The sequence below is a fragment of the Streptomyces sp. NPDC043738 genome (assembly GCF_056436545.1).
The window spans coordinates 1-56,706 of sequence record NZ_JBWKCJ010000029.1 but is presented as its reverse complement, the minus strand read 5'-3'; the positions used below and the strand labels follow the sequence as shown (position 1 = coordinate 56,706).

Here is a 56,706-nt window from a genome sequence, read left to right as displayed (position 1 = left end):
CCACACCTTCGTGCAGCGTGACGACCCGTCAGGTGACTTCCTGCCCGGGCGCTACCTGCCGGTCATCGACGAGGTGGCGCCGGACCCCGGGCTGCTGCGGTCGGTCGATCATCTGGCCCTGTGCCTGCGCCCCGGTTCGCTGGACACCATGGTCGACTTCTACCGGCGGGCACTGGGGCTGCAGCACACCTACGACGAGTACATCGTCGTCGGCGGCCAGGCGATGGCTTCGAAGGTCGTCCAGGACGAGACCAGGGGCATCACCTTCACCATGGTGGAGCCCGACCCCGTCGGCGACCGCGGGCAGCTCCACGACTTCCTCGACGGCTTCGACGGACCGGGCGTACAGCATGTCGCGTACGGCACGGACGAGATCGTCCGTGCGGCACGCGAACTGCGCGGCTCCGGAGTGGAGTTGCTCTCCGCGCCGGCCGGCTACTACGCCACGCTGGCCGAGCGCGGGATCGAGGTGGACATCGACCCGGCGGTGCTGGAGGAGCTGGGCCTGCTGGCCGACCGCGACGAATGGGGCCAGCTGGTGCAGGTGTTCACCCGGTCCCCCTACGCCCGCCGGACGGTGTTCTTCGAGCTGATCCAGCGGCTTGAGGCCCGCACCTTCGGCAGCGGCAACATCAAGGCCCTCTACGAGGCCAAGGAGCGCGAGCGGGCGGCCGATCCGCAGGCCGCCGTCCCGGTCGGCGCCGCGACGCGGGCCGGCGCGTGAACGCGCGGACCGACCGGGCCGCGCCCGCGCACCCCTCCGACGGCCCGGAGCAGGAGCCGCTGTCCCCGCGGGACTACGCGACGGCGGCCCGGGCCAAGCTGGACCGGGCGGTGTGGGACTACATCGCCGGCGGCAGCGGCGACGAGGTGACGCTGCGCGACGAGCGCGCGGCGTACGACCGGTACCGGCTGCGCCCCCGGACCCTGGTCGATGTCTCCTCCTGCGAACTCGGCACCACGCTGCTCGGCCGTCCGGTGGCACTGCCCGTCGGCATCGCGCCCATGGCGTACCACCGCCTGGTCGACGCGGAGGGCGAGACCGCCACCGTCCGCGCGGCCGGTGCCGTGGGCGCCCTCACGGTCACCAGCACCTTCGCCAGCAGGACGCTGGAGGAGACCGCCCGGGCCGCGTCCGGCCCGCTGTGGCTGCAGCTCTACGTCCTGCGTGAGCGGAAGGTGACCGAGTCGCTGGTGCGACGGGCGGAGGCGGCGGGCTACCGGGCCCTGGTGATCACCGTCGACGCCCCGCGGATGGCACGCCGGGAGCGCGACCTGCGCAACGGCTTCCATCTTCCGTCCCACATCCGGCCGGTCAACCTCGACGACGACCACGCCGGCGGACTGCACACCGGCCGCGCCGGCGGCTCGGCGCTGGCCGCGCACGCCGACCGGCACCATGACGCCGCGTTCACCTGGCAGGACCTGGCCTGGCTGCGCTCGCTGACCGGCCTGCCCCTGGTCCTCAAGGGCGTACTCACCGCGCGGGACGCCCGGCAGGCGGCCGGCCTCGGAGTCGAGGGCCTGATCGTGTCCACGCACGGCGGCCGCCAACTCGACGGCGCCATCGCCGCGTTGGACGCCCTGCCCGAAGTGGTCGCGGCGGTGCCGGACGAGTGCGAGGTGCTCGTCGACGGCGGCATCCGCCGCGGCACGGACGTACTCAAGGCGCTGGCGCTCGGGGCCCGCGCGGTGCTGGTCGGCCGCCCGGTCCTGTGGGGCCTGGCGGTCGGCGGCGCCGCCGGCGCCGAACACGTCCTGACCACGCTCCGGGACGAACTGGCCGAGGCGATGGCGCTGAGCGGCCACCCCGGCCTCGAAACGATCGGCCCGGACCTCCTCCACCGCTCCCCCGACCCCGCATACCCCACCACCGACGACAGGGACATGGCATGACGAACGCACCGCACCCGCTGACCGCCGCCGAACAGGCCCTGCTGCCCACCGACGAAGAGGTGGAGTTCTATCAGGAGCACGGCTGGTATCTGTCGAAGAAGCTGCTCACCGACGAGGAGGTCGACCTGCTGAACGCCGCCGCCGACCGCTTCTACGCCGGCCACCGGGACCGCACCCTGCCCACCCGGCCGCCGCGGCTGGCGTACTGGGAGCCCGAGCAGGGCGATGTGCACCGGCACAACGACTACATCTTCTACGAGGACGACGCCATCCGCAGCGTCCTGGCCAAGCCCGTCATCGCGGCGGTCGCGGCCCGGATCGCGCGGAGCAGCCAGATACGGCTGTGGAACAGCACCCTCATCCACAAGCCGCCGCGGGCGGACGACGCCCGCAACATCGTGCCCTGGCACTTCGACCGGCACTACTGGCAGACCTGCTCCTCCGACGAGATGCTCACCGCGTTCATCCCCTTCCACGACTGTGACGAGGAGATGGGGACGATCACGATGATCGACGGCAGCCACCGCTGGAAGGAGATCGGCGGCGACGACTCCACCAGCCGGCACTTCGCCGAGCGCGACCGCTCGGAACTGGAACAGATGCTCACCGAGAACGCCGCACACAACCAGGCAGAAGTACGCAAGGTTCCGGTCGACATCCCCAAGGGGCACATCAGCTTCCATCACTGCCGCACCTACCACGGCAGCGGCTACAACGTCAGCGACCGCCCCCGCCGCGCCATCTCGCTGCATCTGCAGGACCGGACGAACCACTGGCGGCACTTCGGGCTGTCCTCCGGCGAGCGCGTGGTCTACAACAACGATGTGCTGGTCCGCGCGGACGCGCACGGCAACCCCGACTACACCGACCCTGAGTTCTGCCCCGTCCTCTGGGAGGACCCCCGGTGACCGACGCCTCCCCCACCACCGTGCTGTCGGCCGAACGGCTGCACGGCTCGCTCGGCGACCCGCTGATGGAGGTGATGAACTTCCTCAACGAGGTCACCTCCCGCTACCCGGAAGCGATCTCCTTCGGCCCCGGCCGCCCGTACGAAGGGCTCTTCGACGTCGACCGGATCGGCGACTACCTCGACGCCTACAAGCGGTACCTCGCCCAGGAGGCGGGCCGCACCCCGGACGAGGTCCGCACGCTGCTCTTCCAGTACGGGCGCACCAACGGCCAGATCCACGACCTGGTGGCCCGCGCCCTGCACAACGACGAGGGCATCGAGGCTGATCCGCGGTCCCTCGTGGTGACCGTGGGCTGCCAGGAGGGGATGTTCCTGGTCCTGCGGGCGCTGTTCGCCGACCCCGCGGACGTGCTGCTGGTCTCCTCCCCCTGCTATGTCGGCATCACGGGAGCGGCCCGGCTGCTGGACATCGAGACCGTGCACGTCCCCGAGGGCGAGCGGGGCGCCGACCCGGACGTGCTGCGCGAGACGGTCGCCGCACTGCGCGCGGCCGGCAAGCGGCCCCGCGCGTTCTACGTGGTGCCGGACTTCTCCAACCCCACCGGCACCTGTCTGCCCACGGCCGCCCGCCGTCGGCTCCTGCAGGTGGCCGACGACGAGGATCTGCTGCTCCTGGAGGACAACCCGTACGGCTTCTTCACCCGCACCGGCACCGGCCTGCCCACGCTCAAGGCGCTGGACACCAGACGGCGGGTGATCTATCTGGGCTCCTTCGCCAAGACCTGCTTCCCCGGTGCCCGGGTCGGCTATGTGGTCGCCGACCAGCACGTCCGGGCAGCGGACGGCGGACACACCCTCCTGGCGGACGAACTGTCCAAGATCAAGGGCATGGTGACGGTGAACACCCCGGCGCTCAGCCAGGCGGTCATCGGGGGCATGCTGCTCACCCACGACTTCCGGCTGCGGGAGGCCAACAAGCCGGCCGCCGACTTCTACCAGGAGAACCTGGCGGTCCTGCTCGACAGCCTCGACACGCTGCTGCCACGTGAGCGGCGGGAGGCGGCCGGCATCGGCTGGAACGTGCCCGAGGGCGGGTTCTTCCTCACCCTGACCCTCCCCGTCGCGGCGGACAACGCTCTCCTGGAGGCGTCCGCCCGCGAACACGGAGTGATCTGGACGCCGATGAACTACTTCTACCCGGCCGGAGACGGCGGTCGCCGGCAGATACGTCTCTCCCTGAGCTATCTGACGCCGGAGCAGGTCGCCGAGGGTGCCCGTCGGCTGGTGGGGCTGCTCGAACGGAGCTGCCTGTGAACGCCGTTCTGTATGTCGTGACGGTGCTGATCTGGGGCTCGACCTGGCTGGCGATCAAGGGCCAGCTGGGCGATGTGCACCCCACGGCGTCGATCGCGTACCGGTTCGCGCTGGCCGCCGTGATCCTGCTGGCGTGGGCCCGTGTGCGCGGACTGCCGCTGCGCTATCCCCTGCGGGTGCACGGTCAGTTCGTCCTGATGGGCGGGCTGATGTTCTCCACCAACTTCGTCTGCTTCTACTTCGCCGAGCAGCATCTGGCCACCGGCCTGGTCTCGATCGTCTTCGCGATGTCGCTGCTGGTGAACATGGTCTTCGCCCGCCTGTTCTTCCGGCGGACGATCACCACGAAGATGCTGGTCGGCGGGGGTGTCGGGCTGCTGGGGATCGTCACCGTGTTCTGGCCGGAGTTCCAGAACTTCGGGCACTCCTCCGGCTCGGGACAGGGCATCGTGCTCTCGGCCGTCGGGACCCTGGTCTTCTGCCTGGGCAATGTGGTGTCCGGCAGGACCCAGGCCGCGGGTGTTCCGGTGGTCCAGGGCACCGGTTACGCCATGGCCTATGGAGCGCTGCTGATGGCGCCGTTCGCCGCGGTCTTCGGCCACGGGGCGCTGTTCCAGCCCACGTTGAAGTACACCGGGTCGCTTCTCTACCTCACCGTCTTCGGCTCGGTCGTCGGCTTCGGCGCGTATCTCACCCTGCTCGGCAGGATCGGGGGTGAGCGCGCCGCCTACGCGATGGTGCTCTTCCCGGTCGTGGCGCTGCTGCTCTCCACGGTGTTCGAGGCCTTCCAGTGGACGGCGCGGGACCTGGCGGGCGTCGTACTGATCCTGATCGGCAACGCCGTGATGCTGGCCGACCCCGCGCTGCTGCGGCGGCTGGCCCGCCGGCCGGTCGCCGCTGAGCCGGAGCCGGCAGCGCAGGCGTCGGCCGACCGGTAGCCCCCTGCCGGACCCGTGCGGACCCGCACCTGCCGGGCCCGCACGGGTCCGCCGCCCACCCCCTGATGGCCGAGGAGCCTTTCCTTGCATACCGCTGCAGTCGTCGGCACCGGTCTCATCGGTACCTCGATCGCCCTGGCACTGACGGGCCGGGGAGTGACCACCCATCTGATCGACCACGATCCCGACAGCGTGCGCCTCGCCGCCGCACGCGGAGCGGGCACACCCGAGCCGCCGTCGGCGCCGGTGGACATCGCCGTCATCGCCGTGCCGCCGTCGCTGATCGCCCGGACCGTCGCGGACCAGCAGAAGGCCGACCTGGCCCGGGTGTACACGGACGTGGCGAGCGTGAAGTCCCTGGTGCACGCCGAATGTCTGGCCCTCGGCTGCGACACCACCACCCTGGTGGGCGGGCATCCGCTGGCCGGCCGGGAGCGCTCGGGCCCGCTCGCGGCCCGCGCCGATCTCTTCCAGGACCGCCACTGGGTGCTCACCCCCACCCCGGAGACCGGCGAGCACGCGCTCAACCGCGCCTTGGAACTCGTCTCGCTCTGCCGTGCGGTGCCGGTGCTGCTGGATCCGCCCGACCACGACCGTGCCGTGGCGCTCGTCTCCCACCTGCCCCACCTGATGGCGAGCCTCACCGCCGCCCGTCTCCTGGACGGCGAGGACTACGCGGTGCGGCTGGCCGGCCGCGGCGTACGCGACGTCACCCGGGTCGCGGCCGGCGACGCCGCCCTGTGGGCGGACATCCTCGCCGCCAACGCCGCCGCGCTCGCCCCGCTGCTCGCCGAGCTCAGCACGGACCTGGAGACCGCGGCCGACGCACTGGCCCGTCTGGCCGGCGACGACCCGGAACCGCAGCGCGACGCGCTGACCGACCTGACCGACGTACTGCGGCGCGGCGTCGGGGGCCGGGCCCGTATCGCGCCCTCGTACGGCGGCGGCGCGGCGCATCCCCGCACCGTGCTGTCGGTCGCCGTCGGCGGCCAGCATCAGGAACTCGGCCGGCTGCTCGACGACGTGGGCGAGGCCCGGCTCGACCTGGAGGACATGGTCCTTCCGGAGGCACCGGCGTCGCCGGACGGCTCGGTCGGGCTCGTGGTGGCCCCGGACGTCGCCCATCCACTCACCGAAGTACTCAGAAGACGGGGCTGGGCGGTCCGTTAGTGTCCCCCCACATGCACCTGTCGGTGTCCACCAGTTGGAAGGAGAACGAGAGAATGCCGCACATACTCGTCGACTACGACGAAGCACTGCAGGAGTCCTTCGATCGCCGTGGCTTCGCCCGCGAACTGCACAAGCTGGCCGCCGAGACGGTCGACGGCATCACCATCGAGAGCTGCAAGACGCGTTTCCGCCGCGTCGACGAGGCCGTCATCGCCCACGACGAGCCCGGACACGCCCTGATCCATGTGGAGTTCGCGATCCTGCCCGGGCGCAGCACCCAGACCAAGTCGGCGCTGAGCCAGGCGGTCCTGGACCTGGTGCGGCGCCACACCGCATCGGCGGGTGCCGTGGCGGTGCACGCCTCCGTGGACGTACGCGACCTCGGCGCGGCGTACGCCAAGCACGTGGCGCCGGCCGGGGACCGCTGACGGTCCTCGTCTCCGTCGAGTGCGCCCTCAGCCGCCGTCGCGGTTCAGCAGCCCGAGCACCGCGCAGACCAGCACCGCCAGCAGCGCGCCCGCCCCGAGGAGCGCCGGTATCCCGAGCGTGGCGGAGGACAGTGCGGCAAGGGCGTACGGAGTGAACATGCCGGTGTAGGCCAGCGTCCAGAACAGGGAGGTCAGGCGGGCCAGGTGTGCCCGCGGGGCGAGGGCGGCGACCTCGGTGAGGCCGAAGCTCAGGGTCAGCCCGTAGCCGGCGCCGAGGATCGCGGCGGCGGCCAGGGCGAGCCACGGCTGCTCGGTGGCCGCGGCGGGTGCGGCGCAGGCGAGCCCGCCCGCGATGACCAGGAGGCCGGCGACCCCGTTGGCCAGCCGGTGCCGGGTGGCGAGGTGCCGGGCCAGTGGCTGGACGACCAGCCCCGCACCGGGGACGACGGCGGTGGCGACGCCGGCGTAGACGGTCTGCCACCCCGTCATACCGCCGTCGACCAGGCTTGGCAGGGTCACGAAACCGATCGTCGGGGCCGCGAACACCCAGGGTGCGACCGGCAGTACGGCCCGCCAGAACCGCGCCCGCGGGAAGGCCTCCGGTGCGGCGGGGGCGGGGCCGGTTCCCCCGGTCGGCCGGGGCCGCGCCGGCCGGGACTCCGGCGCGCCCCATGCGGCCGCGCCCGCCCCGACGGCGAGGGCGAGGTGCGGCAGATACGCGGTGAGCATCGGGTACGGCGCCCACTGGGCGATCAGTGAGGCGATCAGCCCTCCCGAGGCGAAGCCCGCGGAGACGAACATCCCGGACCGCTTGGCGGCCGTGCCCGGCGAGGCGGTCGGGTCGTACGGAGGTGAGGACAGTTCCTTGACCCATGCGCTGCCGGCGGCCAGCAGCGCGCCCGCGCCGAGGCCGGTCAGGAAGCGGCCCGGCAGCAGGCACCAGGTGGCGGCCGAGCCGGCCATGAGCAGGAAGGTCGACATCAGGTTGACCCCCAGGGCGAGGAGCGCGACGGGGCGGCGGCCGCACCGGTCGGCCAGTGGGCCGCCGGTCAGCAGCCCGGGGATCAGACCGATGACGTACACCGCGAACAGGCCGGTCACCGCGGACTGCGACAGGCCCACCTCGGTGCGGTAGGCGCCCAGCAGGGCGGAGAACTGGTTGGCGCTCCAACCGGAGGCCAGCATCATGCAGGCGACGCGTCGTCCGTAGCGGCGCGGCGGTGGCGTGCGGGCGGGATCGTCGATGCGGTCGGCGGCGGACGGTTCGGGGCGCGCCGGAGGATTGACTGTGCTGCTCATGGCGCTCAGTCTCACCACCGCCGGTCCGTCGGCGCGGCCCGCGTTCACGAATCGTGAATGCCCGTGCGGGCGCCGCCCACCTGTGCGTTTAGGGTGGCTGACATGGACCTTCGCTTGCTGTCGTCCTTCCTGGCGGTGGTCGAGGAAGGACATTTCAAACGGGCGGCCGCGCGGCTGTTCCTCTCCCCTCCCGCGGTCACCCAGCATGTGCGGCAACTGGAGAGTGAGCTCGGCACCCGGCTGCTGCACCGCAACCCGGTCTCCCCCACCCGGGCCGGAGCACGGCTGGCCGGCCACGCGCGTACCCTGCTGGCCGCCGCGAACGCCGCGCTGGACGACGTCGCCGAGGTCATACGCGAGCCCCTGGACGAGGTCACCCGCCCGCTGCGGATCGGCATCATGGGCCATGGTTCGGCGGAGCTGACACCGGCCGCGATCAACGCCTACCGTCGGGCCCGCCCCGGCGTCCCCGTCGAGCTGCGGCAGCTGAACTTCACCGAACACGTCACCGCGCTCACCGAGCACCGGGTGGACGTCGCGTTCGTGCGGCCGGCACCGGACGACGAGCGGGTCGTCGCGGACGTGCTCACCACGGAGCAGCGCATCGTCGCGGTGCCGGCGGCGTCGGCGATCGCGGACGCCCGTGAGGAGGGGGTGCGCGTGGCGGACATCGTCGACCTGCCGTTCGTCCGGGTACCGGGTCACACACCGGCCCCGTTCACCGACTACCTGTACTTCGATCATGAGGCGCAGCGCCGCAGCCCGGACTGTGCGCTGACGCCCCACGAGGTGCTGACCGGCGTGATCACCGGTCGCGCGGCCGGCTCGGGGCTTAAGTCCTTCGCCCGCTACTACGCGTGGCCGGGGGCGGCGTTCGTTCCGGTGCTGGACGCCCCCTGGGAGAGCAGCTACCTCGCCGTACGGGCGGACGACGCCGATCCGGAGGTGAAGATCTTCCGGGCCCTGACCATGGCCCTGGCGCCGGAGTTGAGGCCCCGCATCGAGCGGTGAGCGCGGTGCCGTCAGGCGTTCCGGGTGGGCCGCAGAGCCCGCCCGGGTGCGGTGCCGAGGTATCCGTACGCGGAGAACGCGCTGGCGAGGAAGGCCTCCTCCGGGCGGGCGAGTTCGGTGGCGACGTCCTGTTTGCAGGCGGTCTGCGGCTCGGTGGTGCTCTGGCCGAAGCGGCAGGCGATAGCCATGAGCTTGATGGTGATGAAGTCGGCGATCTGGGCGCCGTACTGGATGGGCCGGCCGTTGATGGTGATGTCGCCGACGGTGAAGTCCTTGCCGGCGGGGACCTCGTAGACGGCGCGTACGCGGTGGTCCGCCTCGCCGCGCTCATAGGTCCAGTAGCTCTGCGGGTCGGAGCCGTCGGGGGTGGCCCAGCCCTCGGTGGACAGGCCGTCGAAGTAGAGGCCTACGGGGTCGGCGAGGCTGATGGACGCCTTCTGGCGGGCGAGCGCGTTGACCGACGCGCCGATGTGGGGGTCGCTGTTGCGCTCGGCCTGGCCGTAGGCGCTGCACTTGATGAGCTCCTGTTCGGCGGTCAGCTCCGTTCCGTCGACGACCCGGCGGATGGTGCCCGCGGCGGCCAGTTCGATCTCCGCGGCAAGGGTGTTGTTCTTCTGGATGAGGTGCATCGCACCGTTGGTCGTGGTGCTGTTCCACTTGTTGGCCCGGTCGTACTCGCCGTTGACGAAGAGGTCGCTCTCCTGCACGTCGGGGCTGATGTGCCGGCGGTAGAGGCGGAGCACGGTCTCCGGGCTGGTCTTCGCGAGGACGTCCCAGTACTCGGGGCTCTCGCAGGTGAAGGCGGCCTTGGTGATCTTGCCGTCGCGGCGGGTGACGCTCCACTCGCAGTACTCGTCCTGGGCCTTGCGGCTGGCCTCGGCCTTCTTCCAGCGCTGCGCGTCGGAGGTGGAGCTGATCTTGAGGATACGGGGGAAGGCCGTCCAGCTGACGGTGGCGGTCCGGGCGTCGGCGGCGGTGTCGGTCTTGGTGAGGTTGTAGAACTGCGACCGGGGGCTGTCGTGGAGCACCTCGCCGGGGTCGGGGCCCTGGATGGCGGCGTCGATGTTGTCCGAGACGAAGACGTCCCAGGCCTTGCGGCCGAATTCGCCGAGGTCGGTCAGTCCGCCGGGGGGTCCATAGCTGCTGATGGTGGTCATGGTGGTGGTGCTCCTCGTATCTGTGCGGTCGCGGTGGCGGCGCCTTCAGGGCTGATCGGTCACGGTGGCGTCCTCGCGCATCCGCAGCGGCGGCGCGGTGGCGGGGATGTCGGTGGTGGGCAGGGTCAGCTCGAATTCGTGGAGCTTCATGGCCTTGAACTGCCTGCGGCGTGACTCGGCCAGCAGGACGTAGTCGTCGAAGCCTTCTTGTGTGGTGATCCGTTGCCGGACCCTCGCCAGGTAGTCGGTGAGCCGCCGGGAGAAGTCCTCGCGCCAAGTGGCTTCCGGGCGGCTCCAGTTCGCCGCGAACTGGGCTTCGGGGCTGTAGGCGGTCAGCTGGCCGGCGGCCGCCAGGATCCGCTGGGCGATCCGGTCGCCGAGTCCTTCGGCGGCGGTGGCCTCGGCGGGCACGTACCGCATCAGCCGTGCGCGGTGGGCGCTGAAGACGGGGTTGGGGAAGTCGACCATCAGCGCGCAGGCGGCGAACTTCGGTGAGATCAGTCCCTGTTCGCACATGGCCCGTACGACGCTGTTGTCCTCCAGGGCTGCTTCGGGCACCACGAAGGCGAAGAAGGTGTCCCCGGGCCGGCTGAAGCCGCTGGCCTTCTCCTCCAGCCGGAAGCCGAAGGTGTCGAGGCTGTTGGCGTAGAGGGTGGCGGTGGTGGCCGGGACGGTGGCGTCCACCTCGATCCCGAGGTCGTCGAGCAGCGCGTCGTTGTTCAGCCAGAAGCCCATCGGCAGCGGCAGCGGATCGTCACCGCCGCGGCCGACGGCCGCGCTCTGGGTGGCGGTGCTGGTGAGGTTGACGGCCGTCGTGGTGAACAGCTGGCGCAGGAGGTGGTCGGGGTTCTCCACGGTGGCGCCGGCGGTGACCGCGCGCAGCCTGGCCCGCGTCCAGCGGTCGATCTGGGAGCGGACCGTCGATTCCAGGTTCTCCGCGCCGATCACCCGCTGGTACAGGGGGTTGGCCCGCAGGGGGTCGTCCGCGTCGAGTTGGATGGCGGCGGACTGGGACTGCCAGTTGATCCAGGGTTGCTTCAGTTCCTTCATCACGACGCTGCCGTTGACGTGACTGTCGAAGCAGCCGCTGCCGCGCGAGGCGGCGGCCAGCGCGTCCCAGGAGGTGCCGGTCCACACCCAGGCGGGGGTGATCCGCATGTAGTAGTTGAAGACCTGGTTCGCCTCGTCCCAGGCGGCGACCTGGAGGAACGTGGTCCTGGGGTCGCTGTTGGCGCCGGTGCTGATCAGCAGGTCGGCCTCGTTGCCCCGTACGGCGTAGGTGAGGGCGAAGCGGATGTCCCGCCGCAGGTGCGGTGCGTCGGCGGGCGGGATCGTTCCGGACTCGCTCACGAGGTAGACCTTGGGCTGATCCGGGACGCGGGGAAGTCCGTCCAGGAGTTCCTCCACGGCCATGGGGAAGGTGTTCCGCTGGAAGAACAGGGTGGCCATGGGGTCCCCCAGGGCGGAGAGTTCCGCCTTGCTCACTTCCCTGGCGTGCCGGTCCACTCCGCTCACCCTGCGGTAGAGCCGGCTGTCCCGCAGTGCGGGATGTCCGGGCCCGAGGTCGTCCGCTTCACTGCTTTCTTCTAATTGTCCGTCAGGGCCGCGCAGCCAAGCCGTCGCCCGGCGCCGTTCCGAAAACTCCTCGGGCATTCCCGTCCTCTCGCCACCCGCCCGGTTCAAGGAAATGAAAGCCGTCATTTCCGCTGGATCAGAAGTTTTGGTGTCCGGTGGCAGTATGAACGTCGTATGTAAAAGACCCGCTGAGCCTCGCCGCTGCGCGTCCGACGCCATGCGATCGCGTGAGGGGGAAAGGGGCCGAGTAGTCGAGCGGAGATTCGCCCTCGGGGGGAGCGGCTGATGGGCCGTTCGGGAATCCCGGCCCCCACGCGTAGGCTCCGGCCATGCCCCCGCTCCGCCCCTTCGCCATCGGCGCCGGTGTCCTGGCCCTGGCTCTCGGCACGGCGTGCTCCGCCACCCGCCCCCAGCAGGACACCGGCTCCGTGCGGCCGCCGGCCGCGAACGCCGTGTTCGACTACCAGCTCGGCGGCGCCTATTCACCGCCCCGCACGGTACGGGCCGTCGCCCGCGACCGCACCGCCAAGCCCGTTCCCGGTCTCTACAACATCTGCTACGTCAACGCCTTCCAGGCCCAGCCCGACGCCGTCGACGGCTGGCAGGCCCGCCACCCCGAACTCCTGCTGCGCGACGAGGGCGGAAAGCCCGTCATCGACCAGGACTGGGACGAGCCGCTGCTCGACATCTCCACCGCCGCCAAACGCGAGGCGCTGATGGACGTCGTCGGTCCCTGGATCGACGACTGCGCCAAGGCCGGATATGACGCCGTGGAACCCGACAACCTCGATTCCTACGAGCGCTCCCGGAACAAGCTCACCGCCCGCCATGCGGCCGCCTTCGCCGAACTCCTCGCGCGCCGCGCGCATCAGCGGAAACTGGCCATCGCCCAGAAGAACACCACCGATCTGCTGCCCCTGCGCGAGTGCATCGGCTTCGACTTCGCCGTCGTCGAAGAATGCACCCGCTACAAGGAATGCAGCGATTTCGCGGACGCCTACGACAACAGGATCTTCGTCGTCGAGTACCGGAAGAAGGACTTCGCCGCCGCCTGCCGCTCCTGGGGCGAGAGCCTGTCCATCACCCTGCGCGATCGCGATGTCCGGCCGTCCGGCACCGACGGCTACACCGACGAGCACTGCTGAGCCGTCGCACGGCCGGACTAGGCGGTCTCATGCCCGACGGCGGTGCCGTTGATCTTCTCGATCGCCTGCCGGGCCTGTTCCTGCGGGGAGCGGGCCGGCAGCGTCGACACGGTCGTCCCGGCGACGGCCGGCTGCGCCCGCTGCTCCTGCGGCACCGTCTTGGGCTGGGGCGCCGGCGGCCGGATCCGCAGCCGGTGACTGGCGGCCTCGTCCAGGGTCACCGGGCGCTTCACCCGGGCCGCGAGGCGGGCCGCATCCTGGCCCAGCGCGGCGACGTCCTCCCACGTCAGGCGCACCACCAAGGACACCTCGGCGTCGCCGTCCGGCAGCGCCTGGATCGATGGGAAACCAGGGTCGGTCATGAGCCCTCCTCGCATCGTGGACCGGTGCCCTACAGGGGCACGGCTATCAAGGGATACGGAAGTCCGCCCGCCTCCGTTCACCTCGATGTGTGCCCGGCCCATGCCAGGGGCGCATTCGCCCCGGTCTCCGTGCGCCCTGCCCGACTGTCACACCCGGCCGTCACCATGGCAGGAGCAGCCCACCACCGGCTTGGAGGCCGACTGATGGACGCCCAGCGCCTGGCCCGGCTCGACGACTCCGACTACGAACAACTGGTACTCGACCACGCCCATCCCCCGGCGCGCGACCCGGACGTCTGGGCGGTGCTGATCGACCCCGCCCTCATCGACCGCACCCGCGGCGCCCTCAACACGCTCTTCCAACGCAACTCGTCGGTGCTGCGCAAACGGCGGGAAGAGCGCGAGCAGTTCCGGCTGGCGTGCTTCGCCCGCGGGCAGGCCGGCAAGGAGGAGTGGTTCGCTTCGAAGCGGGAGTACGACGCATGGCGGCACCGCGCGGCGAACTTCAGCCGGACGGTGCAGAACGCCCTGTCGGAGATCAACAAGGCGAAGAAGGACCTCAACCGTTCCCTGAACCACCAGGTCGCCCAGAACCACCGGGACCGCCTGCGCGACCTCGCCCTCGCCGTGCACAAGCACCAGGCCGCGCACGCCAGGGCCGGCGGCATCGCCGAGCAGGCCGACTACGAACTGTGGCGCGCCCTGGACCAGATCACGGTGCCGATAGGGCCGGCGAGCGAGCCGACGTCGCTGCGGACGATGCTCGACATCTACTGGACCGATGTGACACCGGTGGCCCAGGCCGACGAGCAACGTGCGGGCGCGGAGCGGACGATGCGTACGGCGCCGGGCGGGCAGGCCGCACGGTTCAGCGGCGTGCCCCGGGCCCGGCACGTGGACAACGGCAAGCACCTCGCCTGACCCGAGCTGCCGCCCCGGCCCTCCGACGGTCGCTCGCCACCGCGGGAAGTCCCTGCGGCGACGCTCCTACGCCACCGCGTGGAAGAGCGCCGCCGCCTCGCCGCGGGACCCGACACCCAGCTTGGTCAGGATCTTCGCGACATGGAACTTCACCGTCGACTCGCTGATGTGCAGCTCCTGGGCGATCGCCCGGTTGCGATGGCCGAGCGCGAGCCGGGCCAGTACCTCCAGTTCCCGTTCGCCCAGCGCGATGAGCGGGTCGGGGGCCGGGTCCTGGGATACCCGTAGCGGGATCGTCGCCGACACCGTGGTCCCCCAGCCGGGTACGGCATCGACGTCCAGCCGCCCGCTCAGTACGTCGAGACGGTCGGTGACCCGGCCTGTCGCCAGCCCGTCGGAGGTGAGGGTGCCCGGCCCGTCGTCGCGTATGGTCGCGCGCAGTTCGGCATCGGTGAGCTGCCAGCCGACATGGACACGGGTCACGGTCTCCTGCTCGAGGACCTTCAGCAGCACGGCCCGTACGATCACACGCGCCGTGTGCGCCACGTCGGCGGCCACCGTCCGCTGGGAGTCGGGCGCGCCCAGCTCCAGCCGGACGGGGCTGTAGCGCACGAGCGGCCGGAGCGATTCGGCGAGCCGGGCGAAGGCCTGCCCGGCCGGCTCCTCGGCGATCTCCTGGTCGCGTTCCGCCTCCGCCCGCAGCTCCACCAGCGCCGAGACCGCCAGATCCGTGGCGGTGGCGCGGGCCGCCGCATCGTCGAGGGTGCGGCTGCGCAGCACACCCAGCAGCCCGGTGAGCGCGGCCGAGTACGCCTCGCCCAGCTCCGCGATCACCTGCGCCCGTGTCCCGGCGGCGGTCCGCGAGCGGGCCAGCGCCCCGGGCACGGCCTCGGCCGCGAGCCGGTCGAAGTGGCTGGTCACCACGTCCCACAGAGCCTGTACGAGCGCGGCGGCACGCTCCTCGACCGCCGGCAGCGCGCCCTCGTTCCCGCCGCGGTCGCCTTCTCCGTCGCCGTCCGCATCCCGTACGAGCAGCAGGACGGCGCCCCGGGGTGTCGCATGGCTCGTCACGGCGAGCACGGGGCGCTCGGCGCCGGCGAGGGGGAGGGTGCCCTGCCACGGGCGGCCCGGGGTGCCCGTGGCGAGCAGCGGAGCCAGGTCGGCGGTGGAGAGCCGGCCGATGATGTCCGCATCGCCGTACGTCTTGAACGGTGAGTGCGCGCAGTGCGTGGAGAGTTCGGCCGCCGCGCGGTGCGGGACCAGTTCGGCCAGGAGTGTGGAGAGGCGCGGCAGGATCTCGCCCAGCGGCTGGCGGATCACCTCGTAGGCGGCGGTCAGGGCGGGTACGGATCCGGATCCGGTCATCTCCATGTACTCCAGCGTAGCCAGCCGCGCCGGGGCGAATGCTGGCCTTTCGGCCAGGCCGGACTGTTCTGATGGCCGGCGGCCGGACCCCACCCCGCCGACGAAGCTGAAGCCATCAACCGATCCAGCACATGCGGCATATACGGCATATACGGCGCATGACACACATACGACGTGTGTGCCGTGGCCCAGTGCATCCAGCGCATGAGTGCGTTTCGCGCATCAGTGCATCCAGCGGGGAGTTTCCACATGCAGGCGATCATCTACAACGAGTTCGGCGGCTCGGACGTGCTCACGTTCGGGCAGACCGACAAGCCGGAGCCCGGACCGGGTGAAGTACGGGTCAAGGTGGTGGCGATCGGCGTCAATCCGCTCGACTACAAGCGGCGTTACGGGTGGATGGAGCAGTACTACCCGACGACGTTCCCCGCCGTGCCCGGCCTGGAGTTCGCCGGGGTCGTCGACGCGATCGGCGCCGACGACGGGGGCACCACGGACCGCGGGGCGGCGGACGGGCCGGCCGTCGGCGACGAGGTCTTCGGCTGGACCAGGACCGGTGCGTACGCGGAGTACGCCATCGCGGGAGACATCGCACCCAAGCCGGCCGAGCTCTCCTTCGCGGCCGCGGCGACGCTGCCCGTCGCCGGTGAGACCGCGCAGCGCGTACTGGATCTGCTGGGCCTGACGGCGGGCGAGACGCTGCTGCTGCACGGCGCGGCGGGGGCGGTCGGCCAGGTCGCCATCCAGCTCGCGGTGGCCTTGGGTGCCACGGTGATCGGTACCGCGTCGCCGGTCAACCACGACTTCCTGCGCGCGCTGGGCGCCGTCCCGGTGGCGTACGGAGAGGGCCTGGCCGACCGGGTCCGGGCGGCCGCTCCGCAGGGCGTGGACGCGGTCTTCGACGCGGCCGGCCATGACGCGCTGCCGGTCTCCATCGCACTGCGCGGCGGGACCACGGATCGCATCGTCACCATCGCCGATCCGCAGGCCGCCGAGCACGGTGTGCCGTTCTCGGCTGGCGGTACGCCGTCGGAGCAGGTCGTGGCGGGCCTGGCCGCGCAGGCCCGCCTCGCGGTCGCGGGGCGGCTGACCGTGCCGGTCGCCGAGACCTTCCCGCTCGCCGACGCCGCGAAGGCCCAGGAGCTGAGCGAGGCGGGCCACGTGCGCGGCAAGCTCATCATCGAGGTCTGAGGCGTACCGGGACGGTGACGGGCGTAGAAACCGCCCGCCGCCGTCCCGAACTCATCCCTCCATCTGGACACTTGAGCCCCTTTCGTTGCCCACCTCCTTCCGCAGCCCTTACGTTGAGCGCGCTCGATCCGTCTCAACCCGCCTTCCCTACGGCGGGCTTCGGAAGGAAACCCCCCATGATCAGACGCATATCCGTCGGCATCTCCGTGCGCACCGCGGTCTCCGCCGGACTGGCCGTCGCGGCGCTGGCCGCCACGACGGCCGTCGCGGCCACTGCCCAGGGAGCCACCTCGGACCCGCATGCCCAACGCACCCAGAAGGTCGAGTACTTCACCGGTGCGCAATCCCACCCCCGTGAGGCCGTCGTCCCGGCCTCCAAGCCACTCTCCGCGTCCGACAAGGCCGCCATCGCGGCGGGCGACGGCGATGTCACGACGATCGTGCAGAACGGCCCGGTCGACAAGAAGCTCGACGTGGCCTTCGTCGGTGACGGCTACACGGCCGACCAGCAGGAGGACTTCCACGCCGACGTCCGCGCCAAGTGGGCCAAGATGACCGCCGTGGAGCCCTACGCCTCGTACACCGGCCTGTTCAACGTCTGGGCGGTCGACGCGGTCTCCAACGAGTCCGGCGTCTCCGGCGACCCCACGAAGGACGTGGTCCGCGACACCGCGCTCGACTCCGCGTTCTACTGCGACGGCATCGAGCGCCTGCTCTGCGTCGACACCGGCAAGGTCGAGTCGTACGCCTCCAAGGCTCCGGCCGCCGACCTCGTCGTCGTCCTCTCCAACTCCACCAAGTACGGCGGCGCGGGCTACAACGACGTCTCCTCACAGGTCGGCTACGACGGCATCGCCACCGCCTCCTCCGACAACGACCAGTCCGACCAGATCGCCGTGCACGAGACCGGCCACTCGCTCGGCAAGCTCGCCGACGAGTACGACTACGGCCAGTCCGGCACCTATACCGGCCCCGAGCCCGCCGAGGTCAACCTCAGCAAGCTGTCCGCCGACGACATGGGCTCCCAGCAGCAGAAGTGGTACCGCTGGCTCGGCCAGGAGTCGCCGGACGGCGGCCCGGTCGGGGCGTACGAGGGCGGCGGCTACTACCAGTACGGCCTCAACCGGCCCACGGAGAACTCGATCATGCGGACGCTCGGCCGCGAGTTCAACCTCCCCGGCCGTGAGGCGATGATCGCGGGCTTCTACCGCTACGCGAGCGCGCTCAGCAGCCCGGTGGCCACCGACCGCGCACTGCACCGCGGGGACCGCATCCGGGTCGCCGTGCCCTCCTCGGCACAGGTCAAGTGGTACGTCGACGGCCACGAGCGCAAGGCCGCGCGCGGCAAGACCTCGGTCGTGCCGCGGACGCTCGGCGTCCCCGCGGACGGTAAGCGGCACACGGTCACCGCCCGCGCCACCGACCGCACGAAGGCGGTCCGTGACCCGGCACTGCGCAAACTGCTGGCCGGGTCGCTGAGCTGGCGAGTAGCCCCCTAAGTGGGTCGTCCCGGCATGTCGGTGGGTGACAGGCGCCATGCCGGGAGCGCTCCTTGAGTGAACGAGGGCCTTCTGGTTCCGGTGTGGACCGCGGAGTCTGCACCGATACCCAGGAGGCCCTCGTGATCCATACTCTGTGTCGGCAGCTAGGGGGAGGCCATGATCATGCAACACAGTGGTGGGACCACACGGGCTATCAGGCGAGCAGCGACCGCTGTCGTTGTGGCTGTCCTGATGGGCAGTTGTTCGTCGGGGGATCCCGCGCAAGCCAGGGAGTGGCAACGGGATTACTGCACCAAGCTGGGGGCCTGGCAGGACGCCGAGCGAGCCATGGCGACCAGCGCGGCAGACGCCGATGCCGGTGACGAACGCAATGGCCGGTCGCCCGAGTTCGACAACACCGAATCAGCAGGACATGCGGTGATCGACTCGTCGAAAAGGCTTGACCAGGAAGGCCTTGAACGGGACGGCAGTCATATCCGCGACGACACCGCCAACGCGGTCGGCGGTGACACCGGGGCCGAGGAGCGTGCAGTTTCCTACTGCGACGGCTCAGGCTTCGAGACCTTGGTCGACTCCGCCGGCTAGTGCCTGCGGGGCCCGGGCCCGACCAGGGGCGGCGCCGGAGGCGCGATCGCACGGGAAGGCAGTGATGAGCGCACGCAGGATGCACGCCGACGAGGTGGACATCGACGACTCCCTCGTACGGCGGCTGGTCGGCACGCAGTTTCCGCGGTGGGCGGACCTCCCCGTCACGCCGGTCGACTCCGCCGGCACGTCCAATGCGATGTACCGGCTCGGCGGGGACCTGGTCGTACGGCTCCCCCGCATCGCGGGAGCCGCCGACGACGTGGCGAAGGAGCACCGGTGGCTGCCCCGGCTCGCCCCGCCGCTTCCGGTCGCCGTCCCCGAACCGCTGGGCATGGGAACGCCCGCCGAGGGCTACCCCTTCCCCTGGTCCGTCTACCGCTGGCTCGAGGGCGAGACCCCGGTCGTCGGCCGGATCGCCGATCCCGGCCGGCTGGCGAAGGACCTGGCGGAGTTCGTCGCCGCGCTGCACCGCATCGCCCCGGCGGACGGGCCTCCTTCGTACCGCGGCGAACCCTTGGCGGTGCGGGACGCCGCGACCCGCGCCGCGATCGAAGAGCTGCGCGGAACCATCGACGCCGATGCCGCGGGCGCGGTCTGGGACGGGGCCCTGGAGGCGCCCGCGTGGTCCGGCCCGCCCGTCTGGATCCACGCCGATCTGCAGCCCGGAAATCTGCTGGTGGCCCGTGAACGGCTCAGCGCCGTCATCGACTTCGGGTGCCTGGGCGTGGGGGATCCCGCGGTCGACCTGATCGCGGCGTGGTACGTGCTGCCCGCCGGCGCGCGCGGCGCCTTCCGGGCCGCGCTGGACGCCGACGAGGCGACCTGGGCGCGAGGGCGCGGCTGGGCACTGTCCGTCGCCGTCATGGAATGTGGCTACTACCAGGAGACGAACCCGGTGATGGCCGCGATCGCGCACCACGTCATCGATGAGGTCCTCGCCGAACGCCACCCAGGACCACGCATGTGACCCACATCACAGCACGTGCTGTCATACGTCGCAGCCCCCGTATCCGTGTACGGAGCGACGGGCCCGCAAACAAGCAACGTCACTACGGGGAAAGGACATCACGTGCGTAACAAGCGAACCCTGACCACCGCACTCGCTGCCGCCGCACTCACGGTCGTCAGCCTGGGCGGCGCCGCCCAGGCCCACGCCACCACCGGCACCGAGGCCGCCGCGCCGACCACCGCCTCCGCACCGCACCAGATCAAGCCGATGGACGGTCCTCCCGGAACGGTGTGGACCGGCAAGAAGTTCTGGACCCTCAGCGGATGCCAGGCGGCCGGCACGGACCTGGTCAGCAGCGGCAAGTGGGCCGACCCCTTCTGCGACGGCTCGGGCCTCCAGTGGGATCTGTGGGCACGGCCGCTGTAAAGCCTCGCGGCTTCGGGAGCTGCACCACTAGTCGCAGATAGCCGCACCCGGTAAGCCGGCTCGTCCCCGCGCATGTCCGCGGCAGCGTGGGGACGAGCCGCCGCCATTAGCCTCGTGACATGCTCACCGCCACCCTCGCCTTCGCCGGCGTCGCCGCGCTCATCAACGTCACCCCGGGACTGGACACTCTGCTCGTGGTCCGGACCTCCGTCGCACACGGCCGGACGGGCGGATACGCCGCCGCCCTGGGCATCATCACCGGCTGCCTCGCATGGGGCCTGGCGACCGCCGTCGGGCTCACCGCGCTGCTCACCGCCTCCCGCCTGGCCTATGACACCCTGCGCATCGCCGGCGCCCTGTACTTGGCGTGGCTGGGCGTCACGGCACTGTGGCGGTCCAGGCGGCAAGGGACGCATGACGGGGAGACGGACACGACGGGCGACACCGCCGTTGCCTCCCCCGCCGCCTCCCACGGACGGCTCGCCGCCTTCCGCGCCGGGCTCGCCACCAACCTGCTCAACCCCAAGGCGGGTGTGTTCTATATGAGCCTGATCCCGCAGTTCATCCCCCATGGGGCACCCGTCTTCAGCACCACTCTGCTGCTGACGGCGATCGACGTCGTGGAGCTGGCGATCTGGTTCGCGGTGCTCTCCCGGGCCGCTTCCGCCCTCGGCGAGCGGGCCAGGCGCCGGTCCTTCCGCCGCCGCATGGAACAGGTCAGCGGCATCACCTTCCTGGGCTTCGCGGCGAACCTCGTGCTGGCCGACCGCGCCTGACGACGCAGGGGCGCACCCCACCCGCGCGCGTCGATCGGACGCCGTGCCGGTACGTCCCTGCGGGAGGTCAGCAGCCGCACCCCGAGGAAGGCCGCCGCCGTGGTCAGCAGACAGGCCAGCTCCAAGGCCGCGGCGTGGTCCAGAGCGACGCTCGCCGACCAGCCCGCCGAACGCCGGCCCCCCCTCGAACACCACCCGGTTGACGCTGAGCAGGGCCAGGTGGGCGCCGATCGCCGCCCCCAGCGGCGCCCGCCCCGGGGCCGTCCGCGCGGCCACCAGCGTGAGGCCGAAGGCCGTGAGCAGCACCAGGTAGGCGAGAGGGTCCTGCCCGGCGGGCGCGAGTCCGACGGGTGGCGCGCTCACCCCCACCACGTGCGCCACCCCGGTCTGCACCACGGTGGACGCGGCCGGCACCAGCAGGAAGATCGCCGTCGTCCCGAGAGCCGAGACCGCCCCGCCGAACCGCTCGCGCAACGAGGCCCAGGCGTGACCGCGCAGCGTCAGCTCCTCCGGCAACGCCTCCAGCAGCACGGCCACCAGGGCATTGCCCACCATGAACGAGGCGAGGGCGGCAGGCTCCAGCCCGGACCACCGGACCCATCCGGCCGCGGTGCCGCCCGCGAGCACCAGGGCCGCACACCACCCCGTGACCACGATGCCGCGGATGAGGCCCGCCACCACCGCGGACGGCGGCCCCAGCCCCAGCGGCCGGCGCCGCGCCGGTCGCCCGGCCCGTAATCCCAGGACGGCGGGCACGGCCAGCGCGCTCACGACGACGGCGGGCAGCAACCGGCCCGCATACCCGCCGATGTCGAGCGCCCGGGCACCCGCCTCCCCCACCGCGTTCCCGATCCCCAGCGCACCCGCCATCACCGCTCCCCCGAGCAGCGCCCTCCACCAAGGCCGCCAGGCCGACCCCCGCTCCCCCGCGTGCTGCTGATACCCCGCCTTCACCGTCGCCGTCATGGGCTCCGACCTCCGCACGACCTCTCCACCAGGACTCCGAGCCCTACGTGTGCCCGTGTCATGGGGCCTGATGCCGCACTCCGGCGCGCAGGACACGAACGGCCCGGCAAACCCTCCTGCGGTACGAACTGCCGGGGGCCGGCACTACATCCGTCGGTCCAGCAGCCGTAAGCGGATGGTGCGAGGCCGCGGGGGCACGGTTCAGTGGTGGCGGGGGCGGCGGGACTCGCCCTCCGGTGTCACCCCAGCGCCCGGTCCAGGTTGAACGCCGCGCTGATGAGCCCAAGGTGGGTGAAGGCCTGCGGGAAATTGCCGATCTGTTCGCCGGTGCGGCCGATTTCTTCGGCGTAGAGCCCGACGTGGTTGGCGTACGTCAGCATCTTCTCGAAGGCGAGACGGGCCTCGTCCACGCGGCCGGCGCGGGAGAGCGCCTCGACGTACCAGAAGGAACAGATCGAGAAGGTGCCCTCTTCGCCGCGCAGTCCGTCCGGGCTGCTGCGGGGGTCGTAGCGGTAGACCAGGGAGTCGGAGACCAGGCCCTCTCCCAATACGTCCAGGGTCGACAGCCATTTCGGGTCGGTGGGCGAGATGAATTTGGCCAGCGGCATCATCAGCACGGCGGCGTCGAGAACATCGTCCCCTTCGTGCTGGACGAATGCCTTTCGCTCCGTGGACCAGCCGCGGTCCATGATCCGTCGGTAGATCGCGTCGCGGGCCCGGGACCAGCGGAGCATGTCCGCCGGCAGGCCACGGTGGGTGGCGATCCGTATCGCCCGCTCGATCGCGACCCAGCACATCAGCTGCGAGTAGAGGAAGTTCTGGATCTTGCCGCGGGTCTCCCAGATGCCCTCGTCCGGCTGGTCCCAGTTGTCGCAGACCCAGTCGACCAGCTTTCCGACGGTGTCCCAGTGGTCGCTGGACAGCGGCTCTCCCCATTTGTCATAGAGATATAGGGAATCGATCAGGGCCCCGTAGATATCCAGTTGGAGTTGGTTGACGGCGTCGTTTCCGATCCGGACCGGCGCCGAGCCCAAGTGGCCTTCCAGATGGGGGAGTTCCTCCTCGGGGAGTTCGCTGCGGCCGTCGATGCCGTACATGATCTGCAGCGGACCGTCGGAGCAGCCGGTGTTGAGGCAGATGTTCTGGGACAGGAAGTGCACGAAGGCCTTGGCCTCGTCCGTGAATCCCAGTCTGAGCAGTGCGTAGATGCAGAATGCGGCGTCCCGCACCCAGGCGTAGCGGTAGTCCCAGTTGCGCTCCCCGCCGATCTGCTCGGGCAGGCTGGCCGTGGGGGCGGCCACGATCGCACCGGTCGGCGCGTACGTCAGAAGCTTGAGGGTGAGCGCGGAGCGGTGCACCATCTCCCGCCAGCGTCCCCGGTAGCGCGACTGGGACAGCCAGCCGCGCCAGTACCGCACCGTGGCGCCGAACAGCTCCTCCGCCTCCAGCACCGCACAGGACCGCGGCTCCAGCCCGCCGCCGATCCGGTCGAGGGCGAAGACCGCGGCCTCACCTTCCTGGAGCGTGAAGGAGGACCAGACATCCGGGCCGTCGATCCGTACCGGGACGGTGGACGTCAGCGCCAGGGACAGGGCCGGGGAGGCGAAGACGGTCTGGCCCTGCCGCGTGCTCACGGTGTGCGTCTGCCGGCCGTAGTCGAAGCGGGGGGCCACCCGTACGGTGAACGGGAGCGCCCCGCGCACGCACAGCACCCGGCGGATCAGCCGGTGGCGGTCCGCCTCGCGTGAGTCGTCGACGATCGGCATGAAGTCCTGGACCTCGCCGACGCCGTTGTCCGCGAAGAACCGGGTGATCAGGATGTTGGTGTCGGGGAAGTAGAACTGCTTGGTCCGGGCGGGCACGTCCGGGGCGAGCTCGAAGGCCCCGCCGCGGTCGGCATCCAGGATCGCCGCGAAGACACTGGGGGCGTCGAAGCGGGTACAGCAGTACCAGTCGATGGTGCCGTTCGTGCCGACCAGCGCGGCGGTGCGCATATCGCCGATCAGGCCGTGCTCGGCGATGGGTGTGTAGCGGGGCGCGTCCGCCTTGCTGGGGCGCAGACTCTCGCAGACGGTCATGGGACCTCCCCTGCGCGGGGGAGCAGGAGCAATGGATTCAGGTTACCTCCGGGTGGTTGCGGACCGCGACCAACCGCATCGGGGGCGGCTGACCTGCACCGGAACCGGCGCGCCGGCCCTCGGCGGGCGCGCCGGGGCACCGTCGGCCGCCCCACGGGGCGCGGCACTCAGCGCGGGCCCCGTCCAGGAACCGCCCTCGGGAACGCCCGCCGGTACTCCCCCGGCGACACTCCCACCTGCTTGACGAAGTGATGCCGGAGATTGTTCGCCGTGCCCAGTCCGCTCAGCTCACCGATCTTGTCGACCGGCAGGTCGGTGGCCTCCAGAAGGCTCTGCGCACGACCCAGCCGCTGGTTGAGGAGCCACTGCAGGGGCGTCGTCCCGGTGGCCGCCTGGAGCCGGCGGTAGAACGTGCGCGGGCTCATCGCCGCCCGCCGCGCCAGGTCCTCGACGGACAGCGGTTGGTCCAGGTGCGCGCGGGCCCACTCCAGTACGGGCCCCAGGCCCTGGTCGTCGGTGACGGGTACGGACAGGTCGATGAACTGGGCCTGGCCGCCGGGGCGGTGGGCGGGGACGACCATCCGCCGCGCCAGCTGGTTGGCGACGTGTGCGCCCAGGTCGCGGCGTACGAGATGGAGGCAGAGGTCGAGTCCGGCGGTCAGCCCGGCGCTGGTGAGGACGTCGCCGTCGTCCACGTACAGCACCGAGTCGTCGACGTGCACCTTCGGGTAGCGCTCGGCCAGTTGGGCGGTGTGCATCCAGTGCGCGGTGGCACGGCGCCCGTCGAGCAGCCCCGCTTCGGCGAGCGCGAAGGCTCCGGTGCACAGGGAGACCATGCGGGCGCCCGCGTCGTAGGCGCGGCGCAGCGCGTCGATCAGGTCCGCCGGCAGCGGTGTGCCGTCCTCGACGCAGGGGTCGGGTACCGACGGCACGATGACGGTGTCGGCGCCGACGAGGTCGTCCAGCCCGTAGCGGGTCCGCAGCTCCAGGCCGGTGCTGCCGCCCGCGGCGGCCGGCTGGTCTCCCGCTCCGCACAGCCGCAGGTCGTACCAGGGGTCCGCCAGGTCGGGCTGCGGCTTGCCGAAGACGGTGCACGGGATGCTCAACTCGTAGAGGTCCCAGGAGGGGACCCCGATATCGGTGGGCACCACTACGGCCACGGAACCAGCGCTCATGCCTGAAGGGTATGGCAGGAATTTGGTGCCGGCCGTCACCGCTGTCACTTCTTCCGGCCGCCGCCGGCTGCGAGCGTGGTCCGTACGTGATCGACCACCGCCGCGGGAGTCAGCCGCAGGCGGCGAACAAGGAGTTGTGCCATGAACGCCCTGAATACGCCTCACCCGGCCGTCACCGTCATCGGTTTGGGCCAGATGGGCTCGGCGCTGGCCGGCGCGCTGCTGGCGGCCGGCCACCCGACCACGGTGTGGAACCGCTCGGCGCACAAGGCGGAACCGCTGGTCGCCCGGGGCGCCCGGTTGGCCGCGACGCCCGAGGAGGCCCTGGCGGCGGGCTCGCTCGTCATCGCCTGCGTGCTGGACTACGAGGCGCTGCACACCGTCCTCGATCCCCTCGCCGGCTCGCTCGCCGGCAAGGTACTGGTGAACCTCACCTCCGGCTCACCGGAGCAGGCCCACGAGGCGACGGCATGGGCCCGGTCGCACGGCGCCGACTACCTCGACGGTGCGATCATGACGACCCCGCCGGGTGTCGGAAGCCCGGAGATGATGTTCCTCTACAGCGGTCCCGACGCCGTCTTCGAAGCCCATCGGCCGACCCTCGCGGCCCTGGGAGACCCTCTGCACCTGGGCACCGACCCCGGTCTGGCCTCCCTCTACGACTCCGCCCTGCTGGGCCTGATGTGGTCCACCATGACCGGCTGGCTGCACGGCACCGCAGTCGTCGGCGCGGAGCAGACACCGGCCACCGCCTTCACGCCCCTGGCGGTCCGCTGGCTGACGGCCGTGGCCGGCTTCCTGACCACGTACGCGCCTCAGGTGGACGCCGGCAGCTACCCCGGCGACGACGCCACCGTCGACGTACAGATCGCGGCCATCGACCACCTCATCCACGCGGCCGCGGCCCGCGGTGTCGACAACGCCCTGCCGGATCTGCTGAAGGCGACGATGGAGCGTGCCAAGGCCGCGGGCCATGGCCAGGCCAGCTACGCGAGCGTGATCGAGGTGTTGCGGGGAGCCTGAGTCAGGGTGCCGAGGTAGGGGCCCGAGCGGCGGGCGGGGGAGCAGCGGCGGGGGGGCGGGCTCGTCCCGATAACGCGCGCAACCCTGGGTAACCGGTTGTTTGCGGGACGGTAGGCGATCCCAAGGCAGGCGCCCCCCTGGACAGCCTGCCGGTGCGGCCTGTCAGCCTGAGGGACAGGCAGACAGGACGCACCGGCCACCCCCAGCAGCCCCCTGCCAAAGCAGCTATTGCAATGCAAGAGGCCGAGGAGAATACTGAAATTCCTGGCTGGGAAGGCCCCGGAAACGCGCTGCGTGTGGACAAGGATGCCGCACGCAGCGTTTTCATTGTGTTGTGTCGACAACTCGGTAGGCCCCGGGGCCGCCATGACGCTCGGTGGCGTTCGACGGCCGCTTGCGAGAACCCCCGGTTCACGGAGTGAACGAGGGTTCTCATAGCGTCACTACCGATAGCGACTGCCGCAGTCTTACCGGGCATCGGCCCCGATGGCGCTAACCTTCGCCGTCGATGACCGTAAGTCAAGATGCCGCATCAGATCCCACACCGATAGGGGATTTGAGGAGCCGACTCGGCGTCACCGGAAAGCCTGCGTCTCGTGGCAACTTACGAGGCCAGCCCTTACAGCAGGGGACCAGCCTCGAAGTTATCTCGTTGGCTCGCTAGTGGCGGCCTCCGCGACCGAATCCGCGGCCTCCGCGACCGTAGCCGCGTCCTCCGCGACCGTAGCCGCGTCCACGACCGCGACCGAAGCGACGTCCGCGTCCGTAGCCACGTCCGTATCCGTCGCCCCAACCGCCGCAGTCATCCCTGTGCCTGAGAGGGAGTACGTTGCGGAAGCTCATGCTATGCCTCCTTGGATCGCTGGTAATGGTCCAGCCCTCTCCAGTTGGACCACCTCCCACGGTACGCCGGGACGCAAACCGAAATCAAACCGAAAACTGCTGAAATTTCACGTAAATTCAGCCCTCTTTATGTACGCAAAGTGGCCTCCGGTCGCTCTCTGAAATCCCGCCACTCGACCTGCCCGAGCCCATCGGATTCAGGCCCAAACCACCGACCCGTTGGCCTCGGGTCCAGCGCGATTGGCGCTTGCCATGGCCAGTGTTGTCCGCGTCATCCGCTGCGGCGTCAGATCCGATACGCCGTCAAAGCCGTTCATGGATTCGGGTGCCGCGTTCCGTGAGGACTTCCGCACCCCGGCCGGGGGGGTACCCCTACCTCGAGCTGGGTGGGTAGCACGATCGTCCTGCGCGGTCGCATCCAGAGATGCTGGGCCCACAAGTCGGCGGTTGCCCAATGAATCCAAAGGAGTTGGCTCGTGCGTGAGCAGACATGGCGGAAGTTACGTTCGTCCGGGCGGCGGAGTAGTCCGCGCAGAACGGTGTCGGCCGCGGCCGTAGTGGCCGTCGGCGTCATGACGACGGGCGCCCTGTTCCCACCCGCGGCGTCTGCCGTCGCCAAGCCGAACTCCGTCCAGCACGGCCTCGATGCGCTGGTGCACACCGACGGCGTGCCCGCCGCGCTGGCGAGCGTCGAAGACCGTGCGGGCCGCACCCGTACCTACACCGCAGGGGCCGGCGACCTGGCCACCGGCGCGCAAGTGCCCAGGGACGGTCAGGTGCGCATCGGCAGCAACACCAAGACGTTCACCGCAGTGGTCGTGCTGCAACTGGTCAGTGAAGGGAAGATCGGCCTGGACGCCCCGGTCGACACCTATCTGCCCGGCCTCGTACGCGGGGACGGAATCGACGGACGCCGCATCACCGTCCGCCAACTACTCCAGCACACCAGCGGACTTCCCAACTACAGCGAGTACCTCGACGACGGCATCCGCTACTACGACCCCCGCGAACTCCTCGACCTCGCCCTCCAGCACGAGGCCGACTTCGCCCCCGGCACGAAATGGGCCTACAGCAACACGAACTACGTGGTGACCGGCCTGATCGTGCAGAAGGTCGGCGGCCGCCCCCTCGCCGAGGAGATCGACCGGCGCGTCATCAAGCGCATCGGCCTGCGCCAGACCTACTTCCCCGCCCCCGGCGAGGTGGCGATACGGGAGCGCCATCCCAAGGGCTACTTCCAGGATTCGGCAGCCGCGCCTCTGGTCGACGCCACAGAATGGGACCCTTCCTGGGCCTGGGCCGCGGGCCAGATGGTGTCCACCACCTCCGACCTGAACCGGTTCTTCACCGCCCTGTTGGCCGGCCGCCTCCTCCCGAAGGCTCAGCTTGACCAGATGCGCAGCACCGTCCCCGCCGGCTATCCCTTTCCCACCGGTGCCCGTTACGGGCTGGGAATCGTGAGCACGCCTCTGTCGTGCGGCGGTGTGTACTGGGGCCACGGCGGCAGCATGACGGGGTACGAAACCCGGGGCGGCGCCACCGAGGACGGCCGCGCCGCCAACATCGCCGTGACCACGCAGCCGAGCCGCACGACCAAGGCGCACATGGACGGTGTCCTGGAAGCAGCTCTGTGCCGCTGATCCGCGCCGTCCACAGGCGTGTTCGGCAGGGCTCCCAGGGCTCCGACTCCCGTTCCACATGGTCGATATCGGAACGGCTGAGCCAGGCGTCTTCAGCGGAATGCGGCACCGTTCTCCAACGCCCACTGCTGGAACGATCTGGCCGGGGAGCCGGTGACCCGGGGAACGGTGTCGCGTACCGTCAGCAGCTCGTCATTGACGTCCCCACCCATCACATCGAGGATCGCGTCGGCGGTCTCGTCCCCCATGAAGGACGCCATCTGCCGGTGCGCCTCGTCCCGGGAGATCTCGACGAGGACCACCTCCCGCCCCAGAGCCGCGGCGATGGCCGCGACCTGCCGTCGGGGCGTGATGCGTTCCGGCCCCGTCAGCGCATACGTCCGCCCCCGGTGGCCGGGCTCGGTCAGCGCCGCGCAGGCCACCGCGGCTATGTCCGCAGGGTGGATGGCGGGGAGCCCGATGTCCGCATACGGCGCCCGGACCACGCCCTGCTCGCGAATCGACTGCGCCCACCACAGGGTGTTCGAGGCGAACTGCGTCGGCCGCAGGATCGTCCAGGCCATACCGCTGTCCTTGACCAACCGCTCCACAGCCAGGTTCGCGCCGGCCGCGGGCAGGGACGGATGGGTCTGTACCGTGATCGACGACACCAGCACCACATGCTCCACGTCTGCCTGCCGGGCAGCCGCGAGGACCTCCTCCTCCGCACCCATGCCCGGCAGCAGGAACAGCGAGCGCACCCCTTTCAGCGCGGCCTTCAGCGAGTCCGGCTGCGCGAGATCGCCCTCGACGGCTTCGATTCCCGCCGGGAACGCGGCCCGTCCCGCATCACGCGTCAGACCTCGCACAGGTACGGCACCCCGAAGGTGCAGGTACCTCAGCAGCGCACTGCCGATGTTCCCGGTCGCGCCGGTCACGAGGATCATCGTCTCTCCTGTCGTCAGCCGTTGATGGCGTCCACGGCACGCTAAAACCTCAACTCCTGTTGAGGTCAAGGAAGTAGCCGGCGGCTCCCGGTACGCCCGGTCGTCCGAGACGCGCCCCCGCGGCGAGAGGGGCCTCGAAGGGCACCGTCACACCGGCCCGGACTGTCGCCTGTCAGTGGTGTGTGCGAGGGTTCGGCACATGGTTACGACACCGGACGGACGCCGCATACCGCCACCGCAGGCGGATGAACGCACCACGCTGGAGGCCTGGTTGGACTTCCATCGCGCCACTCTCGCCCTCAAGTGCGCGGGGCTCGACGATCGGCAGGTGCGCCTCTCCCCGGTGGCGCCGTCCTCGATGACGCTGCTGGGGCTGGTCCAGCACATGGCGGAGGTGGAACGCAACTGGTTCCAGCGGGTGTTCGCCGGGCAGGACGTACCCCTGGTGTTCGAGGATGGCAAGGGAGACGGCTTTGCGCTCGTCCCTGACCGGGGGCTGGAGGAGGTGCTGGCCACCTGGCAGGAGGAAGTCTCGCGCGGCCGCGAGCTGACCGCCGACTCTTCACTGGACGACTCCGGCCGGCTCTCGGAGTACGAGGCCGGCCATGTCGGCAGCCAAGAGGTCTCACTGCGCTGGATCCTGGTCCACATGATCGAGGAGTATGCGCGCCATAACGGCCATGCGGATCTGCTCCGGGAGAGCATCGACGGTGTCACGGGGGCATGACGGTGTCACGGGGGCATAAGGCAGTCATGAGTCGACCCCTCGTCTTACGCAGCCGCCGCGCCGTCCTGCTCGTCGCCGCGCTCCTCGGCCTGTCGCTCGCCGTCCCGCCCGGGCCGCTGGCGCACGCCGTGGACCCGCCGGGCCGTTCGGCACAAGCGTCCTCCGCCGATGCCTACTGGACTCCGCAGCGGATGGCGGCCGCCGAACCGGCCGTCGCCGCGCGGAGCGCGCGGGCGCCGCATCGAGCCGAAGGCACCGCGCCACCGAGCCACCCGTTCGACGGCCTCCCTCAGGTGGGCACGTTCTTCTGGACGGACGCACACAACACCGGCCGGTTCTGCGGCGGAACGGTCGTCCGCAGCCCGCACCGCGACCTCGTGGTCACCGCCGGACACTGCCTGCGCTCCCCCGACCCCAAGCGCCGGCTGTCGTTCGTGCCGCAGTACCACGACGGGCTGAAGCCGCACGGCGTCTACCCCGTCGACCGCGTCTACCTGGACCAGCGGTACTACGACCTCGGCACCGACGGGGGTGCCCGTTGGGACTACGCCGTCGTCCGGCTCCTGCCGCGCGAGGACGGCGCCGAGGTGGAGGACGTGACCGGCGGCTTCGACCTCGTGCCGTACCCGGGATACAGCCATCGGCGCGTACGGCTCATCGGCTACCCCGGCAACAGCGACTCCACCCACCCCAAGCCGCTGGACTGCGCCTCGTCCACGCATCGGTACACCAGTGCCGACCCGGCCGCCCCCGGCGACTTCCTGGAGATCGCCTGCGCCGGCTATATCGGCGGCACGTCGGGCGGTCCGTTCCTGGTCCGGGACTTCACCGGTTACGCCCTGATCGGCGTCATCGGCGGCTACCACACCGGCGGCGACTTCCCCGACGTCTCCTACAGCTCGTATTTCACCCTCGACGTCTTGGCGCTCTACCTGCACGCGGTGCGGGGCGACGCACCCGCGGAGCCGCGCCGGTGAACTTCAGGCCAGGGCCAGGGCCAGGGCCCAAGGAATACGACTGCACGTGTTTGACACGTCATCATCCGCCGGCATTTCCGGGCATGACGATTTCCCCTGTTAATGTCGGCGTCGAGGGGAAGGCCGGTTGTCCACGAGGTCCGCAAGGGAAGGGCACGTCCGTTGGTGCCGTCGTTTCTCGCCGCCGTACTGAACCGCCTCTTCAGAAATGAGGCATGGCGCCGACTTCACGCCCAGGCGGCGTTCTGGGTCACCTTGCTCATGACCGGGGTGCTGCTCGGCGGTGCCGCTCTGGTCGTCGTCGCCGAATCCGGTGCCCCGCACGCCAATATCACGTCGTATCCACGGGCGGTGTGGTGGTCGGTGGAGACGGCGACCACCGTGGGCTACGGGGATTTCTACCCGGTGACGCTGTGGGGCCGCGTCCTGGCGACCCTGTTGATGCTGAGCGCCATTACGGCATTCGGCGTGATCACGGCCGCTCTCGCCACCTGGTTCGTCGGCCGCGCGGAACAGGACGTGGTCCGCTTCGGTAAGGCGGTCGGGAATCACGCCCGCGAGGAAGCGGAGGCGTTCCGTTCGGAGCTGCGCTCACTGCACGCGCGTTTCGACCACGTCGAGAATCTGATCCGGGACGGCGGTCCGCGCTCCCCCTCCTGAACGGCGGCTGTCGCACCTATGTGTTCGGGCGGTTCTTTGTACGCCTAAAGTGGAGCCATGCCCGATTCTGATGACGTCCGCCGCATCGCCCTCTCCCTGCCGGAAACGGTGGAGAAGGAGGCCTGGGAGATGCCCACGTTCCGGGTCGCCGGGAAAATGTTCATCACCGTCCCCGACGATGAGACGTCATTCGCCGTACGCTGCCCGATCCATGAGCGTCAGGAGCTGATCGCAGCGGAACCGAAGAAATTCTGGGTACCGCCGCACGAGGCCGGCTCCTCATGGGTGCGGGTTCGGCTGGCGGAGCTGGAGGACATGGACGAACTGCGGGACATCCTCGTGGACTCCTGGCGGCAGGCCGCTCCGCCCCGGCTGTTGGACGCTTTCCCCGCGTCTCCCCTGTCGGACTGACCCGCGCTCACCCGTGGTGGCGGCGCAGATCGCTCCAGTCCAGGGCCTGGGAGGCCTTCAGCTGGGAACGCTCCGCCGCCTCACGGGTCTCGGCGAGGACGTCGCCGTGCTCCTGGACGAGCTCCTCGTAGATGGGCGTGGCGTTGGACGCGTGCGTCGCGCTGTTCATGTCGATGTTCCCGTTCCCGTTGTGTCGATGGATGCGGCTCAGCAGGTTTCGCCGCCCCGGGATGAAGGGAGCACCTCAGTTGTCAGCTGAACTCTTGGTGCGCAAAGGGAGGTTGTCCCTACTCATGCGCCGCTCCCCCGTGCGGCGCGGGACATCCTGTCATGGGCGTGGCGAGCACGCAAAAGATCATCCCAATGCCTGAGACCGTTGATGGGTGTTGATGGATGTTGATAGCCGTTGATGAGTATTGATGACCGTTGTCGGCTGAGCGCACGGTTTGGATACCGCACTATGCGGCATTTCCCCCCTTGAGTCGCCAATGCATCGGCATGCCGCACGAAACACCATTCGAGCCTCATTTCGACGCACGACCGGTGAGGGCCGGCGGTCGCTCCACGCTCGGCTCGGCATAGAGGCCGTCCGACTCCTTCCAGTCGGGGTCCGTCGCGCAGGGGGCCGAGCTGCCGCCGTTGAGGCGCCGCCGGTCCGCTTCCCAGGTGAGGGCGATGGTGTAGCCGCCGTCTCGTTCCGCTTTCAGGGTCCGCTCGTGGCGTTGCTCTCCGTCCCCGAACTGCGTGATGCGCCAGCCGGTGCCGGTGAGGTGGTCGCGGAGCCTGCGCAGGGCGCCGGCCCCCTCGCGTGGGGCCACTCCTCCCACCGACCAACGGTGGTAGAGCCGGTATGCGCCCGCTTCGGGTTGGTCGGCGATGCTCTCCAGGCCGTCCGGATAGCAGAAGTCCGAGTCAAGGGTGTTCTCGTCGCCCTTGCGCAGGTCGTAGACGTTCGGTTCGAGAGTGCGGTCGAGGCCGAGGGCCGCGAAGGCGCCCTTGGAATAGTCCGTGACGCGGTGTGCCATGGTTTCCGGCTTGACGTCGGGGAAGTCCGCGGGGGTGGCGCGCTCGATGGAGAAGGTGAGGAACGCACCGCCGATCACCAGGACCGGCAGCAGCACGGCCACCGCGCAGCCGATCCCCCCTGCTTTGAGTGCCGCACCGGACCTCGTCTTGCTCTCGATCATGCACGGGACACTACGGGCGCGGAGCGGCCGCCCGAAATCCGCTCAGCTGCCCAGGCGTACTGAGTAGCCGAACGGAGTGCGGAGGCTCTGCGGTCGGCGTCAACAGCGGCCGCCACGCCCTCTCGGGTCTGGTGACAGCGCTGGACGTGTCACCGAACAGCCCGGCCCGTTCGGCGAGTTCAGCGGGGCGGCTGCCCGTTTCCGCCGCGTTCCTCGTCGCCCGGCCGGCCACGGAGGAACGCAAGGACCGAATCGGTCTGGCCGAGGATCGCGTGCCCCACCTCCGGCAGGACGTTCACGGTCGCGTGCGGGACGCACCGTCGCACACGCCGGGCGGTGCCCTCGGAGTCGAACATGGCATCGCGGCCGCCGACCATCACCAGTACGGGTATGGTCAGGCTCCGCAACGCATCGTCGGAGAACCGTGGCAGTCGCTCCGTACGCGGCTTGAAGTGCGTGAAGGTCAGCGCCACGGAGTCGAGGGCTTCCCGGTGCGCCGGCGACTCCAGGCCGGCCACGGACGCGACCGACCGGCGCACCCCCGAGCGTCCCCATGGGGGCAGCAGGGCCTTGACCAGCCAGCCCACCTTCTGCCGCCCCAGGCCACCGGGGCACAGCAGAGCCAGCCGCGTCACCCGCCCCGGCCGCCGGGTGGCGTAGTCCAACGCCACCCAGCCGCCGAGGGACGTCGCGACGACCGAGGCGCTCGCGATCCCCAGCCCCGCCAGCACATCGTCCAGCCACAGCGCGCAGGCGTCGGAGGCGAGCGACGGACGGGACGGGGCGCTGAGTCCCGGCTCGCCTATGAGGTCGATGGCGTACGTGCGGAAGTACCGTGCCCAGGAGGCGATGTCGTCCCGCCACATCATCGCGTTGGCCCCCGAGCCGTGGATCAGCAGCACGGGCGGCGCGCCCTCCGGGCCGGAGACGACGACGAAGGTCTCGCCCTCACGGGTCGGCACCCGCACCTGCTCGGCGGGGACCGGCCAGGTGCCCAGCCCCTCCTGATAGTGCCGCTGGATCTCCCGCTCGCCGGCCTCGGACTTGTAGATCGCGGTCATGACGCGAGTACCCCTTCCATGTAGGTGAACAGCCAGGCGGTGTCGGCCAGGCCGCCCAGGACGATGACCTTCATCCGTGCCCGCTGCTTGTCGTAGACCGTCTCGATCCGCACGGACGCGTCACCCGGGCGGCGGGTGGCGGCCGAGGCCGTCAGCAGGGTGGTCAGCCGGTCGGCTGTCGCGGCGTCGATCGCGTCGATCTCCACGATGCTCGACACCTCGGTATGCCGTGGCCGCTCGGCCGCGTCGTTCAGGGGCTCGGGCACCGGGCGGCCGGTGAACGCCTCCAGGTCCTCATGCGCGATCCGGTACTGCTTGCCGATGCGGACCGCGGCGAGGCGCCCGTCGCGCACGTAGTTGCGGACGGTGCGTACGTGCAGGCCCAGCCGTTCGGCGACTTGTTCCACGGAGTACAGACGATCACTCATGAAAATACTCTAACTTCCCCTCAGAGGGGAAACAATAGGGAAGTTTGCGGAAACTGACGGAGTGACAGGGAGTCGGCCCGACTGGCGGAGCGGAGCCCTGCCGGCGGGAAGGCCGGAGCTCCGGCGGCGGGCGGAGGGCATCGGCGAGGTACGGCATCCGCGTCGGTTCGCCGGGACCCGCTGCGCCGCTCGGGGGACCGCGCGGCTCGGCGCCACCGGGGGTGGGCACCGACTGCCGATACTGGCGGGATGCCGGGAATCGCTGGGGCAGGGGTGCTGGTGGTGGGGGCCGGATGAGCGCGCGGGAGGTGGCCGTCACAGGGTTGGGGCTGGTCACGCCCGCGGGCGTGGGGGTGGCGGCGACATGGCAGGGAGTGCTCGGCGGGTCGTCGACCGCGGTGCGCGATCCGGCGCTCGACGGCCTGCCGGTGGACTTCTGCTGCCGGGTGCCCGGCCTCGACGCGGACCGGCGCCTGGGACGGCGGCTGTCCTGGCGGCTGGACCGATGTGCCGCGATGGCGCTGGTGGCGGCCCGCGAGGCGGTGGCGGACGCCGGTCTCGGCGCGGGAAGCTGGGATCCGGTGCGGGTGGGTGTGGTGCTGGGCGTCGGCACGGCGAGCATGGAGCGCTACGAGGAGGAGTTCGCCAAGATCTCCGGCGGGCGGGCCACCGAGATCTCACCGTTGGCCATTCCGCGCAGTGTGCCGAACATGGTCGCCGGCGAGGTGGGGATGGATCTACGGGTGCGCGGACCGAATCTGACGGTCAGTACGGCGTGTGCCTCGGGGGCGACGGCTCTGGGTACCGCCCGGCAACTGCTGCTCGCCGATGCCTGCGATGTCGTGGTGGCGGGCGGCAGTGAATCGTTGTGCAGCCGCATTCCGGCGGCGTGCTTCCATCAGATGGGTGCGCTCTCGCGCCGCGGCGACGATCCCGCGGCCGCCTCCCGCCCCTTCGACGCCGACCGGGACGGGTTCGTCCTGGGCGAGGGTGCCGGGGTGCTGGTCCTGGAGCGGCTGGAGCACGCACGGGCCCGGGGGGCCCGCATCCGGTCCTATCTGGCGGGTTACGGGGCGTCCTGCGACGCGTATCACTTCACCTCGCCGCATCCGGAGGGGCGGGGGGCGGCAGAGGCGCTGGCGGTCGCGCTGGACGATGCCGGGATGGAGCCGGGGGACATCGCGCACGTCAACGCCCATGGCACGGCCACGGTGTTGAACGACCGCGCCGAGGCATCGGCGCTGCGCCAGGTGTTCCGCCGCCCGCCACCGGTCACCGCGGTGAAGGGGACGCTGGGGCATTCGGCCGGCGGCGCGGGAGCGATCGAGGCGGCCTGCACGGTGCTGTCCCTGGAGGATCAGGTGGTTCCCCCGACGGCGAATCTGCACCACCTGGATCCGCAGATCGAGCTGGATGTGGTCGGCAAGGCGCCGCGGCCGGTACGGATGACGGCCGCGGTGAGCAATGCGTTCGGCTTCGGGGGACAGAACGCGGTACTGGTGCTGCGCTCGGCACCCTGACGTGGGGCAGGCGGCGGCCGGAGGCGTCGGCCGCGCCCCGCCACGGTGAGTTCACGCGAATGCGCGCCTTTTCGCCCGTGTGCCGGTGCGCCCGCCTTCCGACGCTCCGACATACTGCAATGTACGGCGCATAAATAGGAAAATCATCCGTTGCGCGAGTGTGGTGGTGTGTGGCTCGACGGAGCTGCCGGGCCGCGGCCGGCACACGGTCGAAGGAGTGATTCGTTGATCACGGTCACCGGTGCCACCGGTTTCCTCGGAGCGCATCTGCTCGCCGGGCTGCTCCGCAGGGACGACCGCCCCGTCAGCGCCCTCGTACGCGATGATCCGGGCGCGGCCCGGGAGCGGTTGCTGCGGGCGGTGCGCAGTACGGGTGCCCGGTGGGAGGCCGCCGAGTTCCACCGGCGCGTCACCCCCGTACGGATCGACCTGGCCGCGCCCCGGCTCGGCCTGTCCGCCGAGGACCACCGCGCGCTGGCCCGGCGGACGCAGGAGCTGTGGCACTGCGCCGCGGACACCAGCCCGATGGGCCCGGCCGCGGCGCTGCACCGGACCAACGTGGCGGGCACGGAGCACGTACTGCGGTTGCTGGACGCCGGTGAGCGCAGCGCGCGGCTGTTCCACGTCAGTACCGCGTTCGTCGCCGGCGAGCGGCGCGAGGGGACCGTGTTCGAGGGAACCCTGGAAGAGGGGCGGTACGGGTTCGCCACCCCGTACGAGGAGTCCAAGTTCCGCGCCGAGGCGCTGGTGCGTGGCTGGGCGCGGGACCGGGGCCGGCCGGTGGTGGTGATGCGGCCGGGTGTGCTGGTGACGGACCGGCCCGCCGAGCCGGGTGCACCTCGCCATTGGTTGGCGGTCCAGGCCGCGCGGGCCGGTGTCCTCGGGCGGCAGGACCCCTCGCACGTGCTGCGGGCGGCCGGGCTGTCTCCCGAGGACATCGGCCTCCCCTATACGGCGCGGATGCCGGGCCGGCCCGATGCCGTGGTCAATCTGCTGCAGGTGGACTGGGCGGCGGCCGCGATGCTGCGGTGCGCCGACGCCCGCCTCCCGGGGCGGTCGCGGCCGGCGAGCGGGCCATACGGCCAAGGGGGCCTGGTCGCGACGTACCACCTGACGCACCCTCACGACTATCCGGTCCAGGAGCTGCTGCGCATCGCCCTGGAGCCGTGCGACTGGCTCAACTTCGCGCTGGATCCGGATCTCGCGCCGGAGGAGGTCCGGCCGCTGGAGCGGTTCCTCATGCGACTCGCCGCCGGGCTGACGCCGTACTGGTGGGCCCGGCGCCGCTACGACCGCACTCGTCTGGACGCGGCCACGACCGGTCTGGAGCCGCCGGCGGAACTGTCGGCGCAGTATCTGCGGTCGGGCATGGCGGCGCCCGCGCCACTGTCCTGTTCACCTGCCGGCGCTGTACCCGCCGGCGCGGCAAGGAAGGGAGCCGTGACGGCTCATGTCCGAACTCGTGTCTGACCCCGTATCCGATGTCGCGTCTGATCCCGTATCCGATCGCGTATCCGACCCCACGTCCGCCCTCGGTGCCGGTGCCGGTGCCGAGACGGGCTCCGATTCCGGCGCCTATACCGAGATCTGTACGGTCCTGACGGAGACGTTCGGCGTCGAGCCGGATGCGCTTCGGCCGGGCGCGACGTTCGAGGAGCTCGACCTCGACTCGCTCGCACTCATGGAGTTCGCCCTGGTGATGGGCGAGCGACTCGGCGTGAGCGGTGCGGACGCCGATCTGCGTCCGGCCATGACGCTCCGGGAGGCGAGCGCCTTCGTCGAGTCGCTCCGGCCGCAGGCCTGCCACGGCCCACATCACCCGAGGTGACGGGCGGCGGTCCGGTCCGTAGCCGTGGGCTCTGTCGTTGACGGCTGCTCGCCGACGGTGCCCTCCGGGGCGGCGGTCCGTCCCGGGCGTGGGCGGGTACGGGCGGGTGCCCACCAGTTGGCGCGCCCGGCGAGGCACATCACGGACGGTACGAGCACACCGCGTACCGCCGTGGCATCGACGACCACGGCCAGCGCGAGGCCGAACCCCAGCTCCTTCAGAAGCAGCACCCCTGAGGAGGCGAGCGCGCCCATGGCCACCGCCACGGCGAGCGCGGCCGCGGTGAACAGCCGGCCGGTCCGGGCGATGCCGTGCACGACCGAGGCGGTGGTGTCCCCGGTGGCCCGCCAGTGCTCCTGGATTCGGGAGAGCAGGAACAGCTCGTAGTCCACGGAGAGGGCGAACGCCACACTGAACAGCAGCAGCGGAATGGTCATGTCCAGCGTGCCGGTGCTGGCGAAGTCGCCCAGCAGCCACCGCAGATGACCGTCCTGGAAGACGAAGACGATGCCGCCGAGGGCCGCGGTGAGACTCAGGGCCGCCACCGCGACCACCTTCAGCGGGATGACGACACTGCGGGTGAAGAGGAACACCACCGCCATGGTTCCCGCGGCGATCAGCGCCACGGCGAGCGGGAGCCTGCTCAGCAGGGCGCTGCGGGCATCGACGACCTGCGCGGCCCAGCCGGCCAGGTGCGCAGGGCCGGGTGACGGCAGCGCGCGGACCGCGCGCACCACGTCGGCCGCGCGCTCCGACTGGGGGTCCGGCGTCATCGTCAGCGTCACCACGGTCCCGGGCACCCCGCTGCCGGGCGAGGCCGCAGGGAGCGGGGTTCGGACTGCCGGTGCCGCTGTCCCTGCCGCCCCGGCCGGGCGTGCCCAGGCGGCCCTCTCGCCGTCCGCGTAGCGTCCCGTCACCGTCGCCGCGCCGCGCACACCGGGCAGCGCGGACAGCCTCCTGCCGTAGGCGTCCAGCTCCGCCCGGCCGGCGACCGGATCGGCCCGCGGAAGCACCACGGCCAGGGAACGCTCGCCGGAAGTCCGCCACTCCCGGTGGATGAGCTCCCCCGTCGTGCGGGCCTCGGCGCCGCCGGGCAGGATCCGCTCGTCGGCAAGCCCCAGACGGCCGTGCCCGAACGGCAGCACCAGCACCGCCAGCAGCACCAGGCAGCCCGCCCCCCACCACAGCGGGCGGCGGGTGACCGCCGTGGCCACCGCACGCCACAGCGGGCTGGCCGCGCCGATCGTCGGCGCCGGTACCCACCGCAGCCGCCCGAACGGATCCAGCGACGCGACCCGCGGCCCCCAGCACGCCAGTACGGCCGGCAGCACGACCACCGCGGTCAGCGCCGCCAGCAAGGCCACCGCCATCCCCGCGTACGCCATCGAGCGCAGGAAGGCGAAGGGGAACACCAGCAGCGCGGCCAGGGCAGCGGTCACCGTGCCGGCCGACACCGCGACGGTACGGCCGGCCGTTGCCACGGTGGCCCGCGCGGCCTCCGGCGGTGCCAGGCCCCGCGCCCGCTCCTCGCGGAACCGCGCGACGATGAACAGCGCGTAGTCCACGGCGAGCCCGAAGCCCAGCGCCCCGATGAGGTTGACGGCGAACACCGAGACGTCCGTGACGGCGGTCAGCACCCTCAGCACCGCCAGCGCGCCGACCGCCGACAGCCCGCCCACCACGACCGGCAGCAGCGCCGCCACCAGTGACCGGAACGCCACGGTCAGGATCGCGAAGGTCAGCGGGGCCGCGATCAGCTCCGCCCGCACCAGGTCGGTACGCGCCTGCTCGGTGGACTGCGCCAGGCTCCAGGCGGGCCCACCGGCCCGGATCTCGAAGGGGCCGCCCCGTTGGGTGTAGCGCGGCACCAACCGCTGCGCCGTGCGGGCCGTGGTCGTCTCGCTGCCGTCCAGATCGATATGCACGAGGGCCGAGCGGCCATCGGCTGAAGGCGGCGCCTCGGCCGCCGCGGTCCAGTACGAGCGCGCCCGGGACACTCCCCGCTCGGCGGCCAGCCGCTCCGTGATACGGCGTCCCGCTTCCTGTGCCGCCGGGCTGTCGAGCGAGAGCCGGGCGGATTTCAGGTGGAGTACCAGGAGCAGTTCCGGCCGGTCGGCCCCGTAGCGAGCGGCCCAGGTCTCGGCGCGCGCGGAGGGCGTGCCCGACGCGGCGAACCCCCCGACGGAGAGCCGCTCGCCCAGTCCCCACGCCACCCAGCCGAACAGCACGCACAGCATCCCGGCCGTGATCAGCACCCGCCGCGGATACCGCACACCCCAGTCGCCGAACGAGCGCTCCGGCCGCCGACCGCTGTCGCCTCCGCCGCATTCCCTCCGCATCTGAACCATGTTCCGGGCACACCCCGGACGGGCGGACATGACGCGCCGTCAGGTGACCGGAACGTACGGCAGGGGGCAGCCGGCCGGACCGCACCCTCAGCCGCTGCCGTACGCCTGGCCTTGACGCCATGCCGCAGGGCGGCGCCGAGCACGACGACGCGCCGCGGTCCGCGCCCTGGCAGACTCCCCTCCCAGAGTCGACAAGTTGACCCGCTCGCCAGGTCGCCAGACATCGCCAGTTCGCCAAGCCGCCAAGTCGCCACATCGCCGGTTCACCAATGCACTGGTCCACCGGCCCAAGAGGAGGAACCTTCGTGGGAGAGACGCTTTACGTGCGGTTTCAGGGGACCACGCGCAGTCCGCACGGACACTTCCCCGGCATCTTCGCCCTCGCCAACGGCCTCGCCCGCGAAGGCCGGCTCACCGACGCGCAGTACCGGTTCTGGCGCGCGGGCAACGACTGGTACGACACCCATTTCACCAACCCCTCCGACGTCGATCCCACCGTCTACGACCGCGCTCTCCACCCAGGGGCGGTGGCCTGGTTCAAGGCCACCGCCGTGCACCTCGTCGAGCGGGCGGAGGGCTACCTCGACCTGCTCGCCCAGCATGAAGTGCCGTGTGAGCGAGTCGAGTCCACCGACCCGGGGCGGATCATCTACGAGGACGACGACCAGGTCGTGGTGGTGCCCGTCACCCCGCTCCCCGGTCACCCCGCAGCAGCGCCTCGCCCAGCGACCTGAGGGTGTGGTGCACGCTCCCGCCCGCGCGGTTCGAGGCGATCAGCCCGGCCTCGCGGAGTATCGCGGTGTGGTGGGTCGCCGTGGCCGGTGAGACGTTCAGCCGACGGGCCAGTTCGGAGGTGGTGCAGCCGGCGGCGACGACCTCCAGCGCCGCCGCCCGGGTGTGCCCCAGCAGGGCGGCGCACGGGCTCTTGGTACCGGTCCGCGCGCGGTCGTCGGCGGTGGCGTGCGCCCAGTCGGGGCTGCGCTCGACGGGATACACCAGGACCGGCGGCAGCTGCGGATCTCTGAGCATGATGGGACTGCGCCAGCAGAAGAAGGACGGGATCAGCCGCAGCCCCCGCCCATGCAGCCGGACCTCACGGTCCACGCTCGCGGTCCGCAGTTCCAGTACGGGCGGCCGCCAGCACAGCTGCGGGTGCAGGGTGCTCAGCAGCCGCTGCACTCCGCCGCACTGCAGGTCCCGGCTGCGCTTCGACCGGTCCGACTCGATGTCGCCACGCAGCCGGGTCTCGTACGGGTGGATGGCGGCGGTGTAGTAGTCACGCACGGTGTCCGCGATGTGCGGCAGTTGCCTGGAGCCCAACTCACGTACCCACAGCGGCACTTGCCGGGAGCGGGAGAGCCGCGCGAGGTCGGCGCGGAGCCGGCTGCGCGGGGTGGCCGCCAGGGCCTGGAGGCCCTCCTCCAGGCCGCGGGCCGAGGAGTCGGGCGTGAGGAAGTCGGGGCTGTAGCCGCGTGGTGGCGCGAGGGCGAGCAGACCGCGGGCCCGGTCGTCGAGTCGCGGCAGGGTCCGCTGCCGCCAGCGGGCGAAGGCCGGCGCGCCGCGACGGGTCTGCAGGAGGTGCAGGCTGAGCAGGACCTCCCACAGCGGGTCGGTCCGTTCGGCGATATGCGTCCTGGCGAGATCGTCCAGGCTGAAGTGAATGCGCACGGTCATCCGTGCTCCCCTGTTCCCCCGGTCACAGGTCACCGCCGGTCGGTGCGGTGGCCCGTCGTTTTTCAGCCTACGACCTGACCCTTCACGGTCAAGGAACCGATGCCGGGGGTGTCGGTGGCCGGGCGCGGGCGGGGGGCGGTCGTACGGGAGCCGGGTGCGGCGGGGCCCTCCGACCCGGTTTCCCGGGCCCGAGGGGCGGGTGGCTTCAGTGCGCGATGCCGTCGATCAGCTCGCGCGCGCCCTGCCGCAGCAGGGTGACCGCCACGGACGTGCCGAGCGTCTCCGGGGTGAGCGGTCCGGCCCATTCGTGCGCGTTGAGCACCGTCTTGCCGTCGGGGGTGAAGACGCAGGCCCGCAGGGAGAGTTCACCGCGCCGGTCGGTGGTGGCGTAGCCGGCGATCGGGCTGTTGCAGTGGCCTTGCAGGACGTGCAGCAGCATGCGCTCGGCGGTCGTCTCCTGGTGTGTCCGGGGGTGGCCCAGACCGCTCACGGCGTCGATGGTCTCGGTGTCGCCCTCGCGGCACTGGAGTGCCAGTACGCCCGCGCCGACGGGCGGGCACATCTCGTCCACGGACAGGATCTGGGTGATCACGTCCGTACGGCCGATGCGCTCCAGCCCCGAGACCGCCAGCAGCAGCGCATCCGCGTCGCCGGCCGCGAGCTTCTCCATGCGGCGGTTGGCGTTGCCGCGCATCGGCACACACTGCAGATGCGGGTGGGAACCGGCGAGCTGGGCGATCCGGCGGACCGACGAGGTGCCGATCCGGGTGCCCGCGGGGAGCTCGTCGAGGGTGCACCCACCCGGGTGGATCAGCGCGTCACGGACGTCGTCGCGCTTCAGGAAGGCGGCGAAGGTCGTGCCGGCCGGCAGCGGGCGGTCGCCCGGGATGTCCTTGACGCAGTGCACCGCGAGATCCGCCTCACCGGCCAGGAGGGCGGCGTCGACCTCTTTGGTGAACGCCCCCTTGCCCTCGACCTGGGAGAGCGCGCCCATCCAGCGGTCGCCGGTCGTCTTGACCGGGATGACCTCGGTGGCGATGCCGGGGTGGAGCGCGCCGAGTTCGGCGCGGACGCGCTCCACCTGGGCCAGGGCCATCGGCGAGTCGCGGGAGACGATGCGAATCAGTTCAGGGGCGGACATGCGCCCACGATAGACCGTCAGGTCCACGCCACGGTCACCAGCAGGCCCCCCGCGCCTGACCAGTTGGCGACTGGACCCGCAGGCACGCCGATCGGGCCCGTGCGCCCCTGGTCCACCGGTCCGGATCTGGTTCCGGGTCCTTGCGCCGACTGGGTGAGCGGGCGTCAGGCCGGGGCCACCGAACGGGGCGGGCGGCGTGCCGGCCAGCGGGGCGGCCGGTCGTCCTCAGTGCCTCGCCCACGGGTGCCGCAGCCGGATCCAGACGTCCCTGGCCCGCCGCCCCGCCTCGGCACGGCTCCTGGCGACCAGTTGGTATGCCTGCTCCTCGGTCTCCACCATCGGCCCGGAGCCACGCAGCGGTCTGCCCGCCGTCTCGTGGAGGAAGAAGGTCGCGATCAGCCCGATGACCCCGGCGGCCATCAGGTAGTAGGCGGGGACCATGTCGCTGCCGGTGGCCTGCACCAGCGCGGACACGAACAACGGCGTCGTACCGCCGAAGAGCGAAACCGAGATGTTGAAGGAGATGGACAGCGCTCCGTAGCGCAGCCGGGTCGGGAACAGTGCCGGCAGCGTCGAGGCGGACGTGCCGGCGAAGCACACCAGCAAGAGCCCGAGGATCAGGCATCCGAAGGCCGGCGCCAGGATGCCGCCGACGCGGATGAGGAGCACCGCGGGCACCGCGAGGGCGATCAGCGCGGCACTGCCCGCCAAGAAGACGGGACGTCGGCCCCATCGGTCGGAGGTGCGGCCCACGGTGGTGATGGTGAGCGCCACGACGATCATGGTGCCGAGTACGAGCAGCTGGGCGGTGAGGGCGTCCTCGCCGAGGGTCTCGGTCATGAACGTCGGCAGGTACGACGTCACCATGTAGTTGGTGACGTTGTAGAGCAGCACCAGGCCCATACAGATCAGCACCGCCTGCCAGTGCCGGGTGAAGATCTCCTTCAGCCGGCCCCGGCCGGACTGCCGGGCCTCCTCCACCGGGTCCGCGCCGCCCGCGGCGCGGACCTCCTCCGCATCGTGGTGGGCCTGCTCCGCCTCGCGCTGGAAGGCCGGGGTCTCCTCCAGTCGCAGTCGCATGTACAGGCCGATCAGCCCCAGCGGCCCCGCGACCAGGAACGGCAGCCGCCAGCCCCAGTCCACCAGGCCGTCGTCGCCGAGCACGGCCGTGAGGACGGTCACCAGTCCGGAGCCGAGCGAGTAGCCGACGAAGGTGCCGAAGTCGAGCCAGCTGCCGAGGAAACCGCGCCGGGTGTCCGGGGCGTATTCGGCGATGTATGTGGTCGCTCCGGCGTATTCGCCACCGGTGGAGAAGCCCTGCACCAGGCGGCAGATCAGCAGCAGAATCGGCGCGGCGAAGCCGATGGTGTCGTAAGACGGAAGGAATCCGACGGCGAAGGTGCTGACCGCCATCATGATCATGGTGGCGGCGAGTACGCGCTGGCGTCCGATACGGTCGCCGAGCGGCCCGAATACCAGGCCGCCGAGCGGCCGGACGAGAAACGCCGCCGCAAATGTGGCGAACGTCGACACTACCTGGGCACCGGGGGAGCTCGACGGAAAGAACACCTTGCCCAAGGTGCCCGCCAAATAGGCGTAGACACCGAAGTCGAACCACTCCATGGTGTTGCCCAGCGCGGCCGCCGACACCGCTCTGCGCACCGCGGGTCGGTCGGTGACCGTCACGTCCTCGGCGCTCAGCGGCTGCTTGCGGCGGCGCAGCAGGATGCGGAGCATGCGATCGGTGGCGGCGGTACCCCCACGGGCGGGATTCCGGCCCTTTCGCGGATTCGACGGTCTCCGGCCTCCGGCGCTCATTTCATCCCGTCAGCAGAGCGGATGCGGTACCTCATGAAATGCGGTGTCAGCGATGGCTCATTATTCCCCGCGTATTCCGTATCGGAGGAAGCAACGGGGTGCCGCGTGTCGTCGTCTTGGTCCGTCTCTCTTCAGTCCGTCCCTTCCGTCCGTCTCTCCTCAGGTCGAATCCCTTCAGGTCGAATCCCTTCGGGTCGTCTCCCTTCCAGAGGTATGGCGATGCCCAGACCGACGGGGCGCCGGCCTGGGCATGTCCGGTCGCACCCGTGCGGAACGGAGGGGTGGCCTCCGGGTGCGAACCGGACGTGTGTCAGACGTGTCTGTACGAGGAGAGGTGGGCGAAGACCACCACGTTGTCGACGTAGTCCCTGACCTTCCTGTCGTATGCGCCACCGCAGGTGATCACCCTGAGCTGGGCGCTCGAAGAGTCGGCGTAGACCCGGTCATTGGGGAACCGCGCCTTGTTGAAGGTCTCGACGGAGTCGACCTTGAAGGTCGCGATCATCCCGTCCTCGCGGGTGATGTTGATCGCGCTGCCGGGCTTGAGCGATTCCAGTTGCATGAACACCGCCGGTCCGGTCTTGGTGTCCACGTGTCCGGCGATGATCGACGAGCCGCGCTCACCCGGCGTGGCACCGTCCTTGAACCAGCCCACGAGGTTCCGGTTTCCCGCGGGCGGTGCGTCGAGCTGGCCGGTCGGACCGATGCTCAGCTGCGTGAAGGGCGCGTCGACGGCGATCGCCGGAATCGTCACCCGCTTCGGCAGGGAACGGGGCAGAGCCAGGCCGGCTGACTGGTGGGCGGGGTTGGCCGCCCTGGGCGAGGCGGAGGCGGCGACGGCGGAGGAGGACTGCGGCTTGGGATCCGCCGAGGTGTCCACGGAGTTGTAGACGAGGAGGGAGCCCAGCAGGAACGCCGCCGCGGACCACAGCAAGCCCCGGCCGACGGGGCGGGTCGCGGAGACGGCGGTGCGGGGCGGGTTGGTGTTCGGCTGGGGCGGCGACTGCTGGGCGGTCATGTGAGGGTGCCTTTCGTGAACGGGGCGGCGGCGGGGCGTGAAGGGGAAGCGGAACGCAATCGCCGCGGCCACCGTCCACGAGGAACGGTGGCCGCGACGGCGCAGCGGCCTCCGTACGGGGCAGCCTTGTCAGGCCGCCGCGGAGCCCGAGGCGTTACGACGGCGCAGCATGTAGGCACCGGCACCAAGACCACCGAGCATCAGCACCGAGCCGGCTGCCAGGCCACTGTTGGTCGCCAGGCCACCGCCACCGGTGTGGATGCCACCGCGCGGCTTGCGGTGGTCGCCGTAGCCGCCTCGACCGTGGTCGCCGTAGCCACCCCGGTCGTGGTCGCGCCCGTAGCCACCCCGGTCGTGGTCGCGCCCGTAGCCGCCCCGGTCGTGGTCGCCGTAGCCGCCGTGGTCACGGCCGCCGTCGCGCCCGTGGTCCCGGCCACCGCCACGGCCGTGGTCGTCGTCATCCCAGTCGTTGCCCACGGTCTTGGCCAGGAAGCCACCACCGGTGTGCACCCCACCGCTCGGACGGTGCCGGTGGCAGCGACGGCCGTAGTCACGGTCGTGGTCGCGCCCGTAGCCGCGGCCGTAGTCACGATCGCCGTCCCGGCCACCGTCACGGCCCTTGTCACGGCCGTTGTCGTGGCCGCCGTCACGGCCCTTGTCACGGCCGTTGTCGTGGCCGCCGTCACGGCCCTTGTCGCGACCGTTATCCCGGCCGTTGTCACGGCCCTTGTCACGACCGTTGTCCCGGCCATTGTCACGGCCACCATCGCGGCCGTGGTCACGACCGTAGTCGCGGCAGTGCCTGTCGCGGTCGTAGCCGCGGTCACGGTCACGGTCGCGGTCACGGTCGTGGTCGCTGGAGGAGGAACCACCCGCGGCGTTGTCCTCCATGATCATGGCATTTGCGGCTGGAGCAGAGATTGCAAGGACCGCCGTGATGGCGGCCGAAGCGAACAGTGTGCGAGCAGTGCGCATGAGGACATGTTCCTTTCGGCACGACTGCGAAGGCTGACTCTTTGTCGGCACATCGGAATCGCAGTAGCGACGTGATCACCGTCAGCCGAATCGGGGCCTCGCACCACCGGAGAACGTCGCATTCGGGGGAGCCCCTGGGCTCTTCGGGTGGCGGAAGGCAGCGGATTCACCCGTTGGATGGCGCGCGTCGTCGGCGTGTCGCGCTACGAGTGGGCTAAAGGGGCTCCAGCCCCCTTCCGAGACGGCGCGATGCGCGCTGAACGACCGCTCCGAACGGCTCCCCTCCGCGACACGCCCGGGCCGTTGCCCCCGGGCCCCACCACCTTCGGCGCGGTCCCGCGGACGCCGACGGCACGCGACGGGGAGCCACTCCCGTACGGCGTGTGGGGCGGCAGGGGGCGGCATGGGGAGGGCGGCATGGGGAGGTCGACCACGGTCGACCTGGGACGGCGGCCGCGGGTCGCCTGGGGCCGACGTGAATTCGGCATCGGGTCGGCCTCGTGTCGGCATGGGTACCCGTCGACCTCGGCCAGCCGAGAGGACCGGTCCGAGGCCCGTCGAGCGTCGCGCGTCCGGATCCCGAACTCCCGTGAACCCATGCCTTTTAACCGAGCATCAGCCGACACAAAACACTCAACTGATACGCAATCACCTTCCTTTCGCGAAGGGGACCATCAGCCTTGGAACTCCCAAAATGCCTTTACCGAAGCGCAATTGGGAAGACATGGCGACGACCTCTTCCGCCCTCCCCCGCCCCACCCCCCACACCTCCTCAGAGGACAGAAACTCGTCACCCGAATTGCGGAATTCCTACGACTGACCGGACGCATCCGCATGCGGCGGCCCTCGATGCTTCACGAGAAACACCGAGGGCCGCCGTTTCGCCCCGCCACTCAGGTGGCGCTGTCCCGCAGCGCCTTCTCGACGATCGCCTCCAGCCGGGAGTGATGAGCGCCGCGCCAGTAGACACGGCCGCACGCGGTGCACTGCGCGAAGACGTCGTACGTACGCTGGGTGCCGTGCTCGAGGTGCTCGCGGACCGAGTTCTTGTCGGCATCCGCCAGTCGGCCGTTGCAGGCGGTGCAGCGCGTCCATGGCGCGAGGGTGGGCGCGAATCGCTCCAGTACGTCCCGGAGTTGGTCATCGGGCCGGTCGCTGTAGACGAACGCGCCCGCCCAGATCTCCCGCCGGCGCAGCAGCCCCCGGTCCCGGGAGAGCAGCACCCGCCGTTCCTGCGCGGAGAGCGCGGCCAGCGCCGCATCGCCGGGATCCTCGTTCGTGTACGTCGCGTCCACGCCGAGCAGCCGCAGCCTGCGCGCGAGTGTGCCGAGGTGGACATCGAGCAGGAACCGAAGCGGCGCGCCGGGGACCCGCTGCGGACGCTCGACGCCGTACACCTCGATGCTCTCGCCCGCACCGGGGATGTGGGAGGCGGACGCCTCGGCCCCGTCCACGACGAACCGCCCGACCTCGGTGAGGGGGGCACCCAGCGACTCCACGACATGGCCGAGTGTCGATGACCCGTCGGTCACCACGGGTGTACGGGCGGTGCTGTGCTCTGCCGCAACGAAAAGGTGCAGCTCAGGGGCGAAGCTGAGGTGGATTACGGGTCCGTTCACGACGGCAGCATGTCATCGCCCGGCCCGGGGCGGCCAGTGGATTCCCGCCCGTCACAGGCGGCGGGGCAGTCCCTCGGGCGGCCCGGGGACCGGGGATCGGGACCCAGGGATCGGGACCCGGGGACCGGGCCCCGGGGACCGCTGCCGGTCGAAGATCCGTCGCATCGGATCTGGCTACATACGGACCGTAGCGGTCCGCGCCCCGGATTGTGCACGGTGGAGCAGGCCCCACTCCCCCATCGCCCCTAGCCTCGCTGCCACCACATCACCACCATCACCATCACCATCACCATCACCACGAGGGGCGGTACCGGTGAACTGGCTCATCCACGACTACCGCGAGAAGGATCTCGCCGAAGTGGTCCACCTGATCGACTCCACCGCCGAGCTCGGCCAGGAGTCCGTCTTCTCGCTCGCCGAGTGCATCAGCGCCCTGACCTCGCGGCAGCCCGCCGTGGTGGCCGTCCACCAGGGTGCCCCCATCGGGGCCGCGCTCGCGTGTGTGGCGGGTGAGCGGGGCTGGGTGATGCGGATCGCGATCTCGTCGGCATGGCGTGGCCGGGGGCTGGCGAGCGCGCTGCTGGTCGAGCTGGAGCGGCGGCTGATCGCCGCCCGGGTCAGCCGCATCGCCTACGTGCTGCCGGAGGAGGACCTGCTCGGAGAGGGCCTGCTCAACGCGGGCTATACGCGTCAGCCGGCGGTGGCCTACTTCGAGAAGGTCGAACCGCACCACGGGCCCGCGGCGAGCCTCCTGGAGGACCTCGGCGGACGTTTCCTGCCCGCCGATCTGTGGGCCAAGGTGGCCGGCATGGAAGCCGAGAAGGACCTGATCGAACGGCGGGTCGTGCTGCCGCTGGCGGAGCCGGAGCGGGCCGCCCGGCACGGGGTCCGGCCGCCGCGCGCGATCGCCCTGTTCGGCCCCCCGGGGACCGGGAAGACCACCTTCGCGCGGGGCATCGCGGCCAAGCTCGGCTGGCCGTTCGTCGAGCTGCTCCCGTCCCGGCTGGCCGATGAGGGCAATCTCGCGGCGGCGCTGCGCAGCGCGTTCGCCCGCATCGCGGAGCTGGAGCGGGTGCTCGTCTTCATCGACGAGGTCGAGGAGATCGCGCCGGTCCGCCACGAGCCCGCGCAGCCGGGCGGACTGCACGGTGTGACCAACGAGCTGCTCAAGCTGATACCCGGCTTCCGGGAGCGGGACGAGCGGCTGCTGGTGTGCGCGACCAACTCGATCCGCTCGCTGGACCCGGCGTTCCTGCGCCCCGGCCGGTTCGACTACCTGATCCCGATCGGTACGCCGGACACGGCGGCCCGCTCCGCGATCTGGTCCCGGTACACGGACGGCCGGGCCGATGTGGATGTGGCGGCGCTGGTGGCGGCCAGCGAGCTGTTCACCCCGGCCGACATCGAGCACGCCGCCCGGGTGGCGGCCCAGGCCTCGTTCGAGCGGGACCTGGAGGCGGTCGGCGTCGGCTCGGCCGTACACGGGCGGCTCGGCGCGAGCACCGAGGACTATCTCGCCGCCATCGCCCAGTGCCGGCCGACCGTCACCCCCGCGATGATCGACGAGTTCAGCGCGGACATCACCGCCCACGCCCGCTGCTGAACGAGCCACGCCCCGCCGCTCCCGACACGACGGGCTCGGACCGGCCGTCTTCCTGTCGCCGTTCCTCCGGACGGCACCACGACCCCATACGGCAAGACGGCCACATCCGGTACGACGACCGCGCCCGGTACGGCGACCGCGTCGGTACGGCGACCGCATCCGACGCGACGACAGGACGACGGCCGCGCACTGTGTGCGGAGGACATGGCCCGATGCGGCTCCTCCGCCGGGCGGATGCTGATGCCACCTGATGTACGTACGGTGCTGAAGAGAGCCGGGTGACGGACTTCGCCGGAATTCGAGAGAGCGGGCAGGCAAGGCATGCGGGACATCGTCGATCTGGGCGCCTTCGGTGCGGACTTCACCGCGGACCCATATAAGTACTACGCCAAGCTGCGCGCCCAGGGGCCGGTGCACCGTGTGCGGATCCCCGATGGGCCGGAGGCGTGGCTGGTCGTCGGACACGAGGCGGTCAGGACCGCGCTGACCGACCCCCGCATCAGCAAGAACTGGCGCCGGTCCGGCCTGCTGGGCGAGGCGGGCGAGGAATCGGCACTGTTCACGAACATGCTGGACGCGGACCCGCCGCATCACACCCGGCTGCGGAAGCTGGTGGCCAAGGAGTTCACGCCCCGCCGAGTGGAGGCGCTCCGGCCGCGGGTGCAGCAGATCACCGACGAGCTGCTCGATGCGATGCTCGCCGCGCCGGACGGCCGTGCCGATCTCGTGGCGGCGCTCGCCTTCCCGTTGCCGATGACCGTCATCTGCGAGCTCATCGGCGTGCCCACCATCGACCGGGAGGCGTTTCGCCGCTGGTCGAACGAGCTGGTCGCGCCGACGAGCGAGCAGGCGGTGCAGGCGGCGAGTCTCGCGATGTCCGAGTACCTCGTCGATCTCATCGAAGCCACGCGCCACAGCCCCGGCGACGGCCTGCTCAGTGCGTTGATCCGCACCAGCGACGAGGACGGCGACCAGCTCTCCCGCGAGGAGGTGGTCGGCACGGCGTTCCTGCTGCTGGTCGCCGGCCATGAGACGACCGTGAGCCTGCTGTCCAACGGCGTGCGCGCCCTGCTGCAGCACCCCGCCCAACTGGCCGCCCTCCGGGCCGACTACTCGCTCCTGGACAACGCTGTGGAGGAGATGCTCCGCTACGACGGCCCGGTGGCCACGGCCACGTGGCGCTTCACCGCGGAGCCGGTCGACATCGCCGGTACCCGGATCCCCGCCGGCGAGAACGTGCTGGTCGCCCTGGCCTCCGCCTCCCGGGACCGCGAACGCTTCGCGGCCGCCGACGACTTCGACATCACCCGCGACGCCCGCGGCCACGCCGCCTTCGGCCACGGCATCCACTTCTGCCTCGGAGCCCCGCTGGCCCGTCTGGAGGCACGCATCGCCATCGGGTCCCTCCTGGAGCGTTGCCCCGACCTCGCGCTGGACACCGACCCCGACGCCCTGACCTGGCGCTCCGGGATGCTCATCCGGGGAACGGAGCAGCTGCCGGTGCGCTGGAAGGCGTAGGCAGCTGGCCGCCGCCCTCACTGGCGGCGGCCACGCCCCTCCTCACTCCCCTCCCCCTCCCTTTTCCCTTCACTCTTCTAGAGACTCTAGTCAACTTTGACTAGAGTCTGAGATGTGACAGATGCGAGCGACATCAGCGAACAGACCATTCCGATCCTGCCGTGCCGCACCATCCAGCCCGTGCTCGACTTCTACGGCGTCCTCGGCTTTGAGGTGACGTTCCAGCAGAAGAGCCCCAACCCCTACGCCGTCGTCGAACGCGGCGGCATCCAGCTCCAGTTCTTCGGGATGAAGCACTACGACCCGGCCGGTTCCTACAGCACCTGCTACGTCCGGACCCATGACGTCGACGGCCTGTACGAGACCTTCAAGACCGCCCTCAAGGCGGCGTACGGGCGACTCCCGACCCGCGGCCTACCGCGCATCGGGCCGCTGAAGGACACCTCGTACGGCACCCGGCAGTTCCTCATGTCCGACCCGGGCGGAAACTGCCTCCGCATCGGCCAGCAGACGAGCGAGGACCCGCACCACCGCCCCGCGCCCAAGGAAACCTTCGCACGGGCCCTTCACCATGCGTCGCTCCTCGCGGACTCGAAAGAGGACCTGACGGGAGCCGCAAAGATCATCGACCGGGCACTGGCCCTTGAGGACGAGCACCCCACGCCAGTGCAACGACTGCGCCTTCTGATCCTGCGCGCGGACACCGCCCGGCGCCTCGGCGACGAAGACGGCGCGGCGTCCGCACTGCGCGAGGCCACCGCCATCCGCCTCACCACCGAGGAACGCCGCTCGGTCCACGACGACCTCATGCGCCTTGAGGAACTGCGAGCCGCCTAGGAGCATGGGTCAGTAACAGGCAGCTGGCCGAGTGGCCGTGAGCGGTGGGATCAGTCGCGGTCGCCCGGTCGCCGTCTGTGAGCCCCGGGATGGGGGTTCTGCCCGTCAGGTGTGCCGCCTGGTCGGACCGTGACGGGGCCGGCCCCGCTGATCAGCCGACCATGGCGGCGAGTCCGGCGGTTCCTGTGTGTCGGAAGATCTTGCGGAGATTGTGGCAGGCGGCCAGCAGGCGCCACTCGCCGCGGGCGCCGTCTTCGCCGCGCAGGAGGAGCTGGCGGCCGTTCTGGCAGGTCATGATCTGGCCGAAGACGGGTTCGACGATGGCCTTGCGGCGACTGTAAGCGGCCTTGCCGGGCTTGGTCCGCAGCTTGCGGGCCATCCGCTCCTTCAGCGTGGCGTTCGCTGGTATCCGTCCACGCGGTGCGGGCGGGACCTGCTCGTCGTGTGCCAGGCGTCCGGTGGCCATGAACGTGTCAGTGCCGCAGACCAGTTGACGGTCCCTCGCGGCGTTGAGATTGGCCTCGGAGCAGTAGCCGGCGTCAACCAGCGCCTGCTTGGGGTGGCGGCCGGTGTTCCAGGCCGACTGGTCGAGCATGGTGGTGTAGTTCAGCGCGTCGGAGGGGTTGGTCGTCACGTCGGCAGCGGTGATGACCTGGTGCTTCTCGTCCACGACGGCCTGGGCGTTGTATGCCTGGATGTAGGCGCCGTCGCTGTTCTTCATGATCCGCGAGTCGGGGTCGGTGAAGTTGGCCTGCGCCTTGGGCTTCGGACGCGCCTTCGCGGCGGCCTGCTGTGCGGCGTCGGTGACGGCCTGCTCGTCGCTGGTGCCGGCCCGCTCCTGGCGGCGGCGTTCCTTCTCCTCGGCGTGACGGCGTGCCTTGTCGGCGGCTTCGGCCTCGATCTGGGCGCGGGCGGGCTGCATTCTGGCCAGGCGCTTCTCGCGGCGGTCGAGTTCGGCGGGCAGGTCCACGTCCTTGCCGTCAGGGCCGAAGGTCTGGTCCTCGGCGGTGTCGGTGGCCTCGGCGTCGGCCAGCAGCGCGTGGGCCTTGGCCTCCAGCGCGGCGATCTCGGCCTCGACGCGCTCCTCCTTGTCGACCAGGCGGCCGTAGCTCATCGCCTTGTGCTTGGAGGCGTTGGCCGCCAGTTTCGTGCCGTCCACGGCGACGCGGCCCATCTTGACCATGTCGAGCTTCTGCGCGAGGTACAGGGACTGGGTGAACAGGTCGGCGAGGGCATCCAGGTGGCGGCGGCGGAACCGGGCGATCGAGCGGTAGTCCGGGGCGTGGTCGGCGGCCAGGAACCGGAATGCGACGTCGTCGGTGCACTTGCGCTCGATCGCCCGCGAGGAGCGGACGCCGGTGGTGTAGCCGTAGATCAGCAGCCGCAGCATCAGCCGGGGATCGTAGGGCGGGTAGCCGCGCTGCTCGGTGTAGTCCGCCCGCACCGGCGAGAGGTCGAGCACCTCGTCGACCAGGTCGGCGACGAACCGGGCGAGGTGGTCCTCGGGCAGCCAGTCGTCCAGCGACGGGGGCAGCAGCAGGACCTGGTGCGGATCGGAGGCCCGAAACGTCTTGTCCACCACCGCCGGACCGCCCCGAGACCGTTTGTTCTCAAACGGCTCGGCCTCGAACAGTCCATCCCCACCACGCATATCGAGATCATCTCGCATGAAAGATCGCGAAGCGCCAGTGGGTCGCCGCGGGCCCTCGTGCGTGGTCGTTGTCAGCTTTGCTGAGATCGTTATGGATTACTTGTCTCGAATGAGGTCACTCGCTCATGATTCCGTCCGGGTACTGCGCAGGTGTGCCGGTACCGCCCACCACTGGTCCGGGCGGTCCACGACCGGGGCGTCGGGGCCGATCTCGCCGTACCGGGCGAGGCGCAGCAGGTAGGCCGCGATGCCTGCCGCGCCCTGCATCCACGTCGTCCGGGGCGGCAGCAGCGGCGGGTCCTCGCGGTGTTCCAGAAAGCGCCAACGGGCGCCCGCGCCGTCCCTGACGACCCGGTCGACCAGCGCATCGCCCATGCGGTGCGCGGCCCGCAGCAGGGTCTGCCTCCTCTCCGGCGCCCGGCAGTCCTGGGCGGCGTCCAGCAGGACGTCTCCGACGCCTGCCGTTCCGCAGCAGCGGCCGTCGTTGTCCCAGAAACCGGGACGGAGGCGTTCCGGCAGACCCGAGGTGAGGATCGAGGTCAGACAGCGCTGCCGCAGTTCGTCGACGTGGTGGCCCGCCACCTCGGTGACCCCTGCGTGCGCCAGCGCGGTGAACAGGTGCGAGGTACCCGCCGGGCCGTGGCACCACGTGTACGTCACCGGTTCCACCTCCCGGCGCGACGGCGGGATCGTGTGCGGGACGACGAAGCCCGCGTCCTTCAACGACCCCACCGAGAGGACGTGCCGGGCGCCTTCCACCGCGGCCTCGACGAAGTCCTCGCGGTCCAGGGCGGCGCCCGCGACCGCCAGTGCGGCCGCGACCCCGGACGTTCCGTGCGAGTAGTTCGGCGCCCTCGACGGTCTCCCCGGCGTCATGCCCCAGTCGAGGCCCGCGTCCGTACGGTCCGCCGCCCGCAGCAGGGCCTCGCCTCCCGTCGTCGCGATCACCTCGGTGAACTCGCTCTTCGCCCAGACCGCCGTCATCACCACGCCCGCGGTCCCCATGATGACGTCGGTCAGGGGCGCGTCGGAGCCCGGCTCGAAATCGAGCGTGGTCTTCCATCCGTCGCCGGTGGCCAGGACGGCCAGCCGCCGCAGCGCCACGGCTTCCTCGCCCGGAGCGAGCAGTCTGAGCGCCGTCGCGTCGCCTGCGAGGCCGTCGTACAGCGAGGGCTCCGTCCGCCGCCCGGCCTGTGCCGACAGCCTGGTCACGATGCCGGTCGCCAGTGCCGCTTCCGTCGCGCTCAGTTCCCGGTACTGCGCGATCTCGGCCAGCACCGGGGCCAGGCCGGCGATTCCCGCGTACAGCGAGTCGCGGTCCTTTGCCGGTGACGGGGCTTCCGGAGCGCCCTCCACCACCGTCTCCACGAGCCATGGACCCTCGTCCTCGCGCACGTGGTCCAGCACCCACGACCACGCGGCCTCGGCCACGTCCCGATATCCGTCGCTCCTCATCCGGCCACGCTACAACCGCCGGATGAGCCGGTCTGCCCGGTGAGGTGCTGTCGGCCCGTCAGTTCCAGCCGTCGTGGGTACCGGCCTGCGCGGCCGTCCTCAGGTCACGCAGCCAGGCTACGAGGCCGTCGCGCGGGATCTTGGTAGCGGTGGGAGCGTCCGCGTCGACCTGCGCGCCGGTGTGAGTGAGAAGTGCATCATCCCGTCAGCGCGAGGCAAGGGATACGCCTCCGAAGCCCTCCGCGGACTGCTGCTGTTCGCGCGGTCACGCGGTGTCACCTGTGTGAAGGGCGACGCCCACCACGACAACATCGCGTCCCAGCACGTCATGATGGCAGTCGGCATGCAGCCGGCCGGACAAGATGAACGCGTCAGGTACTTCGAGATCACCTGGACCCACACGACGGCGAATACTGACCCACGCTCCTAGGGACCAGCCGACCGGCCTGGACCCATCCGACGAGCCTGGGGCCCAGCCGACCCTGATCCACCGGACGGGCTCCAGGACGGGCCCCAGGCGTGTCGCCCGATCCCATGGGCGACGCGGCCGCCCGGGGGGGGGGGGGCGAAGGGGGGGGGAGAAAGACAACGGAGGCGGGCGCGCCAAGCAGGGGGGGGCGGGGGGGGGGCGCCACGACGCGCGCCAGAACGGTGAGGGAGTGGAGGTGGGGGTTCC

General features: G+C 70.9%; 51 protein-coding genes and 1 pseudogene (1 of these 52 only partly in view). 31 read left to right on the top strand and 21 right to left on the bottom strand.

The genetic code is table 11. From position 1 onward, the window contains the following. The 7 genes from hppD to AC0680_RS30165 all read left to right on the top strand — a co-directional run. Positions 1-724, top strand: partial view of a 4-hydroxyphenylpyruvate dioxygenase gene (gene hppD / locus AC0680_RS30195; protein WP_478634957.1) — the 3' portion only. Its footprint begins 386 nt before the window's first position; 724 of the gene's 1,110 nt are visible here — the last part of the coding sequence; its start codon lies beyond the left edge, outside the window; it ends in the stop codon at positions 722-724. Continuing rightward, positions 721-1,896 (top strand): alpha-hydroxy acid oxidase, encoded by a 1,176-nt coding sequence (locus AC0680_RS30190; RefSeq protein ID WP_478634955.1) that lies wholly within the window; start codon positions 721-723, stop codon positions 1,894-1,896. Before hppD ends, AC0680_RS30190 begins: the two co-directional genes overlap by 4 nt. After that, positions 1,893-2,804: a phytanoyl-CoA dioxygenase family protein gene (locus AC0680_RS30185; protein WP_478634952.1), complete on the top strand. Its 912-nt coding sequence runs from the start codon at positions 1,893-1,895 to the stop codon at positions 2,802-2,804. Before AC0680_RS30190 ends, AC0680_RS30185 begins: the two co-directional genes overlap by 4 nt. After that, a complete protein-coding gene (locus AC0680_RS30180) occupies positions 2,801-4,120 on the top strand; it encodes an aminotransferase-like domain-containing protein (RefSeq protein ID WP_478634951.1) in 1,320 nt (439 codons plus the stop codon). The genes AC0680_RS30185 and AC0680_RS30180 overlap by 4 nt, the downstream gene beginning before the upstream one ends. Next, the gene (locus tag AC0680_RS30175; RefSeq protein ID WP_478634949.1) at positions 4,117-5,058 is read left to right on the top strand and encodes a DMT family transporter; all 942 of its coding nucleotides are present in this window, start codon (positions 4,117-4,119) and stop codon (positions 5,056-5,058) included. The genes AC0680_RS30180 and AC0680_RS30175 overlap by 4 nt, the downstream gene beginning before the upstream one ends. 84 nt (positions 5,059-5,142) lie before the next feature. Further along, complete coding sequence (locus AC0680_RS30170) at positions 5,143-6,228, top strand: prephenate dehydrogenase (RefSeq protein ID WP_478634946.1); 1,086 nt, start codon at positions 5,143-5,145, stop codon at positions 6,226-6,228. A gap of 53 nt (positions 6,229-6,281) precedes the next feature. Next, entirely contained in the window at positions 6,282-6,656 is a 375-nt protein-coding gene (locus AC0680_RS30165) for a 5-carboxymethyl-2-hydroxymuconate Delta-isomerase (RefSeq protein WP_478634945.1), read from the top strand. A gap of 27 nt (positions 6,657-6,683) precedes the next feature. On the opposite strand, the gene AC0680_RS30160 is transcribed toward AC0680_RS30165, so the two are convergent. Continuing rightward, on the bottom strand, positions 6,684-7,955 hold the full coding sequence (locus tag AC0680_RS30160; protein WP_478634942.1) for an MFS transporter: 1,272 nt from the start codon (positions 7,953-7,955) through the stop codon (positions 6,684-6,686). A gap of 102 nt (positions 7,956-8,057) precedes the next feature. Between AC0680_RS30160 and AC0680_RS30155 the strand changes: the two genes are divergently transcribed. Next, a complete protein-coding gene (locus AC0680_RS30155) occupies positions 8,058-8,966 on the top strand; it encodes a LysR family transcriptional regulator (RefSeq protein ID WP_478634941.1) in 909 nt (302 codons plus the stop codon). An 11-nt stretch (positions 8,967-8,977) separates the two neighbouring features. On the opposite strand, the gene AC0680_RS30150 is transcribed toward AC0680_RS30155, so the two are convergent. Further along, positions 8,978-10,123 (bottom strand): hypothetical protein, encoded by a 1,146-nt coding sequence (locus AC0680_RS30150; RefSeq protein ID WP_478634939.1) that lies wholly within the window; start codon positions 10,121-10,123, stop codon positions 8,978-8,980. Between the two features lie 45 nt (positions 10,124-10,168). Continuing rightward, positions 10,169-11,776 carry a hypothetical protein gene (locus tag AC0680_RS30145; RefSeq protein WP_478634937.1) on the bottom strand — a complete coding sequence of 536 codons (1,608 nt, stop codon included), beginning with the start codon at positions 11,774-11,776 and terminating at the stop codon, positions 10,169-10,171. Positions 11,777-12,027: 251 nt separating this feature from the next. On the opposite strand from AC0680_RS30145, the gene AC0680_RS30140 reads away from it, so the two are divergent. After that, the gene (locus tag AC0680_RS30140; protein WP_478634935.1) at positions 12,028-12,843 is read left to right on the top strand and encodes an endo alpha-1,4 polygalactosaminidase; all 816 of its coding nucleotides are present in this window, start codon (positions 12,028-12,030) and stop codon (positions 12,841-12,843) included. Positions 12,844-12,860: 17 nt separating this feature from the next. Here AC0680_RS30140 and AC0680_RS30135 read toward each other — a convergent pair whose 3' ends face one another. Continuing rightward, entirely contained in the window at positions 12,861-13,205 is a 345-nt protein-coding gene (locus AC0680_RS30135) for a hypothetical protein (RefSeq protein WP_384430275.1), read from the bottom strand. 204 nt (positions 13,206-13,409) lie between these two features. Between AC0680_RS30135 and AC0680_RS30130 the strand changes: the two genes are divergently transcribed. Next, the gene (locus tag AC0680_RS30130; RefSeq protein ID WP_478634934.1) at positions 13,410-14,126 is read left to right on the top strand and encodes a hypothetical protein; all 717 of its coding nucleotides are present in this window, start codon (positions 13,410-13,412) and stop codon (positions 14,124-14,126) included. Between the two features lie 66 nt (positions 14,127-14,192). Here the strand turns inward: AC0680_RS30130 and AC0680_RS30125 are convergent, their stop codons facing one another. Next, a complete protein-coding gene (locus tag AC0680_RS30125; protein WP_478634932.1) occupies positions 14,193-15,497 on the bottom strand; it encodes a helix-turn-helix transcriptional regulator in 1,305 nt (434 codons plus the stop codon). 243 nt (positions 15,498-15,740) lie between these two features. Here AC0680_RS30125 and AC0680_RS30120 point away from each other — a divergent pair, with 243 nt between their 5' ends. The 7 genes from AC0680_RS30120 (at position 15,741) to AC0680_RS30090 (ending at position 21,863) form a co-directional block, all read left to right on the top strand. Next, positions 15,741-16,682 carry an NADP-dependent oxidoreductase gene (locus AC0680_RS30120; protein WP_478634929.1) on the top strand — a complete coding sequence of 314 codons (942 nt, stop codon included), beginning with the start codon at positions 15,741-15,743 and terminating at the stop codon, positions 16,680-16,682. Positions 16,683-16,858: 176 nt separating this feature from the next. Beyond that, entirely contained in the window at positions 16,859-18,181 is a 1,323-nt protein-coding gene (locus AC0680_RS30115) for a M64 family metallopeptidase (RefSeq protein ID WP_478634927.1), read from the top strand. Between the two features lie 159 nt (positions 18,182-18,340). Then, positions 18,341-18,769, top strand: coding sequence for a hypothetical protein (locus tag AC0680_RS30110; RefSeq protein ID WP_478634924.1), 429 nt, complete (start codon positions 18,341-18,343; stop codon positions 18,767-18,769). A 64-nt stretch (positions 18,770-18,833) separates the two neighbouring features. After that, a complete protein-coding gene (locus AC0680_RS30105; RefSeq protein WP_478634921.1) occupies positions 18,834-19,739 on the top strand; it encodes an aminoglycoside phosphotransferase family protein in 906 nt (301 codons plus the stop codon). 102 nt (positions 19,740-19,841) lie between these two features. Next, positions 19,842-20,147: a hypothetical protein gene (locus AC0680_RS30100; protein WP_478634918.1), complete on the top strand. Its 306-nt coding sequence runs from the start codon at positions 19,842-19,844 to the stop codon at positions 20,145-20,147. Positions 20,148-20,266: 119 nt separating this feature from the next. Continuing rightward, positions 20,267-20,923 carry a LysE family translocator gene (locus AC0680_RS30095; protein WP_478634916.1) on the top strand — a complete coding sequence of 219 codons (657 nt, stop codon included), beginning with the start codon at positions 20,267-20,269 and terminating at the stop codon, positions 20,921-20,923. A gap of 664 nt (positions 20,924-21,587) precedes the next feature. After that, the gene (locus AC0680_RS30090) at positions 21,588-21,863 is read left to right on the top strand and encodes a hypothetical protein (protein ID WP_478634914.1); all 276 of its coding nucleotides are present in this window, start codon (positions 21,588-21,590) and stop codon (positions 21,861-21,863) included. A gap of 265 nt (positions 21,864-22,128) precedes the next feature. Here AC0680_RS30090 and AC0680_RS30085 read toward each other — a convergent pair whose 3' ends face one another. Both AC0680_RS30085 and AC0680_RS30080 read right to left on the bottom strand, forming a co-directional pair. After that, positions 22,129-23,967, bottom strand: coding sequence for a glycoside hydrolase family 15 protein (locus AC0680_RS30085; protein WP_478634911.1), 1,839 nt, complete (start codon positions 23,965-23,967; stop codon positions 22,129-22,131). 167 nt (positions 23,968-24,134) lie between these two features. Next, complete coding sequence (locus tag AC0680_RS30080; protein WP_478634908.1) at positions 24,135-25,142, bottom strand: GlxA family transcriptional regulator; 1,008 nt, start codon at positions 25,140-25,142, stop codon at positions 24,135-24,137. A gap of 141 nt (positions 25,143-25,283) precedes the next feature. Here AC0680_RS30080 and AC0680_RS30075 point away from each other — a divergent pair, with 141 nt between their 5' ends. Both AC0680_RS30075 and AC0680_RS30070 read left to right on the top strand, forming a co-directional pair. After that, complete coding sequence (locus AC0680_RS30075; RefSeq protein WP_478634905.1) at positions 25,284-26,165, top strand: NAD(P)-dependent oxidoreductase; 882 nt, start codon at positions 25,284-25,286, stop codon at positions 26,163-26,165. 1,319 nt (positions 26,166-27,484) lie between these two features. Beyond that, positions 27,485-28,648, top strand: a complete 1,164-nt coding sequence (locus tag AC0680_RS30070) for a serine hydrolase domain-containing protein (protein WP_478634902.1) — start codon at positions 27,485-27,487, stop codon at positions 28,646-28,648. A 92-nt stretch (positions 28,649-28,740) separates the two neighbouring features. Here the strand turns inward: AC0680_RS30070 and AC0680_RS30065 are convergent, their stop codons facing one another. Further along, positions 28,741-29,574 carry an NAD(P)H-binding protein gene (locus tag AC0680_RS30065; RefSeq protein WP_478634900.1) on the bottom strand — a complete coding sequence of 278 codons (834 nt, stop codon included), beginning with the start codon at positions 29,572-29,574 and terminating at the stop codon, positions 28,741-28,743. A 199-nt stretch (positions 29,575-29,773) separates the two neighbouring features. Between AC0680_RS30065 and AC0680_RS30060 the strand changes: the two genes are divergently transcribed. The 4 genes from AC0680_RS30060 (at position 29,774) to AC0680_RS30045 (ending at position 32,349) form a co-directional block, all read left to right on the top strand. Beyond that, the gene (locus AC0680_RS30060; protein ID WP_478634897.1) at positions 29,774-30,301 is read left to right on the top strand and encodes a DinB family protein; all 528 of its coding nucleotides are present in this window, start codon (positions 29,774-29,776) and stop codon (positions 30,299-30,301) included. Positions 30,302-30,327: 26 nt separating this feature from the next. Further along, positions 30,328-31,278: a trypsin-like serine peptidase gene (locus AC0680_RS30055; protein ID WP_478634895.1), complete on the top strand. Its 951-nt coding sequence runs from the start codon at positions 30,328-30,330 to the stop codon at positions 31,276-31,278. A gap of 162 nt (positions 31,279-31,440) precedes the next feature. Next, on the top strand, positions 31,441-31,938 hold the full coding sequence (locus AC0680_RS30050) for a potassium channel family protein (RefSeq protein WP_478634892.1): 498 nt from the start codon (positions 31,441-31,443) through the stop codon (positions 31,936-31,938). 57 nt (positions 31,939-31,995) lie between these two features. Beyond that, complete coding sequence (locus tag AC0680_RS30045) at positions 31,996-32,349, top strand: MmcQ/YjbR family DNA-binding protein (protein WP_478634889.1); 354 nt, start codon at positions 31,996-31,998, stop codon at positions 32,347-32,349. A gap of 7 nt (positions 32,350-32,356) precedes the next feature. Here AC0680_RS30045 and AC0680_RS30040 read toward each other — a convergent pair whose 3' ends face one another. The 4 genes from AC0680_RS30040 to AC0680_RS30025 form a co-directional block, all read right to left on the bottom strand. Next, the gene (locus AC0680_RS30040) at positions 32,357-32,518 is read right to left on the bottom strand and encodes a hypothetical protein (RefSeq protein ID WP_384430325.1); all 162 of its coding nucleotides are present in this window, start codon (positions 32,516-32,518) and stop codon (positions 32,357-32,359) included. 355 nt (positions 32,519-32,873) lie between these two features. Then, on the bottom strand, positions 32,874-33,536 hold the full coding sequence (locus tag AC0680_RS30035; RefSeq protein ID WP_478634887.1) for a hypothetical protein: 663 nt from the start codon (positions 33,534-33,536) through the stop codon (positions 32,874-32,876). 179 nt (positions 33,537-33,715) lie between these two features. After that, a complete protein-coding gene (locus tag AC0680_RS30030; RefSeq protein WP_478634884.1) occupies positions 33,716-34,597 on the bottom strand; it encodes an alpha/beta fold hydrolase in 882 nt (293 codons plus the stop codon). Then, entirely contained in the window at positions 34,594-35,025 is a 432-nt protein-coding gene (locus tag AC0680_RS30025) for a helix-turn-helix domain-containing protein (protein WP_478634883.1), read from the bottom strand. The genes AC0680_RS30030 and AC0680_RS30025 overlap by 4 nt, the downstream gene beginning before the upstream one ends. A 293-nt stretch (positions 35,026-35,318) precedes the next feature. On the opposite strand from AC0680_RS30025, the gene AC0680_RS30020 reads away from it, so the two are divergent. The 3 genes from AC0680_RS30020 (at position 35,319) to AC0680_RS30010 (ending at position 38,373) form a co-directional block, all read left to right on the top strand. Further along, the gene (locus AC0680_RS30020; protein ID WP_478634881.1) at positions 35,319-36,545 is read left to right on the top strand and encodes a beta-ketoacyl-[acyl-carrier-protein] synthase family protein; all 1,227 of its coding nucleotides are present in this window, start codon (positions 35,319-35,321) and stop codon (positions 36,543-36,545) included. 225 nt (positions 36,546-36,770) lie between these two features. After that, a complete protein-coding gene (locus tag AC0680_RS30015; protein WP_478634879.1) occupies positions 36,771-38,015 on the top strand; it encodes an SDR family oxidoreductase in 1,245 nt (414 codons plus the stop codon). After that, the gene (locus AC0680_RS30010) at positions 37,996-38,373 is read left to right on the top strand and encodes an acyl carrier protein (protein ID WP_478634876.1); all 378 of its coding nucleotides are present in this window, start codon (positions 37,996-37,998) and stop codon (positions 38,371-38,373) included. Before AC0680_RS30015 ends, AC0680_RS30010 begins: the two co-directional genes overlap by 20 nt. Here AC0680_RS30010 and AC0680_RS30005 read toward each other — a convergent pair. Next, positions 38,361-40,712 (bottom strand): MMPL family transporter, encoded by a 2,352-nt coding sequence (locus tag AC0680_RS30005; RefSeq protein WP_478634875.1) that lies wholly within the window; start codon positions 40,710-40,712, stop codon positions 38,361-38,363. The genes AC0680_RS30010 and AC0680_RS30005 overlap by 13 nt on opposite strands. 278 nt (positions 40,713-40,990) lie before the next feature. Here AC0680_RS30005 and AC0680_RS30000 point away from each other — a divergent pair, with 278 nt between their 5' ends. After that, on the top strand, positions 40,991-41,455 hold the full coding sequence (locus AC0680_RS30000; RefSeq protein ID WP_478634873.1) for a hypothetical protein: 465 nt from the start codon (positions 40,991-40,993) through the stop codon (positions 41,453-41,455). Here the strand turns inward: AC0680_RS30000 and AC0680_RS29995 are convergent. The 6 genes from AC0680_RS29995 to AC0680_RS29970 all read right to left on the bottom strand — a co-directional run bounded on the left by AC0680_RS29995 (position 41,406) and on the right by AC0680_RS29970 (position 48,966). Further along, complete coding sequence (locus AC0680_RS29995) at positions 41,406-42,395, bottom strand: ArsR/SmtB family transcription factor (protein ID WP_478634871.1); 990 nt, start codon at positions 42,393-42,395, stop codon at positions 41,406-41,408. The two genes, AC0680_RS30000 and AC0680_RS29995, sit on opposite strands and share 50 nt — an antisense overlap. Before the next feature lie 205 nt (positions 42,396-42,600). Then, entirely contained in the window at positions 42,601-43,536 is a 936-nt protein-coding gene (hemC, locus tag AC0680_RS29990; RefSeq protein ID WP_478634869.1) for a hydroxymethylbilane synthase, read from the bottom strand. A 225-nt stretch (positions 43,537-43,761) separates the two neighbouring features. After that, positions 43,762-45,273 (bottom strand): glycine betaine/L-proline transporter ProP, encoded by a 1,512-nt coding sequence (proP, locus tag AC0680_RS29985; RefSeq protein ID WP_478634868.1) that lies wholly within the window; start codon positions 45,271-45,273, stop codon positions 43,762-43,764. A 391-nt stretch (positions 45,274-45,664) separates the two neighbouring features. Next, entirely contained in the window at positions 45,665-46,372 is a 708-nt protein-coding gene (locus AC0680_RS29980; RefSeq protein ID WP_478634865.1) for a class F sortase, read from the bottom strand. A 129-nt stretch (positions 46,373-46,501) separates the two neighbouring features. Then, on the bottom strand, positions 46,502-47,263 hold the full coding sequence (locus AC0680_RS29975; protein ID WP_478634863.1) for a hypothetical protein: 762 nt from the start codon (positions 47,261-47,263) through the stop codon (positions 46,502-46,504). A 977-nt stretch (positions 47,264-48,240) separates the two neighbouring features. Next, positions 48,241-48,966 (bottom strand): Mut7-C RNAse domain-containing protein, encoded by a 726-nt coding sequence (locus AC0680_RS29970; protein ID WP_478634860.1) that lies wholly within the window; start codon positions 48,964-48,966, stop codon positions 48,241-48,243. A 313-nt stretch (positions 48,967-49,279) separates the two neighbouring features. On the opposite strand from AC0680_RS29970, the gene AC0680_RS29965 reads away from it, so the two are divergent. The 3 genes from AC0680_RS29965 (at position 49,280) to AC0680_RS29955 (ending at position 52,924) form a co-directional block, all read left to right on the top strand. Then, positions 49,280-50,569, top strand: a complete 1,290-nt coding sequence (locus tag AC0680_RS29965; RefSeq protein ID WP_478634857.1) for an ATP-binding protein — start codon at positions 49,280-49,282, stop codon at positions 50,567-50,569. Between the two features lie 321 nt (positions 50,570-50,890). Beyond that, positions 50,891-52,087: a cytochrome P450 family protein gene (locus AC0680_RS29960; protein WP_478634854.1), complete on the top strand. Its 1,197-nt coding sequence runs from the start codon at positions 50,891-50,893 to the stop codon at positions 52,085-52,087. A 132-nt stretch (positions 52,088-52,219) separates the two neighbouring features. Continuing rightward, on the top strand, positions 52,220-52,924 hold the full coding sequence (locus AC0680_RS29955; RefSeq protein WP_478635076.1) for a bleomycin resistance protein: 705 nt from the start codon (positions 52,220-52,222) through the stop codon (positions 52,922-52,924). Positions 52,925-53,075: 151 nt separating this feature from the next. Here AC0680_RS29955 and AC0680_RS29950 read toward each other — a convergent pair whose 3' ends face one another. Continuing rightward, the gene (locus AC0680_RS29950) at positions 53,076-54,503 is read right to left on the bottom strand and encodes an IS1182 family transposase (RefSeq protein ID WP_478635073.1); all 1,428 of its coding nucleotides are present in this window, start codon (positions 54,501-54,503) and stop codon (positions 53,076-53,078) included. 195 nt (positions 54,504-54,698) lie between these two features. Further along, positions 54,699-56,030 carry a lanthionine synthetase LanC family protein gene (locus AC0680_RS29945; RefSeq protein WP_478634853.1) on the bottom strand — a complete coding sequence of 444 codons (1,332 nt, stop codon included), beginning with the start codon at positions 56,028-56,030 and terminating at the stop codon, positions 54,699-54,701. A gap of 196 nt (positions 56,031-56,226) precedes the next feature. Here AC0680_RS29945 and AC0680_RS29940 point away from each other — a divergent pair. Then, positions 56,227-56,460 (top strand): annotated as a pseudogene (locus AC0680_RS29940) (GNAT family N-acetyltransferase); the annotation flags it as partial. Between the last annotated feature and the right edge of the window lie 246 nt (positions 56,461-56,706).

What these genes read in the sequence shown, in the direction of transcription:
- AC0680_RS30185 (WP_478634952.1), top strand. Translation starts at nt 1,893, where the DNA reads ATGACGAACGCACCGCACCCGCTGACCGCCGCCGAACAGGCCCTGCTG.
- AC0680_RS30165 (WP_478634945.1), top strand. Translation starts at nt 6,282, where the DNA reads ATGCCGCACATACTCGTCGACTACGACGAAGCACTGCAGGAGTCCTTC.
- AC0680_RS30160 (WP_478634942.1), bottom strand. Translation starts at nt 7,955, where the DNA reads ATGAGCAGCACAGTCAATCCTCCGGCGCGCCCCGAACCGTCCGCCGCC.
- AC0680_RS30155 (WP_478634941.1), top strand. Translation starts at nt 8,058, where the DNA reads ATGGACCTTCGCTTGCTGTCGTCCTTCCTGGCGGTGGTCGAGGAAGGA.
- AC0680_RS30150 (WP_478634939.1), bottom strand. Translation starts at nt 10,123, where the DNA reads ATGACCACCATCAGCAGCTATGGACCCCCCGGCGGACTGACCGACCTC.
- AC0680_RS30145 (WP_478634937.1), bottom strand. Translation starts at nt 11,776, where the DNA reads ATGCCCGAGGAGTTTTCGGAACGGCGCCGGGCGACGGCTTGGCTGCGC.
- AC0680_RS30140 (WP_478634935.1), top strand. Translation starts at nt 12,028, where the DNA reads ATGCCCCCGCTCCGCCCCTTCGCCATCGGCGCCGGTGTCCTGGCCCTG.
- AC0680_RS30135 (WP_384430275.1), bottom strand. Translation starts at nt 13,205, where the DNA reads ATGACCGACCCTGGTTTCCCATCGATCCAGGCGCTGCCGGACGGCGAC.
- AC0680_RS30130 (WP_478634934.1), top strand. Translation starts at nt 13,410, where the DNA reads ATGGACGCCCAGCGCCTGGCCCGGCTCGACGACTCCGACTACGAACAA.
- AC0680_RS30125 (WP_478634932.1), bottom strand. Translation starts at nt 15,497, where the DNA reads ATGGAGATGACCGGATCCGGATCCGTACCCGCCCTGACCGCCGCCTAC.
- AC0680_RS30120 (WP_478634929.1), top strand. Translation starts at nt 15,741, where the DNA reads ATGCAGGCGATCATCTACAACGAGTTCGGCGGCTCGGACGTGCTCACG.
- AC0680_RS30115 (WP_478634927.1), top strand. Translation starts at nt 16,859, where the DNA reads ATGATCAGACGCATATCCGTCGGCATCTCCGTGCGCACCGCGGTCTCC.
- AC0680_RS30110 (WP_478634924.1), top strand. Translation starts at nt 18,341, where the DNA reads ATGATCATGCAACACAGTGGTGGGACCACACGGGCTATCAGGCGAGCA.
- AC0680_RS30105 (WP_478634921.1), top strand. Translation starts at nt 18,834, where the DNA reads ATGAGCGCACGCAGGATGCACGCCGACGAGGTGGACATCGACGACTCC.
- AC0680_RS30095 (WP_478634916.1), top strand. Translation starts at nt 20,267, where the DNA reads ATGCTCACCGCCACCCTCGCCTTCGCCGGCGTCGCCGCGCTCATCAAC.
- AC0680_RS30090 (WP_478634914.1), top strand. Translation starts at nt 21,588, where the DNA reads ATGAGGCCCGCCACCACCGCGGACGGCGGCCCCAGCCCCAGCGGCCGG.
- AC0680_RS30085 (WP_478634911.1), bottom strand. Translation starts at nt 23,967, where the DNA reads ATGACCGTCTGCGAGAGTCTGCGCCCCAGCAAGGCGGACGCGCCCCGC.
- AC0680_RS30080 (WP_478634908.1), bottom strand. Translation starts at nt 25,142, where the DNA reads ATGAGCGCTGGTTCCGTGGCCGTAGTGGTGCCCACCGATATCGGGGTC.
- AC0680_RS30075 (WP_478634905.1), top strand. Translation starts at nt 25,284, where the DNA reads ATGAACGCCCTGAATACGCCTCACCCGGCCGTCACCGTCATCGGTTTG.
- AC0680_RS30065 (WP_478634900.1), bottom strand. Translation starts at nt 29,574, where the DNA reads ATGATCCTCGTGACCGGCGCGACCGGGAACATCGGCAGTGCGCTGCTG.
- AC0680_RS30060 (WP_478634897.1), top strand. Translation starts at nt 29,774, where the DNA reads ATGGTTACGACACCGGACGGACGCCGCATACCGCCACCGCAGGCGGAT.
- AC0680_RS30055 (WP_478634895.1), top strand. Translation starts at nt 30,328, where the DNA reads ATGAGTCGACCCCTCGTCTTACGCAGCCGCCGCGCCGTCCTGCTCGTC.
- AC0680_RS30045 (WP_478634889.1), top strand. Translation starts at nt 31,996, where the DNA reads ATGCCCGATTCTGATGACGTCCGCCGCATCGCCCTCTCCCTGCCGGAA.
- AC0680_RS30040 (WP_384430325.1), bottom strand. Translation starts at nt 32,518, where the DNA reads ATGAACAGCGCGACGCACGCGTCCAACGCCACGCCCATCTACGAGGAG.
- AC0680_RS30035 (WP_478634887.1), bottom strand. Translation starts at nt 33,536, where the DNA reads ATGATCGAGAGCAAGACGAGGTCCGGTGCGGCACTCAAAGCAGGGGGG.
- AC0680_RS30030 (WP_478634884.1), bottom strand. Translation starts at nt 34,597, where the DNA reads ATGACCGCGATCTACAAGTCCGAGGCCGGCGAGCGGGAGATCCAGCGG.
- AC0680_RS30025 (WP_478634883.1), bottom strand. Translation starts at nt 35,025, where the DNA reads ATGAGTGATCGTCTGTACTCCGTGGAACAAGTCGCCGAACGGCTGGGC.
- AC0680_RS30020 (WP_478634881.1), top strand. Translation starts at nt 35,319, where the DNA reads ATGAGCGCGCGGGAGGTGGCCGTCACAGGGTTGGGGCTGGTCACGCCC.
- AC0680_RS30010 (WP_478634876.1), top strand. Translation starts at nt 37,996, where the DNA reads ATGTCCGAACTCGTGTCTGACCCCGTATCCGATGTCGCGTCTGATCCC.
- AC0680_RS30005 (WP_478634875.1), bottom strand. Translation starts at nt 40,712, where the DNA reads ATGCGGAGGGAATGCGGCGGAGGCGACAGCGGTCGGCGGCCGGAGCGC.
- AC0680_RS30000 (WP_478634873.1), top strand. Translation starts at nt 40,991, where the DNA reads ATGCACTGGTCCACCGGCCCAAGAGGAGGAACCTTCGTGGGAGAGACG.
- AC0680_RS29995 (WP_478634871.1), bottom strand. Translation starts at nt 42,395, where the DNA reads ATGACCGTGCGCATTCACTTCAGCCTGGACGATCTCGCCAGGACGCAT.
- hemC (WP_478634869.1), bottom strand. Translation starts at nt 43,536, where the DNA reads ATGTCCGCCCCTGAACTGATTCGCATCGTCTCCCGCGACTCGCCGATG.
- proP (WP_478634868.1), bottom strand. Translation starts at nt 45,273, where the DNA reads ATGCTCCGCATCCTGCTGCGCCGCCGCAAGCAGCCGCTGAGCGCCGAG.
- AC0680_RS29980 (WP_478634865.1), bottom strand. Translation starts at nt 46,372, where the DNA reads ATGACCGCCCAGCAGTCGCCGCCCCAGCCGAACACCAACCCGCCCCGC.
- AC0680_RS29975 (WP_478634863.1), bottom strand. Translation starts at nt 47,263, where the DNA reads ATGGAGGACAACGCCGCGGGTGGTTCCTCCTCCAGCGACCACGACCGT.
- AC0680_RS29960 (WP_478634854.1), top strand. Translation starts at nt 50,891, where the DNA reads ATGCGGGACATCGTCGATCTGGGCGCCTTCGGTGCGGACTTCACCGCG.
- AC0680_RS29945 (WP_478634853.1), bottom strand. Translation starts at nt 56,030, where the DNA reads ATGAGGAGCGACGGATATCGGGACGTGGCCGAGGCCGCGTGGTCGTGG.